Genomic DNA, 57,671 nt, shown 5'->3' with positions numbered 1-57,671 from the left:
CGAAGTTCAGTTTGGAATAAATGGGGCGCAGCCTGGACTGCGATCAAAAATAAAAAAGGCAGAATAATCTGCCTTTTTTCAACCATGACTCATTTACAAAAGATGCTATTTAGACTCTTCTGCTTCAGGCAAAGTCACGTTAAGTTCGAGGATAGAAATATCGCCGTCTTTTTGTTCAAGCTGTACGGTGACCATTTCAGGATCAATTTGTACATACTTGCAGATAACCTCGAGAATATCTTTCCTCAGTTGCGGTAAATAATGTGGCTCTGCGTCACTACGACGACGTTCCGCAACAATAATCTGCAGTCGCTCTTTAGCGATGTTCGCTGTGCTCTTTTTCCGCGAGAGAAAAAAATCCAGTAATGCCATAACTTATCCTCCGAACAGGCGTTTGAGGAAACCTTTCTTCTCTTCTTCAATGAAGCGGAAAGGACGTTCTTCTCCCAACAGACGGTCTACGGTATCAGCATAGGCTTTACCGGCATCAGCATTGATGTCGAGAATAACCGGCTCACCCTGGTTAGACGCGCGCAGGACTGACTGATCTTCAGGAATCACACCAACCAGCTTGATTCGCAGAATTTCCAGTACGTCTTCCATGCTGAGCATGTCACCTTTATTTACGCGGCCAGGGTTATAGCGCGTAAGCAGCAGATGCTCTTTAATCGGATCTTCGCCATTTTCAGCGCGACGAGATTTCGACGCCAGAATACCCAGAATACGGTCAGAGTCACGTACAGAAGACACTTCCGGGTTGGTGGTAATAATGGCTTCGTCGGCAAAATACAGGGCCATCAGCGCGCCGGTCTCAATACCTGCCGGGGAGTCGCAGACGATGAAGTCAAATTCCATCGTTTTCAGGTCGTCCAGAACTTTCGCGACGCCTTCACGCGTCAGCGCGTCTTTATCACGAGTCTGTGAGGCCGGAAGAATAAAGAGATTTTCGGTACGTTTATCTTTGATCAACGCCTGATTTAACGACGCATCGCCCTGAATAACGTTGACGAAGTCATAAACGACGCGGCGTTCACAACCCATAATCAAATCAAGGTTACGCAGGCCGATATCAAAATCAATAACGACAGTTTTCTTTCCCTTCTGGGCCAAACCTGTAGCGATGGCCGCGCTGGAGGTGGTTTTGCCAACGCCCCCTTTACCCGAAGTAACAACAATAATGCGTGCCATAGAAATTCCTTGTTAAAAAGGGATCAATTCAACGGTTGAACTGTCAAAGCGTTCTCTGCCAATTGCAGACGTGCCGCTTTGCCATAAAATTCTGCTGGGATTTTATCACTCAGCCAATAAACACCTGCGATAGACACCAGTTCTGCCGTCAGGTGGGTACAGAAAATTTGCGCTTCCCGATCGCCGCTTGCGCCCGCCAGCGCACGGCCTCTCATCATGCCATAAACGTGAATATTGCCATCAGCGATAAGCTCTGCGCCCGCACTGACGTGACTTGTAACAATCAGATCACATTGTGGAGCATAAATACGCTGACCGGAACGAACCGGTACATTTATTAATCGTGTTTTTGTGATGGGAGTAACGTTTTGTGGCGGTACGGCAGGTGCCGGAGTTTCAACAGGTGCGGAACGAATGGCTTTTTCTTTACCTTCTGTCAGTAAAGGAAGACCCATTTCGTCGATTTCAGCTTTGAGTCTGGCATCTTTGCATCCGCTAACGCCGATAATGCGCAATCCGGTAGACGCGACAACTTTCTGCAGCGCTGACCAGTTTACCGGACTTTCAAGACCACTCACGTTAACTACGACGGGAGCATGTTTTAAAAAAGCAGGTGCCTGCGCGATTTTGTCTTCCAACGCCTGACGAATAACCTCGGGTTCTGCTTCATGTAAGTGAACCACTGATAAGGTGAAGCTACTGCCTTTAAGCTCGATTGGCGTGTTTGACATCCTGGCCTTACTCAATTTGCTATTTATCATCCCCAGTGCGGGGTGATATTCCGAAGACTATAAGGCATGTTATAGTCAGTATTATATTGAGGCAAGCCACCATTCCGTGAATTCAGAGTAAAAGATATGTTTTGTGTGATCTACCGAAGCAGCAAACGTGACCAGACCTATTTATATGTCGAAAAAAAAGACGATTTCTCGCGTGTTCCTGAAGAACTGATGAAAGGGTTTGGCCAGCCAAAGCTGGCAATGATTTTACCGCTTGATGGTCGTAAAAAACTGGTTAATGCCGATCTTGAAAAAGTAAAACAGGCACTAACCGAGCAGGGCTATTATTTACAAATACCACCGCCGCCTGAAGATTTACTCAAACAGCATTTATCTGCGGTAAAAGAAAATACATCAGACGCTAAACGTTAAACTGCATCCGGCAGCAGCATGTCTCATCGATGCAGTACCTGAAATCTATGACTACGTTAGGGGAAAGTAATGTATCAACATCACAACTGGCATGGTGCTCTGCTGGATTATCCGGTGAGCAAAGTGGTTTGCGTCGGTAGCAATTATGCAAACCACATTAAAGAGATGGGGGGAGCAACGCCGGAAGAGCCAGTGTTGTTTATTAAGCCTGAAACTGCGCTGTGTGATTTGCGCCAACCGCTGGTCATTCCGGCGGATATGGGTTCCGTCCATCACGAAGTTGAACTGGCCGTGCTGATCGGTGCAACCCTGCGCCAGGCGACAGAAGAGCATGTGCGCAAAGCCATCGCTGGCTATGGTGTGGCGCTGGACCTGACCCTGCGTGATATTCAGGGCAAAATGAAAAAAGCGGGCCAGCCGTGGGAAAAAGCGAAGGGTTTTGACAACTCTTGCCCGCTGTCGGGGTTTATTCCGGTAGCGGAATTTAACGGTGATCCGCAGGATACTCAGCTCGGATTAACGGTGAATGGCGAAGTCCGCCAGCAGGGCACTACGGCGGATATGATCCATCATATTGTCCCATTGATTGCTTACATGAGCCGATTTTTCACGCTTAAAGCCGGTGATGTGGTATTGACTGGGACGCCAGCTGGCGTTGGGCCGTTACGCAGCGGTGATGAGCTGGCTATCAGTTTCCATGGTCAGACGCTAACCACCCGGGTGCTGTAACCTCTGCTTGCCGCCTATTTCGGGCGGCAAAACTTGCATCAACGTGCCAGACTGGTTATAAGGTGCAGCTTTAGTGAAATAGCGGATACCCTGATGAGCGACATACCTTTCTGGCAAAGTAAAACCCTTGATGAAATGACCGATGCCGAGTGGGAGTCATTATGTGATGGGTGCGGCCAATGCTGCCTGCATAAGCTGATGGATGAAGACACCGACGAAATCTACTTTACCAACGTCGCGTGTAAGCAACTCAATATAAAAACCTGTCAGTGCCGTAATTACGAACGTCGATTCGAGTACGAGCCTGACTGCATCAAGCTTACGCGCGATAATTTGCCGACTTTTGAATGGTTGCCGATGACCTGCGCCTATCGTTTGCTCGCGGAAGGTAAAGTGCTGCCGGAGTGGCATCCGCTGCTGACGGGGTCAAAGGCGGCAATGCACGGTGAGCGTATTTCAGTACGCCATATCGCGGTGAAAGAATCAGAAGTGCGTGACTGGCAGGACCATATATTGAACAAACCTTCATGGGCGGACTAAGCCGCCCATCGATTAACAGGCGTTAAGGATTAAGACTTTTTCGCCTGATACATCTCATCACTATGGTTGTCATCTTCAACCCAGAAATTAATGTTGAACTGCGCATCGTCGCTTAATTCAACACGATGCCAGTACTGCGGTGGGCTGGTCGCGAACTGTCCGGCATTAATGACCACTTTTACTTCAGGTTCTTTTGCGTCTTCATTGGCAAAGCCGTAATACGTTACAGTGCCTTCCATCACGCAGAGTTGTCCAAAAACGCCGGCTGCTGTGTTGTGGTGAGAAAGCAGAGCGGCCGGGACATTGTCTTTCGTAAAGAAGGGAGTAGAGCGTTTAACTTTCCAGTTTGCCGGGATGCGTAAATGGGACATAAGACATCTCCTTTGTATGGCATCTATAAGATGTATTTAATATACATCTTATAGATGCCAGCAAGCAATGAAATTATGGCAAAAAAAAACGCTCCCGAAGGAGCGTTCTGTTAGCGACCGAAGAGGTCACGTTTTTTCGGTTTAAAGGGCTGAGCAATCAGCACCAACACTGCAACGACCAGATACGCGGCAAAAATCCCCAACAGCCACTGCGGCATCTCCAGGGTTAAAAATGACCACTGACGCTCAGCGCAGTCACCGGATGCCATAAATACCTGCGGCAGCCATTTATCCAGCGGTAACCAACTCGGGAAGCGCGCGGCAAAATCACAGGTCATGAACGGTGACGGGTGAAGCTGAATCATCGTGTGTTCATACGCTAACTGAAGCCCGCGCCAGGCGCTGTAAATCCAGATAAGCATTGCCACATAACGCAGTGGCGTTTTTGGGGCAATTGCGCCCACCAGACCAGCACCCATCACGCCAAATAATGCGCTACGTTCGTAAATACACAACACGCAGGGTTTTAGCAGCATGACATGCTGGAACCACAAGGCAACAAGTTCCAACGCCAGGGCGGTTAGCGCCAGCAATAACCACGCTCCACGCCCACGGGAGCACTGGTTTAAAAATCGCAACATAATAATTTCCCTGCAACATGCGTAGAGACCGCAGTTTAAACCAATTCAATTTATGCGCCACTAGCGGCAATTGAAATATTGTGTAATCGGATAATTATCATGCAAAAAGTCAAACCGGGCAGTGATTTACCCGGTTTATTGTTATGAAAGTGTAGCTAACCAGCCTGTTTGAGTCATCCACTCGGTCACTGGAACCAGCGTGAACTCTACGCAAAGCAGACCGACTAGCGTCAGGACGAGAGTATACGGCAGAGCCATCCACACCATGCGACCATAAGAAAGGCGAATCAACGGTGCCAGCGCGGAGGTCAGCAGGAACAGGAATGCTGCCTGGCCGTTTGGCGTGGCCACGGAAGGCAGGTTGGTCCCGGTATTGATCGCCACCGCTAACAGTTCATATTGATTCAGGCTAATCGTCCCGTGCTCCAGCGCCGCTTTCGCTTCGTTGATGTAAATTGTGCCAACAAAGACGTTGTCTGAAATTGACGACAGCAGGCCGTTGAAAAGATAGAACAGGGTCAGCTGTGCATGCTCAGAAGACTGCAAAACAAAATGAATAATCGGCGAGAAGAGCTGTTGATCGATAATCACCGCAACGATAGAGAAGAACACGGTCAGCAGTGCGGTGAACGGCAGCGACTCGGTGAAGGCTTTACCAATAGCGTGTTCGTCAGTAACGCCAGTTAACGAAGTCGCCAGAATAATCACCGACAGGCCAATTAATCCAACTTCTGCCAGATGCAGCGCGAGGGCGACGACCAGCCATACGCCGATGACTGCCTGAATAATCAGCTTGATTTTATCCTGGCGGGTACGTTGTTGCCGGCTTTCATCGTCAAACTGTTGCAGAACGCCACGGACAGCTTCCGGCAATGTTTCACCGTAGCCAAACCAACGTAACTTTTCAACCAGCAGGCAAGTGAGCAGACCGCAAATCAACACCGGGACGGTGACCGGCGACATGCGCAGGAAAAAATCACCAAAATGCCAGCCAGCCGCTTTGGCGATAATCAGGTTCTGCGGTTCGCCAACCATGGTCATCACACCGCCTAAGGCTGTGCCGACTCCCGCGTGCATCATCAGGCTGCGCAGAAAACCGCGGAACTGCTCCAGTACGACTTTATTGTGCTGGTCGATATGGCTGTCATCCAGCAAATTGTTATCTCCCGGGCGGGAAGAGGCGACGCGATGGTAGATACCGTAAAAACCGACCGCCACGCTGATCACGACCGCGACCACGGTCAATGCGTCGAGGAACGCCGAAAGGAAGGCAGCGGCAACACAAAAGGCCAGCGACAGCAGCATCTTGGAGCGAATACTGAGCAGCAGTCGGGTAAAAATAAACAGCAGCAGTTGCTTCATAAAGTAGATGCCCGCCACCATAAACATCAGCAGCAAGAGCACTTCAAGGTTGGCGGCAACTTCTTCACGAACATGAGTGGCGCTGGTCATGCCGATGACGACAGCTTCGATGGCTAACAGCCCGCCCGGCAACAGTGGATAACACTTAAGCGCCATTGCCAGCGTAAAAATGAATTCGGCCACCAGCAACCAACCCGCGATAAAGGGATTGATGAAAAAAATAAGCGGGTTAATGATTAAGAAGACGAGCAGTGCAAGTTTATACCAGTCCGGCGACTGGCCTAAAAAGTTGCGCCACATAGCGCGGCCCCATGATAGCTCCATGGCAGTTTCCCTTACCTGTAAAAATGAAATCATGTTTTTATGTTTGACCGCAAAGCTTAGCGGCACGAGTGAACGCAGGCAAGCTCTTCACGTGGCTTATCGTACCGACTGCGTATCAGCGTTATCTGGAAAATGAAGCCTTGATCCACTTTTTCTTCGTTGCGTCAGCTATCAGCTAAGAAACCCGTCTGGTATGATGTGTGTAACTATGTTTTGCTGTGTAATGGAATTATCACTATGGTCATTAAGGCGCAAAGCCCTGCTGGGTTCGCGGAAGAGTACATCATTGAGAGTATCTGGAATAACCGCTTCCCACCTGGCACTATTTTGCCCGCTGAACGTGAACTCTCCGAACTCATTGGAGTAACACGTACCACGTTACGCGAAGTTTTGCAGCGTCTGGCGCGGGACGGCTGGTTGACCATTCAACACGGCAAACCGACGAAAGTGAATAACTTTTGGGAAACCTCCGGACTGAATATCCTGGAAACGCTGGCGCGTCTCGATCACGAAAGTGTTCCGCAGTTGATTGATAATCTGCTGTCTGTGCGTACTAACATCTCGACGATCTTTATTCGCACCGCATTCCGCCAACATCCTGATAAAGCCCAGGACGTTTTGGCCACGGCGAATCAGGTTGCTGACCATGCTGACGCGTTTGCCGATCTGGACTACAACATTTTCCGTGGTCTGGCATTTGCATCGGGCAATCCGATTTACGGTTTGATCCTCAACGGTATGAAAGGACTTTATACGCGTATTGGCCGTCATTACTTTGCCAACCCGGAAGCGCGCGGCCTGGCGTTGAACTTCTACCGTAAGCTGTCAGAGCTGTGTGAGCAGGGCGCTCATGATTTGGTCTATGAAACGGTGCGCCGCTATGGTCACGACAGTGGTGAGATTTGGCACCGTATGCAGAAGAATTTACCGGGCGATTTAGCTATTCAGGGACGCTAATCGCGCAATGCCGGATGGTGACGCCAAAGCGTCTTATCCGGCCTACAATGCGTCTACGTCGTAGGCCGGATAAGGTATTTACACCGCCTCCGGCAATAAGCGTTACAGGCCGTTCATCCTTGGCGGGCAACGCTCCAGCAGCTCAACGCTGCCATCTTCATTCTGCTGCTCCAGCATCACATCAAAACCCCATAGCCGGTGCACATGCTTAAGCACCTCTTTGCGTCCTTTATCCAACGGCGCGCGGTTATGTGGGATATAACGCAAGGTCAGTGAACGGTCGCCGCGCAGATCGACATTCCAGATTTGAATATTCGGCTCCAGATTGCTCAGGTTATATTGCGATGACAGCCTGTTACGGATCTCGCGATACCCCTCTTCATTGTGAATCGCTGAAATTTCCAGGTAATTATGGCGGTCATCATCCAGCACCGTGAACAGGCGGAAATCGCGCATCACTTTTGGTGACAGGAACTGGCTGATAAAGCTCTCATCTTTAAAATCACGCATCGCGAAATGCAGCGTTTCCAGCCAGTCGGAACCCGCAATATTTGGGAACCAGTATTTGTCCTCCTCGGTGGGCGACTGACAAATACGTTTGATATCCTGGAACATAGCAAAGCCAAGCGCATACGGGTTTATCCCGCTATACCATGGACTGTTATACGGTGGCTGGAATACCACGTTGGTATGGCTATGCAGAAACTCCAGCATAAAGCGCTCGGTGACTTTGCCTTCATCATAAAGGTGATTGAGGATGGTGTAGTGCCAGAAAGTTGCCCATCCCTCATTCATCACCTGAGTCTGTTTCTGCGGATAAAAATACTGGCTCACCTTACGCACAATACGCAGGACCTCTCGCTGCCAGGATTCAAGCAGTGGGGCATTTTTCTCCATAAAATACAGCAGGTTTTCCTGCGGCTCAGAAGGATAACGACGCGCGGTAGAGATCGTCTTCTCTTCCTCTTTCTTCGGCAACGTACGCCACAGCATATTCACCTGACTTTGCAGATACTCTTCACGGCTTTTCTGCCGGGCCTTCTCTTCCTGTAGTGAGATCTTTTGCGGGCGTTTATAGCGGTCCACGCCGTAGTTCATCAACGCATGGCAGGAGTCGAGAAGCTTTTCGACTTCATCCACGCCGTAACGCTCTTCACACTGGGTAATGTAGTTTCGCGCGAAGATCAGGTAATCGACGATGGAACTGGCGTCCGTCCAACTGCGGAACAGGTAGTTATTCTTGAAGAAAGAGTTATGTCCATAGCAGGCATGCGCCATGACCAGTGCCTGCATGGTGATGGTGTTCTCTTCCATCAGGTACGCGATACACGGGTTGGAGTTAATAACAATCTCATAGGCCAGCCCTTGCTGACCATGCTTGTACAAGCGTTCGGTTTCAATAAACTTTTTACCAAACGACCAGTGCGGATAGTTGATCGGCATCCCAACGCTGGAATAGGCGTCCATCATTTGCTCGGAGGTGATCACCTCGATTTGGTGCGGGTAGGTATCCAGCCTGTAGAGTTTCGCCACGCGGTCTATCTCTGCCAGATAGACATCCAGCAGATCAAACGTCCAGTCGGGTCCATCGCTTAACCGTGTGCTGTCCTTGTTCATGGAATCAATCGTAGCCATTCGCGCACCCTCATTGTTGGCGGCACTCTCTGTCTGGAGTACCTCATTTCAAGCATAGATCATGGTGTTAAAAAACGTGCTGCAGGAGAAATTTTTTCTTTGCGATTTCACGTCAGCGAAGCGTCGAAAAACGGCCAGGTGACAAAATTTTATGCTGGATAAAAATAACGCACAGCAGGAGATGCCAAAGCAGAGACTTCCCTGCAATCACTGCTATGTGTGAGATACATCACCATAAAAAAGCCATATGTTGAATAATATTTTCAACTGAGTTATCAAGATGTAATTAGAAGATTGTTCTTTTACTGTTAACGGAGTGGCTATGCGAGTTGTCATACTGGGAAGTGGCGTCGTTGGCGTGACCAGCGCCTGGTATTTAAGTCAGGCTGGACACGATGTCACCGTCATCGATCGTGAGCCGGGGCCGGCACTGGAAACCAGTGCGGCGAACGCCGGGCAAATCTCCCCTGGTTATGCCGCGCCGTGGGCGGCCCCAGGCGTACCGCTAAAAGCGATTAAATGGATGTTTCAGCGCCACGCGCCGTTGGCAGTACGCCTCGACGGGACGCAGTTCCAGTTGAAATGGATGTGGCAAATGCTGCGCAACTGCGATACCAGCCACTACATGGAAAACAAGGGGCGGATGGTGCGCCTGGCGGAATACAGCCGTGATTGCCTGAAAGCGTTACGTGCCTCTACCGGTATCGAGTATGAAGGACGTCAGGGCGGAACCCTGCAACTGTTCCGTACCGCTCAACAATATGAGAACGCCACCCGCGACATCGCCGTGCTCGAAGATGCGGGCGTACCCTATCAACTGCTGGAAGCAAGTCGCCTGGCGGAAGTCGAACCAGCGCTGGGAGAGGTCGCGTACAAACTGACAGGCGGGTTACGGTTACCGAATGACGAAACCGGTGACTGTCAGCTGTTTACCCAGCGTCTGGCGCAAATGGCCGAGCAGGCGGGGGTAAAATTCCGTTTTAACACTCCGGTCGATAAGCTGCTGAGCGATGGCGAGCAGATTTATGGCGTTCAGTGCGGAGAAGAGATAGTCAAAGCCGATGCCTATGTGATGGCCTTTGGCTCGTACTCCACGGCAATGCTCAAAGGGATCGTTGATATTCCGGTGTATCCGCTCAAGGGCTACTCATTAACCATTCCGGTGGCAGAAGATGATGGTGCGCCGGTTTCCACTATTCTTGATGAAACCTACAAAATCGCCATTACCCGTTTTGATGAGCGTATTCGTGTTGGCGGTATGGCAGAGATTGTTGGTTTTAATACTGAGCTACTACAACCACGCCGTGAAACGCTGGAGATGGTGGTGCGCGATCTCTTTCCACGCGGTGGGCATGTGGAACAGGCGACCTTCTGGACCGGGCTACGCCCGATGACGCCAGACGGAACGCCAGTGGTGGGGCGTACCCGCTTTAAGAATCTGCTGCTCAATACGGGTCATGGCACATTGGGCTGGACGATGGCGTGTGGATCCGGTCAGTTGCTGAGCGATATCCTCTCTGGTCGCACGCCTGCCATACCTTATGACGATCTGAGCGTGGCGCGTTACAGTCCGGGATTTACCCCGTCTCGCCCGCGGCATTTACATGGCGTACATAACTAATAAGGACGCGAGATGACCCGCCCGATACTGGCCAGCATTGACCTGCAGGCGTTGAAACAAAACCTGACCATTACGCGTCAGGCTGCGCCGGACTCCCGCGTCTGGTCGGTCGTAAAAGCTAATGCCTACGGACACGGTATAGAACGTGTCTGGAATGCACTGGGAACGACCGATGGTTTCGCGATGCTCAATCTCGAGGAGGCGATCACCCTGCGCGAGCGGGGATGGAAAGGACCGATTTTAATGCTGGAGGGTTTTTTCCATGCCGAAGACCTGACGGTGTATGACACATATCGTCTGACCACTTGTGTCCACAGTAACTGGCAGCTCAAAGCGTTGCAAAATGCCCGCCTGAACGCGCCGCTGGATATTTACCTCAAGGTGAATAGCGGCATGAACCGGCTGGGTTTCTTACCAGAGCGCGTTGCGACCGTCTGGCAACAGTTACGGGCAATGCCTAACGTAGGTGAGATGACGCTGATGTCGCATTTTGCGGATGCTGAACATCCGGATGGCATTAAGGACGCGATGGCGCGTATTGCGCAGGCAACGGAAGGGCTGGAGTGTCGACGTTCGCTGTCGAATTCGGCTGCGACGCTGTGGCACCCACAAGCGCATTATGACTGGGTTCGCCCGGGTATTATTTTGTATGGCGCATCACCGTCGGGGCAATGGCGGGACATCGCCAATACCGGCCTGAAACCAGTAATGACCCTGAGCAGCGAGATAATCGGCATACAGACGCTGAAAGCCGGAGATCGGGTGGGCTACGGTGGACGCTACACCGCCAGCGGCGAGCAGCGCATTGGCATTGTGGCGACAGGCTATGCCGATGGTTATCCGCGCCATGCGCCAAGCGGCACGCCTGTGCTGGTGGATGGCGTACGTACCGGGACGGTCGGCACGGTATCCATGGATATGCTGGCGGTAGACCTGACGCCGTGCCCGCAGGCGGGGATCGGGACGCCAGTGGAGCTGTGGGGTAAAGAGATTAAAATCGACGATGTGGCGACAGCGGCGGGCACGGTGGGTTATGAATTAATGTGTTCTTTGGCGCTGCGCGTACCGGTTGTGACGGTGTAACTTTTGTAGGCCGGGTAAGGCGCAGCCTCCACCCGGCAAAAAACATCCGCGTTACTCATCCTCATCTTCAGCAACGCGAACACCAACCTTCAGTACCGCATTATCTTCTTTCTCGGCTACCGTCCAGATCATACCGGCAAATTCCACCTGGTCACCGACGACCGGCGCAGCACCCAATAGTTGCTGGACAATTTCACCCAGCGTTTGCTGCTTATCGCGATACCCGGTGCCATCTTCCAGGCCATAAATCAGTGCCACATCGGCATATTTCGCGCTGGCTTCAAGAATAAAATCACCAAAGAAACGCTGGTCTAACGACACTGGCGGCGACTGGCTGAACAGCTTACCTAAGGCGGGCAGGTCGCGTTCGCGGCCAATGACGCACAGTACATCGCCTTCACGCAGGCGGGTACTGCCTGAGGGGTGAAACAGCACGTTGTCACGAAACAGGGCGGCAATTCGCGTCTCTTCCGGCATATGCAGGTCACGCAGCGCGGCCCCGACACACCACTTATCCGCACTGAGCTGATAAACAAACTGCTCCCAGGGATTATCCGGATGAATATCGAGACCTATACGAGAAACCGGCCAGCCAACGGGCGGGACCACCACTTTGGCTTTTTTGGCGGCCCACGACAGCGACGTTCCCTGGAACAGCAGCGAGATCAGTACCACAAAGAATGCGACGTTAAAGAACAGGCGCGCGTTTTCCAGGCCCGCCATCATTGGGAAGACGGCGAGGATGATGGGTACCGCGCCGCGCAAACCCACCCAACTGATGAAAATGCGCTCACGCAGATTGAAACCACGAAATGGCAGCAATCCGGCGAACACTGACAACGGACGCGCGAAGAAAATCATCCAGGCGGACAAAATCAGCGCCGGAATCGCGATAGGCAGCAGGTCGGACGGCGTAACCAGCAGTCCAAGCACCAGGAACATGGCGATTTGCGCCAGCCAGGCCAGACCGTCGAAGTTTTGCAGAATACCAAACCGGTTGCGGATCGGGCGATTACCCAGCAGGAAACCACACAGATAAACCGCCAGAATACCACTGCCTTCCAGCGCGGTAGTCAGGGCAAAAATCAGGATCCCACCGCTCAGGGCCAGCAGTGGATAAAGCCCGGCAGGCAGTGAAATACGGTTAATCATCTGCTGGAGCAGATATCCACCGCCGAGACCGATAGCGATACCTAAGCCAAACTGCTGGATAATATGTACCGCAAACATCCAGCTTAAACCGGTCTGGTGGTTCTGGATCATTTCGATAAGCGTAATGGTCAGAAATACGGCCATTGGGTCATTGCTACCTGACTCAATTTCCAGCGTCGAGCCCACACGTTCGTTGAGTCCTTTACCGCCGAGCAGGGAGAAGACCGCCGCGGCATCGGTTGAGCCGACAATCGCACCAATCAGCAGCCCTTCAATGAGATCCAGATGAAACAGCCATGCCGCCATCATGCCGGTGAGGCCAGAGGTAATCAGCACACCCACGGTCGCCAGCGATAACGCCGGGCCCAGCGCTACACGAAATGAGCTGGCCTGGGTGCGCATCCCACCGTCGAGCAGAATAACCGCCAGCGCCAGGTTACTCACCATGTAGGCAAAAGGGTAGTTATCAAAAGGAATACCGCCCACGCCGTCCACGCCCGCTAACATGCCAATAGCGAGGAAAATCACCAGAATCGGGATACCAAGACGTGATGAGAATGAACTAAGCAAGATACTGCAGGTGACGAGAACGGAACCCAAAATAAAAAGGCTAATGATTGCTGCGGCATCCAACGTTCGGTTACTCCTGAATTACGCTGTTTCGTATTAATAAACCCTAACATAATAACGACAGAAACAGCGTTTTACTTAGCCCTGAAGCAGGCTTTTTTTACGATTTAAGCACCGGATGACCGGAGATTGTGAGTTGACTGCCGTTTTTATCATTTTTCAGCACGGCTTTGGCCCCTAAAGGTAAGGTGACGGTGCGTTGTTCATGGCCAAAATCGAGGCCGCCTAACAGTGGAACGGATAATCTGGCGCGCAGAAAATCACAAACTGAATCGAGACTGTAACCGGCATCATAATCATTAGGCGCACTGCCGCTAAAACTGCCGAGAATGATGGCGTTCTGGCGGGCGAGGATCCCAGCATGATAAAGTTGCAGCAGCATACGCTCGATGCGAAACGGGTGCTCGTTGATGTCTTCCAGCACCAGAATACCGTTCTCAATGGCGGGCATCCACGGCGTTCCCATCAGCGAAATGAGCATTGCCAGATTGCCTCCCCACAGCGTGCCTTCAGTAGCGCAATCCGGGCCATGCCCTTGCCAGTCGAGAGTAAATTCGACATTGCGCAAAGCCTGCCAAAAATGGTACTCGGTAAAGGCGTTCATTTCCTCGGCACCGAAGTTAGCCGCCAGCATCGGGCCGCTGAAGCTAATCACATTACTCTGAGCCAGCAGACCACACTGAATGGCCGTGAAATCGCTGTGTCCACACAGCAGCAACGGGTTTTGTTGCTGACGAACGGCCAGCGCCTGCCAGTCAATATCTGCCAGCAAACGGCTCGCACCGTAGCCGCCGCGCACCGCCATCACAATAGTATCAGGCATTTTTAGCTCAACGAGTGAGTTCACATCCGCCAGACGCTCGGCTTCGGTACCGGCAAAACGCTGACAGCGGCGGGTAATGACGGCACTGTTATCGACCTGATGACCGGCCTCAGTAAGACGCGCAAGCCCACGTAATGCTGCCTGCTGGTTAATACAGTAGCCCGACGGGGCAATTAAGTGAAACCGGGACATGGCATTTCCTTGCTACAACTAAAACCAAATGTATATCATGCCGCGTAGGTATGTCGTTGTCACCTCAGCGACAGGTTCCGGCTATAAGGATAGATGACGTGAAATTGAGATGGTTTGCTTTTTTGGTTGTATTACTCGCGGGCTGTAGTTCAAAACAGGATTACAAAAATCCGCCATGGAATGCAGAAGTTCCGGTTAAACGCGCAATGCAATGGATGCCGATCAGTGAAAAAGCCGGTGCTGCCTGGGGCGTTAGCCCACAATTGATTACGGCGATTATCGCTATTGAATCAGGGGGTAACCCCAATGCAGTCAGTAAATCTAATGCCATCGGTCTGATGCAGCTTAAAGCCTCGACTTCAGGCCGCGATGTTTATCGTCGTATGGGATGGAGCGGTGAGCCGTCGACCAGTGAGCTGAAAAATCCAGAGCGCAATATCTCCATGGGGGCGGCATATCTGAGCATTCTTGAAACCGGTCCGCTGGCGGGAATTGAAGACCCACAGGTGATGCAATATGCGCTGGTGGTGTCATACGCGAACGGTGCCGGGGCGCTGCTGCGGACGTTCTCCTCTGACAGGAAAAAAGCCATCAGCAAAATCAACGATCTGAGTGCGGATGAGTTTTTCGAGCATGTTGTCGATAACCATCCAGCGCCGCAGGCTCCACGTTATATTTGGAAGCTTCAGCGAGCGCTGGATGCGATGTAACGCGCGTAATATTACTCGCGCACTTTATTCGATTTTTCCCGAGCCTCACGCTCAAGTGAAAAAATAATCCGCTGTAAATTCCGCTCCACCGCCGGGCCGACGTTGAGAAAACGAAAGCTCAGGCGGGGAGTGGTGATGGTCTCATTTTTTCCGTCGATCACTTTTCGCTCGGTAATCGAGATGAGCTGGGCATCAACGTGATACACCCCCCATTGTTCCATATTCAGTTCAACCTGCGAGAAGCGCATGCCTTCGACCAGCCCCTCCGGTGCTGTCCCTTCTAATAGCGCGCCCATGCCGCCAAGAGACAAATCGAATAAGCGAAAATGCAGGAGACTGTTGTCCGGCATCTTCGCCTTGCAGTGATAGGGCGGGTGTAACGGCGCGCCGATGCGGAAGTATTCCCGACGCTGGACGAACCACAGCGAAGGTGGTAACGATGAGACAAAGGCTGGCAATCGCTGATACTCGCCTTTTGTCAGTTGCGGGAGGGTAAACTCCACCTTGGCACCCTGCGTTTCGGCGATAATTGAGATCTGGCTGGCGCGTTGCACGGCCTGGTTTTCATATTCCTGACTGCCAAAATCCATGATCAATTCGTCCGGGCCGACAGCAAGAATTTTGCTGATGAACTGACCTCCTGACCAGGAGATACGCAGTGGAACCTGCTGTGAATTTAAGTCCCGGAGTACCCCTAATACGGCGAGCGGGTTTTGCTTCAGGAACTGCTCATTGTAGTTACTCACACCTAATGACTCCTGGATACCTGGCTTATCGTTGGGTTATCGGCATTGCGAGACGGAACTTAATACAAATGGATGAAATTTTTTACCCAAGCCAATGAATTAAGTCTGAGTGCAAACAGCAGGTAGCGATGGCTTGCCTATACTTAACGTGCTGGCGCAGGAATGTCTTGCGTATGCGTTCACTGGAAAGAGGGCCTGAAAATGGGAATTATTGCCTGGATTATTTTTGGTCTGATTGCGGGGGTTATCGCCAAGCTGATTATGCCGGGGCGTGATGGCGGCGGATTTATTCTGACCTGCATTCTCGGTATTGTCGGTGCTGTGGTCGGTGGGTGGCTGGCAACGATGTTTGGTATCGGCGGCGATGTCAGTGGGTTTAATCTCCACAGCTTCCTGGTGGCCGTGGTCGGCGCGATTGTGGTACTGGGTGTTTTCCGACTGGTACGACGAGATTAATCGAACGGCCCCTGCGGGGGCCGTTTCTCTGCGTAGTTTAGTCAGAACTGGTATTCAATCCCCGCCCAGTAATTACGCCCTTCTTCGATAAACCCTTCGCTGTAGACGTACTGTGTATCAAACAGGTTGTTGACCGAAGCGTTAACGCTAAAGCCATGTCCGATGGTGTAATCTGCACGGAGGTGGGTAATGGCGAATCCGGCCGCTTTTTGTGAGCCATCAGAATTGCTATAGCTTGAAGAGCGGGCTTCTTCGGATAGCGTAATGCTGAGTGGGTCCCACGGTTTCAGCGTCATCCAGGCGGTGAGAGTTTGCGTCGGCAGATCGGTAATTTTACCGATGTCGCTGCGTTTAACGTCAGCATGGATAAGACCGTAGCTCATTCCCACATCCAGCATGTCAAAGACCTTACCTTTGACGCCGGCATCCAGGCCGGTGTAATCCACCCGACCACTGTTTTGGTTCTGAATCGTGTCGGCATCAATATTGTGCGACAGAATCGCATCGGTAATGCGGTTGTAATACACGCTGGCTTCGAATCCCCAGTTTTGGGTGAACGAACCGTTCCACGTGAGATCGACGCTACGGGCGCGTTCCGGTTTTAGCTGCGGGTTGACCAGCGCTATCTGGTTATAAGCCGGTTTTGACGTGGTGTAGCGCTCTTTCAGTGTGGGGAAGCGCGTTCTGTCAGAGTAGGACAGCGCTAATGTGTCAGAATTTTCAAAGTGATATTTTGTCATTACCTGCCAGTTAAAGGCGGACTGATCGTTGTCATCATAATGGGTAACGCTGCCGTTTTTCTCGTGCTTCATCCCCTCTACGCTGTCACGCCAGTCGTAGCTGATACCCGCCACCACATCGACATTATCCGCAGCCGCCCACTGATATTCACTGGCAACAGACCAGGTGCGATCTTCGTAGCGGTCATAAGCGGCATTTGGAGCCCCTTTTTCGCGATGAACATCGTCTTTCCAGTTCACGGCGAAAGAGAGCAGGTCGTTCTCCCGCATATCAGCGGAAAGCTGCAAACCTGCGCCGTCGCTATAGTCAGAATAATGGCTGTAGCTGCCTTTCTTATTTTTCAGATCGGCAAGGGAATTGTACATCATCAGTGTATTTTCAAAGGTGTCGCGATACAGGCGGCTTTTCAATGTAAAGCGATCGCCCAAATGCGTGGTGCCCTGATAGTAATAACTTTCTTTATCATATTGCGGCCATTGCCAGTAACGTGATTTCTGGCTGCTGGTCCCGGCATATGGCGGGTTATCTTTTTCGCCGTCCTGATTAATGTAGGTCAGAACATACTCATCATCACCGCGTGGCGTGAACCCCAGTTTCACGATGCCGCGTTTATCATCGGCTGATGAGTTAATCATCTTGCCATTGCTGCCCGCTACCGGGTTATCAACACCATGAGGTAATCCGAGGAAATCCTGTTTTAGCTGGCTACCACTGAGCTGGATATATCCGAGATCGTTGCTGGCACCGAACGACGCGTGCATATCATGGGCATTGTCTTTGCTACGGCTCCAGCCCTGACGATAGCCCAGAGAGCCCTCAATCGGTTTGGTGGGCTTCTTGGTCGTGATGTTGATAGCGCCACCCATCTGGTTCGGCCCCTGTAGCAAGGATGAGTAGCCTTTAGAGACCTCGACAGAAGCGATATCGGATGTCAGAAAACGACCTAAATCAAGGTTGCCATCGTAGGGGATGTACACCGGAACACCGTCGAAAAAGACCGGGACCTGACGACTGTCAAAACCGCGGACCTTCACTTGTTGCTCGTTACGGTTACCGGATTTTTGCAGCACGACGCCGGGAACGACGCTTAGCGCCTGCGCCACGTTTTGTTTATCCAACTGCTGCATCGTTTCCTGGCCGAGAACCGTAGTGGTTGCGGCGGAGGCCGGACTAGACCAGACGGTCATGGTTTCGCTTTCCTGCCCAGCAAAAGCACCTTGCGCGAAAGCAAACGACAGGGCTGTGTAAAGACAACTTTTGTTAAAATTCATTATTTATAGTCCATTTATAAATGTTATACGCCGTGGGCGTCCGGGCTCAGGCTAACTTTGATATCCGCCGGTGGGGCGTAGTAAGGTGCGGAGGTGATAAAGAGTCTGATGCCACAGTCGAGATAACTCGCCAGTGAGGCGAGGGTAATGCCGCCAGTCAGCGCCAGCGTGCAATGGGGGGCCAGAGACGGTGCCAGGCGAGCGATGCCTGCTGCCTGCTCAGGGGTAAACTTATCGAGTTGCAGCACATCAGGGGCCGCATGTAGCGCGGCCAGTGCCTCATCGGGGGTATCTGCTTCGACCACAATCTTTTTTTCTGGCGCATGGGCGCGTAGTTGCGCGATTGCCGCGGCCCAGTTGTTCGGATCGGCAAGAAAGCGGCGATGATTCGCAAAAAGCAGCACGGTTTCGGCGCTCCCGCCCCGGTGGATAATGCCTCCGGCAGCAAGGATCGCCTGGGTAGCCAGCATACGGGTGCCAGGGATAGTTTTGCGGGTGCAGGCAATCTGGCCATCAGGATAGCGCTGACGCAGGATGCTTAGCATATCGTCGAGATAGCGTGAGACACCGCAACTCCACTCCAGCACGTTCTGTACCGCTTTCCAGCCCTGGTGTAGTGCCGCCGCGTTACCGTGCGCGCGCAGAAGTAACTGTCCGGTACGCGCCCGTTCGCCATCGGACATAAGGTCGGTAACGGTCAAACCCAGTGATGTCAGCATTTGTCTGGCAACAGTAGTTCCGCTTACGCACCCGCCCTGGCGGTGATAAAAACCCATACTTCCTGGCTGTGCACCGATACCCAACGCGCGGGTTGTTAAATCGCCGCCCTGAATATCCTCCAGCAGCAGCGCATCGACTTGCGCCTGTGAGAAGTAGATCATTGCAGCGCCTCCCGCGGTACGCTGTCCCACCAGATAAGCGCCCAGTCGCGACTGGCGGGAGCGATGGTGCCGGGGTCCTGCTGATGGTACCAGTGCTCCAGACGCTCAATTTCGTCGGTGCTCAGTTCTCCCATGCTCCAGCGCACGTTCTCCAGAAAACGTGTCCAGGTGCTGTTGTCCTGCTGACAGTTTGGTCCACGGATAAAATCAACATGTGCGTGAATGCCCATCTGATACAAAACATTCAGTGCATAGATATAGTTGGGAAGCTCAATCACCTCGCGCCCCAGCGCGCGCTGAATCGTGGGCGATACAAATGAGGAACTGACGAGATGGGTGGTGTAAACCCGCAGCCGTGCCTGATTATTCAGTTTGGTCATAGCCTGACGCATATCGGCAACCAGCGTTGAACGTGAGGCGACGGCAATATCACACTGGGGCAAGTCGTCCCAGTGCGCTTCCCATGCGCGCTGCACCCACTGTACGTGGCGCACGCCCATCTGCCCGGCACGGCGAGCGGCAACGCTCAGCATTCCCTGGCTGTAGTCTACGCCGTAAACGATCGGCATTTTTTTGGCCAGCGCCAGCGCAACCGTTCCGGGGCCGCAACCCATATCAAACAGTGATTCAGCACCTTTCAGGTCAATCTTGCTCAATAACTGGAGCAGGTAGTTGTCGGTTAATGAGGCGCAATTTTCTGCCATTTTTTCCGCGCGTTTGTCCCAGTGTTCTGGTTTTTTCTCGGTTCGCTTCGCCTGAAGTAACTGTTTGCGGTACAGGTCAGCAAAATCAATGTCGTCAATGAGCATCGTGATTCCTTAATCGTGTGAGCCAAAGAGGTGATGGGCTATTTGTGAGGGCGTGACCCGATACAGCGTGGCCAGACGTTCAGCAGCCAGTTGGTGTTCAGGCCCCCCCTGTGACACCAGACCATCTGGCTCGACGCGTACCACGCTGTCGGCAATGGCCCGTGCATGCAACGGATGGTGGGTCGACATCAGCAGCGCCATGCCCGAATTTTTCAGCGTGACCAGGGTGTCGAGCAGTCGGATCTGGTGACCAAAATCGAGGCTGGAAGCAGGTTCATCCAGCAGTAAAAGACGTGGACGCTGTGCCAGCGCACGGGCAATCAACACCAGTTGACGTTCGCCACCGCTCAGGGTGTTCCAGCGCCGGGGCGCGAGATGCGGGATTGCCAGCACGTCCAGTTGTTCAAGGGCGATGTCGCGTTCTTTGCCGCCGGGAACGGCAAATGCCGCCATTTGCGGGGCCAGTCCCATCATCACCATGTCCAGAGCCGTGAAGGCAAACGCACCGTCATGTGCCTGAGGAACCCAGGCGATGGCGGCGGCGCGTTCCCGGTCGCTGAGATGATTCACCGCGATACCATCAAGCGTAATCTGGCCAGCAAGCGGTTGAAGAACGCCAAGAATGGTACGCATCAGCGTAGTTTTCCCACTGCCATTGGCGCCAATCAGGCAACAAATTGCCCCTGGCGCGACGCTAAACGAGACATCGCGTAATACTGGGTGCCGGGAATGGTAGCCGAGAGATGCATGTTGTACGCTCAGCAGCGTCATTGTCGGCCTCCCCGGAGCAGAAGTAACAGGAAGAAGGGGGCACCAATAAACGCGGTCAGGATCCCCAGCGGGATTTCCGTGCTGCTCAGAGTGCGGGCAAGGGTATCTGTCAGCAGCAGTAAAATAGCGCCGATCCCCATTGAAACAGGCAGTAGCCGTTGGTGGTTGTTCCCACAAAGCAGTCTGCCAATGTGTGGCACCACCAGCCCAATCCAGCCAATAATTCCGGCAATCGCCACAGTACAGGCGGTGATAAGCGTGGCGCAGATAATCAGCCAGAGCCGTAGCCGGGAAACGTTGATGCCCAGAGAACGGGCTTCATCATCCGAGAGGGTGAGTAAATTCATACGCCAGCGTAGCAGCAACAGCGGCACCAAACCGGCCACGATCAGCGGTGCGGACAACCACAGGTCATGGGCGGTGATGGTCGACAGACCACCGAGTAGCCAGAAGGTAATCGACGGTAGCTGGGTATACGGGTCAGCCAGCGTTTTGATGAGCGAAATCCCTGCGCCGCACACCGTACCCAGCGCAATGCCGACCAGTACAAGGGTGAGTACCGGATCGTGGCGTTTTACCCGCTGGGTGATGAGCCACACGCCCGCCACCACGAACAGGCCGCCGACAAACGCATACAGTTGAATAAACAGGATCGGTAAACCGAGCAGGATGGCGGTACAGGCCCCTAAACCCGCCCCGGCTGCCACGCCGAGAATATCCGGCGACACCAGTGGGTTACGGAACATACCCTGATAAGTGGTCCCTGCGCCCGCCAGTGCCGCACCCAGCAGCAATGCAGCCAGAATGCGTGGCAATCGAATCTGCCAGAAGACGATTTTGTCCTGGGGCGGCACGCCCGGATGGTCAGCAATGAGGTTCATCACCTGCTGGGCATCCAGGCGATATGCACCTGAAACCGTTGCGACGATGACACACACGGCAATGGCTGCGATCATCAGAGCACTCAGCGTAGTCATTCTCATCAGGGTGTCACCAGCTTTTGAAACTGTGCATCGCTTAATGAGGTGTGCCAGAACAATTCTGCGTAGCGCTGCATATCGGTCTTAAAGTGGGTTTCAATTTTGGGGTCAAGCCAGGCGTGCAGGCGACGTAATCCCAGCAACCGGTTGATGCCCGGCGGGGCGTCCAGCCAGCCAAACGGCAGTCCGCTGAGAAACAGAATACGTTGCTCAGCAACGGCTTTAACCCCTTGCCAGACGGGATCTTCTCGCAGGTACTGTGCGGTGACTGCATCCTGAACCAGAATAATATCGGGCTGCCAGCTCAACAGATTTTCCATGGATACCTGGGTCAATCCATGTCGTCCCGGGATTTGCGCGACATTGTGTAATCCCAGTAACTCTGGTGCTTCGGTATGCAGTGAACCCTGTAAACCGGTTTCCAGTCCTCTGGCACCGCGTGCGGCATAAAAGCGCAGTTTTGCTGCGGGGGAGTGCGAAAACGCATCTGCGTCATCAATAAATCGACGGGCAAGCGCGGCCTGTGCCGAGGCCCGTGTTGCGGTACCCAGCGCAGCCCCTGCGGCTTGCAGTTGTGCCGGGGTTTGTCGGAGCTCGCCGTTAATCAGCAGCCACGGAACGCGCGTTTGCGCGTTGACCTGCCGGGCTTGAGAAAGCCAGGTTTCATCAGCATTGCCGCAGTCAACCACCAGATCGGGTTTCAGCGCTAACAAGGCCTCCAGTGACAGGGTGCTGGCGCGTCCTGCCAGTCTTCCCAATTTCGGTAACGCCAAAATGTCATGATGGAATGGCACTGCGGCCTGGTGAGAAAAATCAAATGATGAAAATCCCACCAGTTTTTCCGGTGCGACAGCCAGCAATAGCATATCAGCAGGTGCTCCGGCGCTGACGACGCGCTGGATTGCCTCAGGTGATGGCGGTGAACCGACAGCAACGGTAAGCGGTGTTTGGGCAAGGGCCGGAAAATGGCGTAACAGCAGCGCAGATGCCACGAGCTGGGCAAACATCCTTCTTGTCAGTGGCATTATGTTGGTCCTGAACAGTGATAAAATCGCTATATATTTACATATACAGCGAATAAAAACATGTTCAGAATCAATTTCACACGGATGAAAACAGGGGCTACCCCATAAGGGCTAGATGCAATGGATACACCTGAAATGGAGATACATGGCACCAAAAAATCCGCGACATGGCGCGGATTTAGAGGAGACTGAAGACACCAGAAGAAGATTAGGACGTCGGTTGAGTCTGCTTTTTGGCCTCGGAAGGCGTGTTACTGGCGGGGGCGGGGCGCGTTGCCGGTACGCTGTCGCAGGGTTTATCTTTAGCGCATATCAGATCGAGCATTTTTAACGTTACGCCGTTGGTCCAGCCGAAACCATCCTGTAGCGGGTATTCGCCACCGCCGCCGCCAGTTCCTGTGCTGCTCACGTCATACTTCTCAACCAATTTTTTCTCACGATCGTACGTGTGCTGCACATTGGTGAGGAATCGCCAGGTGACATCCATGGCGACATTATTTTGGCCATAGTTCTGTAATCCCGAGGCGGCGACCCACTGTAACGGCGCCCAGCCGTTGGGAGCATCCCACTGCTGGCCGCTTTTCACCGACGTGGTTGCAAGGCCGCCAGGTTGCAACAGATGCGCCTGAGTTGCTGCGGCCACCTTGCCGGCGCGATCTTTTGCCGCCGCATTCACAAATAAAGGGAACAGCGCGGCGGCAGTTAACTGATTACGGACTTTGTGGCTCTTCAGATCATAGTCGGCATACCAGCCTTCTTTGTCATTCCACAACCAGGTTTCAATCCCTTTTTGGCGGGCATTGGCAAAGCCCTCGTACTGCGCTGCTTTGGCATCGTCACCTGCGGCTTTGCTGGCGAGAGCGATCATTTTCTCCATCTTGTATAACAAGGCATTGAGATCGACAGGCACAATGCTGGTGGTGCGCAGGGTACTTAGCTGGTTGGGGTTATCCATCCAGCGTGAACTAAAGTCCCAGCCGGATGCTGCGGCTGAGCGCAGGTCGCGATAAATTTCAGTGGCAGGGCGGTTCGGATTGCTTTTCGCGGTGGCAATATCCTCAACCCAGGATTCAGGTCTTGGCGTATCCCGGTCATCCCAGTAGCGGTTTAAAAGGGTGCCATCAGCCAGTTTGACCACACGTTTATGCTGTTGACCGGGCTGAAGTGTTTCGCCTCCTTCCATCCAGTAGCTGTACTCTTTTTGCATCTGCGGGAGGTATTTTTTCAGCGCGTCGTTACCGTCATGCTGCGCCAGCAGTTCAACCATAAAGGCAAAGAACGGTGGCTGTGAACGGCTCAGGTAGTAGCTTCGGTTGCCGTTAGGAATGTGCCCCCAGGAATCAATCTCATAAGCGAAGTTGGCCACCATATCAGAAACCTTGTCCCAGCGATTGCTCTCGGCAAGCCCCAGCATAGTAAAATAGCTATCCCAGTAATAAATCTCACGAAAACGCCCGCCCGGCACTACATAGGGTTCTGGTAGCGGCAGCAGAGAGTCCCATTTTTCGACATCGGTGGTTGAGCGAGTGAGTACCGGCCACAGTCCGTCAATATGCTCGCGGAGTGATTGCCCGGCCGGGGGCACGTATTTCTCACCCTCTTTTGGCAACGTAAAATTCACTTCCACAAAATGGCGTAAATCAAAGCCGGACTGGTTTTTCTGCATCCGATAATCGGCAAGGATCATCAGTGGATCGCTGTTGGGCACTGCGTCGGCAAAAGTTTTCTGATCGGGAAATAGCTTTGCTGTCTGTACATCATTGAACAATGGACCAAGCAGAATATCAGGAGGAGAAGGCGTAGCGACAGGTGAATCCTCAGCGTTCGCAGTAAAAGAGGCCAGAGCAAAAAAGGTGCTTGCGAGCGTCAGTTTTATCGCCACTGAGAGCAGGCCAGGATGGCGAATTGCGGGTGTTATCATCGGTTAATCTCCTTAGCGGCGTGCCGAAGTTGCGGCATCTACCATGAGAAAACCTTAGTTCAGGATCGACCGTTGCGCGTGATCGGCCCCCCATTTTGCGATTAAACAGACATTTCCTGACGGAGGGAGTGAAATAGCCCACCTTTTACAGATAAAGGGTGGGCTGTGGGTATCAGCCCGCGAGGATCACCCGATTTGCTACACCGTCCAGAGTCAGAGCGTCACCCATCTTGATAGCATCGAGGGTTGCGCCTTGTTGGCATACCCAGCACAAGCCCATCTCGCGGGCGATAATCGCCGAGTGGGAGGCTTCGCTACCGGCGCGCAGGCAGATCCCTTTGATCGTGAGCGGGTCGAGTTGCAGCACGGTAGACGGATAGATGACATCGGCGACCAGAATGGTCGGTCGAATAGACGCGGGGATACGGGCACTTTCGCCGGTCAAATGTTGCAGCGTACGGGACAGCAAATCCTCAATATCAATGTATCGCGCCTGTAAATAAGGATCGTCGAGTTGCAGATACTGCTGACTCAGATCGCGCAGTACGTTATGCCAGGCATATGCTGCGCTACACTGCTCTTCGCGCATCAAATCACAGGCCATATCGAAAAGCTCAGGATCGTCGAGCAGCGTGTGATGACCAGAGAAAATGGCGGCGATATCAGCGGAATACTTCTCCTCTGCCAGCGCGGTTAAATCACTCAGGTCGTCGAGTGTGCGTTGAATGGCCGCTTTTAGCCGCTGCTGCTCGTCCTGCACATCCGCTGTGGGGCGATGGGTGACTTGCGGTGAGAACGGCGTATAGCAAAATGCCGTACCCGTTGCCAGCGCTGGCACCGGTACTGCGATGCTTTCAGCGCGTGCTTCTTCGACGGACTCGCCAAAATTCTCAGCCGCCAGCTGTGTAAACGCAGCCAGCGCCGCGTCTGCCTGTTCACCTTTAACAATCAGACGCAGCGTGTCATTACAGCGCACCTGCAGAAGTGCTATCTGATTCAGGCTGTCAGGGACGACGCATTTGCCGTTTTTTTCCAGCCACATGTCGGCATTAAAGCCAGACAATGTGGAGACCAGCCGCGATGCCGGGCGAACATGTATACCGTTGGGGTTTCTTACGGTCACGGCAACCGAACGAGCATCGGCGTCGGGTGACAATTCAGCGGGTGCTGTCTTCGCAACAGACGACGAAGGTAAACCCAGTTGCTCACGCTTGGCGTCAAGGGCATTCATGGCATCATTGATGACCCGATCGATATCAGCGCCCGCCGCAGCACTGACGGTTGCCGCCAGCGTACCTTCAACCAGCGGGGCAGCGCACAGACGCACCTTGGCGGCGATTGCCGGATCGAGCAGATCCAACGCTGTTTCCGCACTCAGTAACGCGCTGCCAATATCCATCATCACCAGCACGTGATCCGTGTCCGCCACTGACTCAATGGCCTCCATCACTTTGATGGGGTCGGTGCCAATGGGGTTCTCAGGATCGTCAATGCCTGCGGCAATAGCGAGTTTACAACCATCACCCATTAACATCTGTCGGGCTAACGCACCGACGCCTTCGCCCAGTTGGGCGCTGTGAGACACAATAACCAGGTTTACCATCGTTTTATCCTTACTCTCTGGACGCCTGAGCCAACATTTGCATCATAAACATAACGGACGTTGCGCCGGGGTCCTGATGCCCAATGCTGCGCTCACCAAGGTAGCTGGCGCGGCCTTTGCGCGCCTGCATCGTGATGGTACTTTGCGCCGCGGCTTCTGCCTGGGCGCTTGCCGCCTCCAGAGCGGCCTGTACGCTCAGCTTTTGCTCACTGGACTGGCGTAAAGATTCGACGACAGGCACCCAAACGTCGCACATGGTTTTGTCACCCGGTTCGGCTTTACCACGACTAATGACACCTTCTGCGCCATCACGCATCATCTGATACAACTCGTCAACCGTCAGACTTTGATGGGCCTGAGTGACCTGCGCGGCGCGGATGAAAAAGGTGCCGAACAGCGGGCCACTGGCACCACCGACGCTTGAGAGCAGTACCATCCCGGTATTTTTCAAAATAAAACCGATATCTTTATCCGCAATGGACGGGAGCTTTTCGACCACTTTACTGAAGCCGCGGTGCATATTCAGACCGTGGTCGGCATCGCCGATTTCCCGGTCAAGGCCGGTAAGAAAATCGCTTTCGGTGGTGAATATTTCGCCGCAGCGATAGAGCCAGTTAACAATTTGTGTTCTGGTGAGGGACATCATGAATCTCCTTATTTACCCCAGTTGAGTGCAGGGGTGTGAACCGGTGCATCCCATAAGCTCAGCGTTTCGTCATCCACCTGTAACAGGGTGATTGAGAAACCGGTCATGTCCAGAGAGGTGCAGTAAGAGCCAATCAGGTTACGTTCGATGACAATACCTGCATCCTGGCAACGGCTTTCAAGGCGGTTATACACGCCGAAGAGCTCAGACAGCGGTGTCGCACCGAGATTATTGACTAGCGCAATCACGCGATCGCCGCTCTGTAGCGCGCGTTTGCTTTCTTTCCCTTCCTGCCATGCGCCCTGAAGGTGATCCCAGTGACGCAGCGTACGACTGTAGTTACCGTTTTCCAGCAGGGTGTCAAACATTTCATCCACAGTTTGATCAAGCGAGGAGAATGGACGGCGGTCAATGCCGGGTTCGCCGTGGATACCGACGCCAAACTCCATTTCGTTGTCCCGCAGGGTGAATGACGGTTGACCAGCCGCCGGAACGGTACAGGCACCAATGGCAATCCCGATGGAATGACCCTGATTGTTCAACTGGCGCCCCAATGCCGCGCAGGCATCCAGTGAGTCACCGCGTTCAGCGGCCGCACCGACCAGTTTTTCAATCAATACAGTATTTGCCACACCGCGACGACCGGCGGTGTACAGACTGTCTTTCACCGCCACGTCATCATCCACAACCATCGTGGTGACTTTGACGCCGCTTTCATGCAATAGCTCGGTTGCCGTTTCGAAGTTAAGAATGTCGCCGGTGTAATTTTTGATTATCAGCAGTACGCCTTCGCCGCCATCAATTTGCATGGCGCATTCAAACATTTTATCCGGCGTTGGCGAGGTGAAAATTTCACCCGGACAGGCACCGGAGAGCATACCCTGGCCAATGTAGCCGCAGTGCATTGGCTCATGGCCGCTACCACCACCGGAAAGCAGCGCCACTTTGCCCATCACTGGCGCATCTGCGCGAGTGACATACACCGGGTCCTGATGCAGTGCCAGAGAAGGGTAGGCTTTTGCCAGCCCGGCGAGTTGTTCGTTCAGTACGTCTTCAACACGGTTGATCAATTTTTTCATTGTTTATGCTCCGCAGACAGTCCTGAGATGGCTGCACATATCAGGCAGACATCTGATGTAGGGTATCGGTTTGTACAGCGCCACGGCGACCTCTCGCTGCCGATAAGGTAATTTTGCACACGGGTAGTCAAAAGAAAATTGATGTGATTGGCGTTTCAATACGGAACATTAGCATCTGGTAATGTTCCGTATTGAAACCTATTGGTGCATAAAACAGCGGAAGTGAGAGATGCGGCAAGGTTTATGCTGACGGTATTGTGAATAAAACGTTATTCCTTACTCTTCTTTGCCATTAAAATCGAAAAACCAGAACAGGATAAAACCAATAAAACCAAAAATTAGCAGAATAGCCAGGGTATAGACTTCGTATCGTGCGGCATCTGCGGCAATCGCCTGCAATTTGTCCATTGCCGGGGCTGGCTGCTCTTTGAATAGCATGAGTTGCCATTCATAAAGGTTTGTTGTTTTTATCTCTTTAATCGGTTCCCAAATATGGTTAGCCGCCGCGCCGAGTGCTAAAGCGGAAAACAGTGCGCCGTAAATACGTTGACGTTTTTCCTGACGCTGACTAATCGCCTGGCGCATGAGCTGATCCAATTGCTCTATCTGCGCCATGAGCTCCTGGCGTTGTTCAGATAATCCCCACTGCCGCGAGAGATCGTCACTCAGCTGGTTATGCAGGGCATCGTTGCCGACCAAAGCACCTTTATTCATGGCTTTTAGCGCCCGGGCCTTGGTTTCCAGCATCATTTCGGACCAGTCAGATAAACGACGAATTTTTCCCTTTCGGTTGTGAATTTGCTGCGATTCGAGCAGATCCTTGAGCCACTGTTCAATCTGTTGGGCAGAGTTCGCCAGAAAATTTTCATACTCATGGCTGACATCCGCTACTGAACTGGCCGCTTTAATCAGTATTGCCAGATGTTTATCCTCTTCTTCGCGACAGAAGAATGTGACGCCATGACGGTGAGCGACGACCAGAATATTGCTGTACCACTGGCTGCTGTACTCGCTGGTGGGGGGGAGATCCGCAGGGCTCCGGACGATGCGCGTGCTATCGCTCTGTGCTGCCAGCCAGGCATGGAAAGTGGGGGTATCGATCATACGCATCAGCGGGACGATCGTAATATCACCACCCTCCGGGATGCGATGCTGATAGACACGAATGCATTTACCCTTTGTGCGGCAATCAAGTTCGGGTAAAGCTATTGGCACAATGGCGTTATCAAGGTAACGGGTAAAATAATTTTCCCAGATTGCGGGTAAAACGTCTTGTTGCCAGGTCAGTTTCGAGCCTGGCTCTCCGGGCGCAAGCTGCTTCGGTGCCGCAATTAGCGTCATTCTGCCTTGATCGTCGTACCAGGGTTGGTTCGGTGCTCCTGGGATTAGTTTATCGCTTCCAGCCAGGCGATAGCTTTCGAGAAAACGCGGAGTATCGTGCGGGCGTAACCCTTGCCAGGCCGCATCTTCACGCTGTTCCAGAGCGGACCACAGGGCATCAAGGCGCGTCCCCTGAATGGGGTTGAGCGAAATAACGATATCATTGCCCGTGCCCACTTCTCGCGGGCGATAAATGGCCAGCAGCCCAAATCCATTGTGCGTCCAACTGCGTTCTTTGTCGCAGCGCGCGAGAATTTTCAGCATCCCGGAAGGGAGCGTTTCGGTGATAAACAGTGCATCAACCACCGTTTGCCGCCGGCCTGTGCCGAGGTCCAGCAGGAGTTGGCAGGTCACCGAACGCTTGATAACGTGTTGGTAAATCTGTTGCTCATACGCCAGACTTGCGACCGCACTTGCATAACATTGCGTGTGCATGGGCATAATGCCTGCGGTGGGGTCTGGGTTAGCTATTATCATATCGCTCAACAGGCGCAGGCAGGCCAATATGTTGTGGCGAACAACGGCAGTATCACCCATGGATTGCTCGCACAGGCTGCTATGCGCGAGTGCGGATAACAAGCACGCGGCAGAACGCGTCGTATCATCACCGTCCAGATAAATACCGCTTTCCCATGCGGTGACGTATTCCAGCCACGGATGTGTTGATAGCGACAGCGAACCAGCGGCATCGAGATGGTTCAAAAACAGCAACAGCGTAAAACAGGTATCCAGAGAGAAATCTTCGATAACGATTCGTTGTATTCCCTGGACACTTGAGAGCTTATTGCGCCATATAGTCCATTGACGATCGTCGGCATTTGCCACCAGTTCACTCACCGAATTGTAGTGACCTGCACGGTATCCTTTGTTATTGAGCGCGACACCCTTTTGGCTTTCCGTATCATTGCCGTCGCCCAATCCGATCAGCAGGCTGCCTGCCGGTGCATCACGCTGCGACGGATTGAACTCGAAAGTAAACTGCGGCCATGCATTGTTGAATGCGAACATATAATTCTCTTTCGATGGATGTGTTGTTGTATCGCTCATTATTTGACTACGTTATAAATGACCCGTTGTGAGCGACTCCAGTTATCGTCAATCGCAATATTGGGTTCATGGTTTTCTTGTTTCACGCAGTAGTTCTTAACCAGGCTTTTTAACTCTGCCCCGTTGAGTGTGCCGAACATCAGACGCGTATTCAGTTCTTTCAATAACACATCGTGGAGTGAATAGGTGGTAGGTCTTTGCAGTGAAAACTGCGCCGCATCAGCCAGTAAGTCACGCGCATTATCGGCCATCAAACGGCGTTCACAGCGACCCGCAGGTTCATTTTTGGCCATTTCTTCATCGTAAGCTTTCTTCTGGGCTTTCTCAAAATTAAGCGCTCTGTCCAGTTCCGCTTTAATACCCTGAACATCCTTGGCAGAAGAACAAAATGTTTTTAAATAACGAATCTGTATGGGGGTCAGCGTGCCATTCTGGTTCGTTTGCTGACGTAATTTACCGGCCATTCTGAGACAACCGTTTTTTTCATCCATCAACGATGCTGATTGTAATAGGGCATTCAACGTTTCCTGGCGATCTTCCTGTAATGCGGCTTCGGCATAATACAGTTTCCAGCGCATGCCTCCGGCAAGAAACAAATTGACAACCTGGGTATCACCGCGGTCGATAGCGGCGCGAAGATTTTTTTCATCCCAGGCAATGCCGATATTCGCCAGTTCTTTACGCGGATCGCTACTGGTTTCTTTTTTCGCACCGGCAACCGTTTTACCCACTTCCCCGAGATCGCTACGGATGGACTCCGTATTCACCAGCGTCTTGGTTGAGGTTCCGAAAGTCAGTACCGAGCCAACAATAATGACGACGATACCGCCCAGCACCCAGGCCACTCGATTGCGAATGATGCCCGTTTCCATTTTGATTTTTCCAATATCCTGAGCCTGAGCCGCCAGGTCATCCTTTATTCCCTGAACGTCGCCGCCAAGATCGTCAATTTTTTGGGCGGTCCGTTCGAAATAGCGCGCAACCTCAGCATTGCTGTCATCAAAAAAACGATCAGGGTTAACTTTTACCCGACCTTCATCGAAGGCCTCCTGTACCGGCTCAGTAATTTCTCGGTAATAGTAATTCACCAATGTTGTTTGGACGGAGGTTACCCGCTTATGATGCGCCAGACGGTTGCGAATTACGCGAATATCGTCAAGAAAGGTATTCAGTGTTCTACGTTTATCGTTAACAAAGCTGAGCAAAGGGGTATATTGATAAAGTGGAGAATAGTGGATGGGATATTCGTCTTTATCAATAAACAGTGAGGCGAGTTCACTGAAAAGAGTACCGCTCAATACGTCATCACGATCGGCAACGTTCAGCCATTTTTTTACACGTTCCTGACCAAATAATTTGTTCAGGTGCTCAAGTAGGGCTTGTTGGTTATTGTACGCTTCATTAATTAAACTACGAATGGTCAACTCTAATGCCCGTACCTGCTGCAAACTACGTAACTGCTTTTCTTCGTCTTCGTTATTCAGCGTCGTTGAGTAAGTTAATTGAGGCTGTTTTTCTCGCAAATATTCGAGCTGCCACAAAAAACGCAACGCGGCAATGGTTAGATTTCTGTCGGCAGGCTGGCCATCTGTATTTCTGCCGAGCCATTTGTTCAAGGTGCGTAGTGCCGCAAGAAAGCTCGCCATTTCCTGCTCGTTATAGTTAAAGCGGGTCGCTACACTGTTCCAGTTGCCCAATTTCTCTCGGGCTTTATCAAGTGAATCATAAAACGTATCAGGCGAGAGTTGCGTGGGGGCTGGCATGCCCAGCAGGGATAAGATTTGTGGAAATGCGCTGTCGAAAAGAGACAGGCAACGAGTAAAATCGTTGTGCTCAGAAGCAGATGAATGATCGACCATTATATTCTCACATGGTTATTCGCTGAGTTTTCCCGGCCCGATCTAATCGCACTGTGTCAGGCAACTTTCCCTGCAGCCAGAATGCCATAATTCGACAATTATTCGGGATTTTTAATCAGTTCGTCAATATATATGGCGGGCGTAATATTGGTAGTAGACATTGCGGCCAATAATGCGTTGCTATGGGTTCTTAACGCAAATTATGGTTGCTGCGATGGGATTTAATGTTTATTGGCTAACAAACCGCGCAGATATTGGGTAAGTAAAACGCAGAAAGCGGGGCGGATGAATCAGGCGACTACACGCCAATAATGCCACAAATAATGCCGCATTATTGGCGTAACTCACGACTGGCGTTTATCGTCGTTCAAAACGTTGACGTATCTGCCGTCGTATTATCCCGGATAAATACCACGGTCCTTACGTGCCAGCAGGATACGCTCGCAGGCCACAATATAGGCAGCAGTGCGCAATGAGCAGGATTTCTCCGCCGCTTTCTCCCACACATGAACCATCGCATCGGTCATGATTTTATCCATGCGATTGTTGATCTCTTCTTCGCTCCAGAAGAAGCTGGCCATGTCCTGAACCCATTCGAAGTAGCTGACGGTGACGCCGCCTGCGTTACATACGACGTCAGGTACCACGATGATACCGCGGCTTGCCAGCATATCATCGGCATCCGGGTAAGTTGGGCCGTTAGCGCCCTCAAGCACCAGTTTGCAGGTCAGTATTTCTGCACGTTGACGGGTAATCTGCCCTTCCAGCGCGGCAGGGATCAGGATATCCATCTCCACGCTCCAGAAGGCTTCGCTGGCGATAGTTTCCGCCCCCGGGAAACCGGCAATCTGTTTGTGCTCCAACTGCCAGGCGGTCAACGCGGTCATGTCGATCCCGGTGGTGTTAAACAGGGTGGCAGTGTGATCCTGAATGGCAACGACGCGTGCGCCAGCACTGGCGAACAGGCGAGCCGCTTCACTGCCGACATTACCAAAGCCTTGTACCGCTACGCGCGCGCCTTCAACGTCGATATTGGCACGACGAGCCACTTCCAGACCGCTGACGAACACGCCACGACCCGTTGCTTTATCACGACCCAACGAACCGCCAAGGTGGATAGGTTTACCGGTGACCACGCTGGTTACGGTGGTGCCGTGGTTCATGGAGTAGGTATCCATCATCCATGCCATCACTTTGCCGTTGGTGCCGACATCCGGCGCTGGAATATCTTTTTGCGGCCCAATGATAATGCCGATTTCGCTGGTATAGCGGCGGGTTAAACGCTCCAGTTCACCTTCGGACAGCGAGAATGGGTCGACGCGAACGCCACCTTTGGCACCGCCGTACGGCAGGTTCAGTGCGGCACATTTGATGGTCATCCAGGCGGAAAGGGCCATCACTTCATTAAGATCAACATCAGGATGATAACGCACACCGCCTTTTCCCGGGCCGCGGGAGAGGTTGTGCTGTACACGATATCCTTCGAAATGGCGAATAGTGCCGTCATCCATCTGCACCGGAATATCGACAATTAGCGCGCGTTTCGGGTGGCGCAGGGTATCCACCCAATGGGAAAGTTCGCCCAGGTAAGGGGCCACACGCTCGATTTGTTGCAGGTAGGTATTCCAGGCAGATGTGCTGCTATCTGAAGCGTAAGATAACTTATCCATGATAAACCTTAGTTATAAAAGTAATATGTTCTTAATTTGGCCGTGGTATACAGTGGATCTCACCATATAAACTTAAATTTAACATTTTTTTCAAGAAGCGGCCTGTCCTCCAGCCCTCTAATAGCCATATAAAAAATATGTGAATTAAGCGTTAAGTGAATAATTATCTATTGATTTTGCGAATGTTTGCGATCAAGTAGCAATTCAGGCATTTAATATGCATCGTGCATGAGAATGACTATTTGTCAGATTTATGATGCACCTCTAAAAGTAAACAATATGATAATTATTTGTGTTTTCTTGATTGCATTTTGGCGGCGCGTCAGTAGGTCACTGAGATAGTGACGGTGTCCGCATAGTTGTCGGGGGTGTAGTTCGCGCTGGGAACGGTGGCATACACCGAATATGGCGTAGCGGAGCCGGTGCCAGTGCCTGTAACGGTATTGAGCGGGGTGTTGCCCCACACTGTGCCGGAAGGCCCTGGCGTTGAGCTGAGCTGATAGGGCACTTTATCGCTGTTTGCCCCCGTTCCGCTCATCACACCGTTGCCTGCAGTATTGCCGTTGGAGGGTTGCAGTCCAATGGTATAAGGGGTGTTATTGGTGCATGCCACCCCGATGGTATTTGATGCTGTCGCATTGCGCTGAGTTGCCTTCACCGGGGTAAAACTAATGTTAGTGGCCGATGTGATATTGCACTGTTTGCTGACAGTGGCTGATACGCTGAAGGGAAGTCTGGCGGCAACGGTATCACCGCACGTGGTGGGCGGAATAACTAATCCAGGGTTGAGGGTGATAAGCGCCGTGGCTGCCGTATAGCTGTCCTGATAGCTTCCGGGGACTGCAGAAGTTTGCGGCGTGACGAGCTGAGCGGATACTGTCAGTGAACCGGTCACTGGGAGCAAATTGAGCAAGTTAAGTTGTACCATGGGAACCGAGGTTCCGCTCTGATACTGACTCCCCCAGATTTTACTGTGCCCGGCGTCCTGATATAGCTGATAGCTCAACGTTCTGGCAGGTGTTCCGCTTAACGACATATTCCGTGTTGCCACCTGACCGCTGACGCCCGATGCGCCAATATTAAAACAGAGGTTAATCCCCGCCAGTACGTCGGTCACTTCTTTTGCACAAGTCCAGGTAAAGGTCATTGAGGTCGTTGCGCCTGATGATGACAACGGGTCCACTGCACCAAAACTAATTGGTTGGACGTTACTGACGGAGCAGGTGACCGCATGACTTATCCCTGGACAGACGAGGAGTGCAGCGATAAACAGCAACTGTCTTAATTTCATGAATGAACTCCTGCTATTGTGACCGACATTCCAGCGGGCCTATTTGTACAATCCCCTTTGCATTGGCGGGATAATCGAATTGTGCGTTACAGCTACCGGTATCTGTGTCAACGCGTAACCTGTTGTGCTGTTCCAGGCTGTCAAACCAGGCCATACCATCGAATCCGACGACGGATGACTGGCCTGCGCCGTTAGTGATATATGCCATGCTGCCCTCGGAAATGGCCTTACCCTGTTCATTAACGAGAGTAACCTGCGCGGCGCGTACGGGAGTGATACCAAAACTGACCAGGGTTCCGGAGCGATCCGCCGGCGTTGCATTGGCTTCAACGCGGGCGATCCGCATATTGGCGGGTAGATCCATGGGGTCAATACTGATTTGATTGTTTTGATAGCTATTGAGTGACGTGACCAGCAGCAGACCCTGATCGTCGCTGCGACCGACAAGGTTGTTTTGCAGCTTGACTGGCACGTCCGGAATGCCGTCTGTTGATACGACGGCAAAACCATTGTTGATTTCCCGAGCCGCGAACAAACCTCCCCCCATCGCAACCAGGGAACCGGTCGCACCAGCATAACCGTAGTGGTTGTCGGGCAGGCGGCTAAATCCGGTGTAGGCTTTTCCGAAACGGCCCAAATACCCGACTTCTCCCTGGCCGCTTTGCCGGGAGGCTTGCTGGCTGGCAGCGACGTTCCATCCCCAGCCGCCGTCACCCGGTGGCGTTTGGCTGGCATTGATCTGGTAGCCGGTTTCATTATTGGTATGTTGTACGGTACTGCTGGCGCTCAGATTACCGCTGGTGGTGACCGTCACCATCAGGTAAACGCTGCGATCGCGGGTGTCGTCAATATTCTGGTTAAATCCGGCATTGAGTGAGATGTTTTCGGTGACGGATTTGAACCAACTGGCGTTGGCGTAGCGTACCGCGCTATCGTGCGGATAGCGAAACTGCAGGTAACTCAGGCTGACATTGCCGGCTGACGCCATTGCATAACCTATTACCGTATTGCTGCTCAGCGAGGGCGGCGGCTCACCATAATGGGTCGCGACATCACGGTAGTCACCTGACGTCGCCGTTGTGCTGGTGCTGAAATTAAACTGTTCACCTGACCAACGGTAACCAACACTGTACAAAAATCCACTTTTCCCTGAGTCCGTACTGGCTGCCAATGCGGTGGACACTGTGCCGCTGCGCGGGCCGGGAACCCAGTCATTGCTAAAACCTGCGTTAATCAGCCCATCACTGGTTTCCGCGTGCGTACCTGCAGTAAAGGTGTTACTGAATCCCCGACGCCAGGTCCCGCTAAACACAGGGGAACTGGCATAATCAAATGAGGCGTAACCGTAATTCTCTCTTACTGCGCCTAATTCCGCTGACCAGGCTGTTAGCCCTTCTCGCAGGAGTTGCTGATCGTTGTAGAACGAGAAATTTTGTACTGTCGTTCTGCCCAGCGCGTCGGTCATCATCACCTGACCGGTCCCTGCGCCACTGATATTAGGCATGGTGTTGATTTGAAAACTTCCGGCCGGAACCTCCCCGTTGTAGTACTTAACCCCATTGACGTACAACTCAACGTTTGAAGGAAGCGTGGCAGAACCAAGATAGGAGGGAAGCGGGGTGGTTGGCATGTACGGCTGTAAACCAAAATCGGTTCCTATCTGGATGCCGCCAATGCGGGTCGGTCGGGACCAGGTGAGCGAGCTTGTCAGGGTATCGCCAACGTTTATCGCCAACATATTTTCCGGAAATGACGTGCGCCAGCGGGTGTCCATGCGGTAGAAGGCATTATCTGCGTTGGGCGCGGTGGAATATTGAGTCAGTTGGGTTGTGCTTAACACCCCTAAGCCATTAAACGCGCGCAACTCGCTAAATGTGTTGGCGCTGGTTTCATCTCCCTGCTGAGCATAGACATCGTAATTGAGTAACACCCCACGTGAGTTTGATGCTATTGGTGTCGCTTCGCCGGTCGGGTTCACCTGCGTGGTGGCAAGATCAAGGGAACTGAGCGGCACAGTGAGCGCCAGAGTTTGTTGTTCGACGTTGTAGTCAATGCTCAGTTGGGCAATATCGTTCAGGCTGACGGTGGCAGCCGCATTTTGCGGTAAGCGAAAACCCAACTGTCGTAGGGTATTGGCGCCAGCATAGAGTTTTTCATTCTCATAGCCAAAATGAACCAAGCCGACAGGGTTTCCATTCAGGGTCACGTCAAGATATAAATCGATGCCCGCAAGAGGTGTTGCGTCGCCAATAATTCCACTGTTTGTCTGGTTATTATTGACCGCGTGAGCTGAAACCATTCCAGATAATAATGCTCCATTGAGTAAGCAATATTTCACCAGAAGCCAGGATCTCTTAGAGATCTTGTACTGTTTTTTGGCCATTAACTGTTACTTCAACTTTACCGCCATAATGGGTATCGCTGGCGGACGTGGATAATATCCACCGCATTGTTGAGCCCGGAAGAACATAGCCTAATAGTCCCGGCGTAATGACCTTTTTCGCACCATTATGGTTTATAAAGGTTGCCGCTGATAATTGCGCATGACCATTTCCCTGATTACTGACTTCAAGAAATTTTTTGCCGTCAAGTTGCTGTAATTTCCATTGCAATTTGGCCTGGGTTTCAGCCTGCGCCGTTGGTTGAATAAACACTGGTACGGAATAATGCAGCACAAACTGAAGTTTATTTTTTTGTAATTTTGCTGGCGGTAATTCGTCAATTGATAACCGATAGGCATCTTCGGTATGTGTCGATGGCGGGCCGGTGCGAATAACACGAATCAACTGGCGTTCACCAGGGGCTAACGCCAGCATCGGCGGGCTGATAACCAGCCCCTGAGAGGGAGACAGCTTATCGCCGTATGCGCTTTGGCTCCAGCGAAAGACCCGAACCTGGGCATTCAGCACATTTTCTCCGGCATTGCTTAGCCAGATCCCATCGGCATTTTGCGACGCTTGCAGCGTTAATGTAACTGGGGCAACCTGCAATCCGCTGGCTGTCGCCGGATTTACGCTCATAGCTGCTCCTAACAGGCATGCGCAGGCATACTGCTGTACAGGCAGTTTTACTGTCATCTGTGTTCCTGAATTTAGTAGTTAACGTTTACCGTTACGGTGTCGGCATAGTCGTCAGGTGTGAAGTTCGCGCTTGGCGCGGTGGCATATACGGTAAAACTCTGTAGAAGCCCAGTTCCCTGGGATGCAACACCATTTCCTACCGTGGTGGCGGTGGCCGTATTCCCCCAGACCGGTCCTGTTGCAGATGTTTGGTTCAGCTGGTAAGGCACTTTATCGGTATTGTTTGCTGCATTTGCGACAGAGGACATGGCTCCGGATCCCGTGGGTGTCCCGCCGTTGGCCGCTGAAGGTGCCAGGCCAATAAAGTAGGGGGTGGTTTTTGAGCAATTAATTGAAATTGTGTTGCTTGCGCTGGTATTTGTCGCAGTGGTATTCACGGGACCGAGAGTAATATTTGAAGCCGACCCCGCAGTGACGGTACACGCTTTTTGTATCGTCATCAGTACCTGAAATGTCCCGCTTGTAGACGCTGCGTTTGCCGCCGGAATAATGGAAAAGGCGCCGCAAAAAAGAATTAAGCGTTTGTCGAAGACTAGAGCCATATCCTTCACCTTTTTCAAATAACCACATTTTTTGCTTTAAAAAAACAATAATGTGACACAAGAAGACATGAGTTAACCCTAGAATAAGTATTAGACGTACGCCAGTTGATCTCATGAATTTTACTTAGAGAAAAGGTGATGTCGTCGACAAAAAAATAATACCAACGGGTGAGTATGTCGTTTCTTTTTTATGCTACTCAAAAGTATGCCGTGAGGTCGCTATTTCGGAGGCCAGCTATTACAACTGGAAGGCAAAGTATGGCGGGATGGAAGCGGCCGATATTAAAAAATTCAAAGACCTTGAGGATGAGAATCGACGTTTGAAACAAATGTTTGCCGACCTGAGTCTGGAAAATCTCACGTTAAAAGACGTCATCGAAAAAAATCTTTAAAACCAGCGATAAAGCGTGAGCTCGTCAGCTATCTGACGGCACAATTTGCCATGAGTTTACGCCAGGCCTGCAGGACGTTATCGTTGAGCAGGACGGTGTATTTTTATCAGCCCAATACCGGACGTGAAGAACCAGTGATCCATGCGCTGACTGAGCTGGCAGAACGCTATAACAACGAGCGGCCTCATGAATCCCTGAACAACCTGATGCCGGAAGAGTACCGGCTGATGGCTGAAAAACCGGAAATTTCAAAAAATGCGTGGAACTAAAACAGGTGTGCTTACAATTGCACTCACCAGCGTGCTCAATTTTAGCTGCGTTTCTAAGGTGCTGACACGGTCGCTATGAAAACAAAAATCCACGCAGCTGCGTGGATTTTTTTCGCGTTCATTGATCTGACAAAGCTCCGGAAAGCCTGATCAGACAGCAGAAGCAACTTAAACGTTGAACAGGAAGTTCATCACATCGCCATCTTTAACGATGTAATCTTTACCTTCTGCACGCATCTTGCCGGCTTCTTTCGCGCCTTGCTCACCTTTATAGGTGATGAAGTCTTCAAACGCGATGGTTTGTGCGCGGATAAAGCCTTTCTCGAAGTCGGTGTGGATCTTACCAGCTGCCTGCGGGGCTGTTGCGCCGACAGGGATGGTCCATGCACGGACTTCTTTCACACCCGCGGTGAAGTAGGTCTGCAGGTTCAGCAGTTCGTAGCCTGCGCGGATAACGCGGTTCAGGCCCGGCTCTTCCAGACCCAGTTCAGCCATAAATTCGTCACGATCAGCATCGTCGAGTTCAGCGATGTCAGCTTCAACAGCGGCACAAACGGCAACCACGACAGACCCTTCAGCGTCGGCGATTTCGCGAACTTTTTCGAGGTACGGATTGTTTTCAAAACCGTCTTCGTTCACGTTGGCGATATACATGGTTGGCTTCAGCGTCAGGAAGCTCAGGTATTTGATGGCTGCTTTGTCTTCATCAGTCAGGTTTTTCAGCGCTCGCAGCATACCGGCGTTTTCCAACTGCGGCAGGCATTTTTCCAGTGCAGCCAGTTCAGCTTTAGCGTCTTTATCACCGCCTTTGGCTTTCTTCTGTACACGGTGGATAGCGCGCTCGCAGGTGTCGAGATCGGACAGTGCCAGTTCGGTGTTGATAACGTCGATATCGTCAGCCGGATCCACTTTATTGTTCACGTGGATAATGTTGTCGTTTTCGAAGCAGCGAACAACGTGACCGATAGCTTCGGTTTCACGAATGTTGGTCAGGAACTGGTTACCCAGGCCTTCACCTTTGGATGCGCCTTTTACCAGACCCGCGATATCCACAAATTCCATTGTAGTGGGCAGGATACGCTGCGGTTTGACGATTTCGGCCAGTTGATCCAGACGAGGATCGGGCATCGGGACAACACCCGTGTTCGGCTCGATAGTACAGAACGGGAAGTTTGCCGCTTCAATACCCGCTTTTGTGAGCGCGTTGAACAGGGTGGATTTGCCTACGTTTGGCAAACCGACGATACCGCATTTGAATCCCATGTTTAAATCACCTTAATCTTTTGATATTCAACCTGTTATGGAAAACAGATTGTAGAAATGTTAATAACTTTGCCTATTATACACAGCACGCGAGAAAAATGCCGCACATCGCTGCTTATTGCGCTTTAAAGGTGTGTAACCGACTCGTTGCTTTGGTGAGTCCATCTTTGAATAAAATCTCGGTACAACGTGCCGCTTCGTCAATGGCTTCATCAATTAACTTCTGTTCTGAAACAGGCGGTTTGCCTAAAACAAAACCGACAACTTTATTTTTATCGCCCGGATGGCCGATTCCAACGCGTAAACGATGAAAGTTAGGGTTATTGCCTAACTTGCTGATGATGTCTTTCAGGCCGTTATGTCCGCCATGGCCGCCGCCGAGCTTAAATTTGGCGACGCCGGGCGGCAGATCTAATTCATCGTGGGCAACCAGAATTTCATCAGGGTTAATGCGATAAAAGCTGGCCATTGCGCCAACGGCTTTGCCGCTCAGATTCATAAATGTGGTCGGTACCAGCAGGCGGACATCTTCACCTTCAAGCGTGACTCTGGAGGTGTAACCGAAGAATTTCGGCTCATCGCGCAGGGGGGCACGGAGTCTCTCTGCCAGTAAATCGACGTACCACGCGCCTGCATTATGTCGCGTTGCCGCATACTCTGCGCCGGGATTCGCCAGGCCGACAATCAATTTAATCGCCACGTAATTTGTCCTGAGTGTGTCTATAACCGGCGTGTAGTTTACTGTTTGCCGACGCGCTTGACAAAAAACTGCGTGGGTCGAACCGAAAACTGAATAATTGCAGAAGTGGACTATTGGAAATTGAGGGTGTTCAGTAGCTTATTTGTAAAGTTTTGTTGCATTGGTGTTTGTATTTGTGATCACAGGCGCACTTGCGAATGGCAGTGTTGTCTATACTTTACACATAAGGATTAGGGGTATTCCCTGTAACAACCCAAAGTTCCGGAGGTGACACATGAAACGCAAAAACGCTTCGTTACTCGGTAACGTGCTCATGGCTTTAGGGTTGGTGGTGATGGTTGGTGGTGTTGGTTACTCTATTTTAAACCAGTTACCGCAATTTAATCTGCCACAGTTTTTTGCACATGGTGCCGTGCTCAGTATTTTTGTTGGTGGCGTCCTCTGGCTGGCGGGTGCCCGCGTCGGCGGACATGAACAAATCAGTGACCGCTACTGGTGGGTTCGCCATTACGACAAACGCTGCCGTCGTAATGATAGCCAACGCCACAGCTAAGTGCTGACATAACCTGCAGACCAGCCAGCGTTACGCTGACTGGTCGTTAGTTTTTCTCGTTGCTGCGCGAGCGGGATCGCATGCGCTGTAACAGTGCTAATAGCGCCAACATACTCGCCAGATATCCCATAACGACCGCTCCCTGATGTTTTCTGCTCTCAAGCTGCGGGTCAGCGGCCCATGCCAGAAACGCGGTGACATCTCGTGCGTACTGTTCTTCCGTTTGGGGAGCATGCGTTTGCATAGCCCAGGTGATGTCATTGTCAGCCAGCGGTTTGGGCATATTAATCATCCCGCCAGGGAAAAAACGGTTGGTTTTCATCTCCGGGTCATCGGTTGCATACCCGGTCAGCAGCGCATAAACATAATCAGCGCCTTGCTCGGTGTAGGGGGTGAACGCATCCAGTAAAAATCGCGGAAACCCACGGTCGTAGGTTCGCGCTCGAACGATATAACTCAGGTCAACCGGCAGCGCGCCATTATTAAGGTATTTTGCTTCCTGGTCATTCAGATAAGGTGACGCGAAAACATCGTTCAGCTTGCCTTCCCGTTCGCCGGGTTGACCGTCGTCTTCAATTGTCGCGAAGACGTAGCCGCTGGCCAGTGTTTTGGCCTCCGCCTCACTGAGTTGCGGCCCTCCAGCTTTAATTAACGTTTTGAAAGTGAGATATTTCATACCGTGGCAGGCCCGGCATTTCTCTTCATAGACTTGCAGCCCGCGTCGCAGTTGTTCGCTATCGTGTTTACCGTTCACGCCGCTAAACGACCATGTCTGCGCGGTGGGTAGCTGTGCGCAAATCGCGTTGCTCAATAAAAGAGCCAGAGTCAGAGTTGCAGTGGGTAAAAATCGCGCCATGATGTCAGTCCTGTCGTTCCAGTAAACGTCGGCACGGCAGCACAAGCAGAAACCATGCAAAATAAATAACGGTTGAAAGCTGAGACGCCGCGCGTGTCCAGCCATCGTCATTGCTAAAACCATCAATTAAGTCCGGCCCGACCAATGCTTTTGAGCCCAACCAACCCAGAAAGAGCGCATTGGCGACCCACAGCCAAAAAATGGCTTTAACCAGCCGACTGTTATTACGAAACCGTGCGTGTGACGTATCCAGCCACGGGAGAAAATAGAAAATCAGTACCGCAGCGCACATCGCAGTGATGCCTGCCAGTTCATTGGGGAAGCAGCGCAGAATGGAGAAGAAAGGCAGGAAATACCATTCAGGCGCGACGATAGCCGGTGTGAGTGTCGGGTCTGCCGGAATAAAGTTATCGGCGCTGCTGAGATAGTGCGGCGCGAAAAACAGAAACCAGGCGAACAGCATTAAAAAGAGGGTGAGTTTGATTGCATCGTTTTCGGTGATGCGAAAATCGAACAACACACGCTGAGACTCTTTGGGCGAAAATGTTTTCTTCCGCGCGTGGGCAAAAGCCGACTGGACGGTACGGATGTGCCATATCGTAACCGCGACAATGGCGAAGGGGATGATAAAGTGAAGGACATAAAAACGGCCTAATGTCGGCGTGCCGGGCATATAGCCACCGACCAAAAAGGTATATAGCGTATCGCCAATAAACGGTATCGCCCGGGCGAAACTGGTGATGACCGTAGCGGCCCAGTAGCTTTTTTGCCCCCAAATCAGGCTATAGCCGAGAAACGCGGTGATCATCAACAGCACATACAGCGTCACGCTGATTGCCCACATCTTCAGATAGGGTTTGCGGTAGACGTTGTAATACATTGCCCGGAAAATATGCAGATAACAGGCGAAGAAAAAAAACGACGCGCCAATAGCATGCAGATTGCGCACCAGCTCACCGTGTCTGACTGCGCGCAGAATATGAACAATAGAGTCAAAAGCGGATCCCGCTGTAGGCACATAGAACATAGCCAGCACGATACCGGAGAGCATTTGCACGCCGAGCATGACCAGCAATATGAGACCAATAGCAAAGATCCACACGCCAGCGACTGAGCGGGGGACTGGAAGACGAAACTGCAGGTGATACCAGGGGGAGGACGGATAAGCGGATTTCATCTCAGGCATCCTTCGTACCAATACGCAGACTCAGGCCGTCAGCCGACACGCTAAAGTCAGGGATGGCCAGATTCGCCGTGGCCGGGCCTCGTGTTACGCGCCCGGAGGTGTCAAACTCGGAACCATGACACGGGCAGACCCAGCCCTGTCCGTTGGGGTTGGCATTGGGTACACAACCCGCGTGGGGGCAGTAACCTTGTACTACCAGCCACTGTGGATGTGCCGCTGCCACCCGCTCACTATCCGCCTGCGGATCGGCCAGTAGACGCAGATCAGCTTGCCGCGCCGCGGCAATCTCCTCCGTCGTGCGGTGGCGAATCAGGATCAGTTTTCCCTGCCAGATACGCTTCACCGTCTGGCCTGCTGTTACGCCTGCGAGGGAGACATCAACAGGTTCATTTTCCGCCACCGTTTTATCATCCGGACCCAGCGCGGAAATGAGTGGCCAGACGGCGGCAGTCACGCCCGCTGCGCCGACAAATTTCGTCAGCTTGCACAGGCAATCGCGTCGCTGAGTTTGGATTGTTTCGCTAAGCGTTTTTTTGTCCACCACCGTTATTCTCCCTTTGTGACGGCGTTACTGTTTATCGATGCGGGTATAAATTTCCTGAAAACGCTTATCGGCAAGACCAGGGGCTTTGAACGCGCGGTAGCTGTCGGGTAAAACGGCGTCGCCGACTTTAATCAGCATGATCATGCCCTGCGCGTAGTGCGGTGAACATTTGATGCCGTAGAAACCTGCGTTGTCGTATTTCACTTCAATCTCTTCATCGATTTTGCCGATAAAGCCGGGATATCCGGCGGGAGAGAGTTCGGCAATCGACGCGGCATTGTGGCTCTTATGTTTGCGGATAAACTTCACGCTATCACCTGGCTGGATCGCCAGATAGTCCGGCTCATAAACCATCGGGCCGCCTGTACCGCGGTTTTTCATCAGCACTTCGTAGGTTTGTGCAAAAGCCGTCGAGGTGAAGGCTAACAGGCATAAGATTTGCAAACTTTGCTTAACACATTTCATTGCGGTTCCTTTCGGTGTTTACGCGGGGCGTTGGTAACGGATAAAACAGTTCTCTTCGTCGGGGGCGTGTTCGACAATCGCGTCGATCCCAAACCAGCTATTAAGATTTTCACGGGTAAAAATGGCGGCAGGACGCCCCTGCATCGCCAGCTGTCCGGCTTTCATCACCATGATGCGGTCGCAGAACATCGCCGCATGATTCAGGTCGTGTAGGGCGGCGATGACGGTGAGTTTTTCACGTTTAACCAGATTGAGCAGGCCAATCTGATGCTGGATATCAAGATGGTTTGTCGGCTCATCCATCAGCAGTACCTGCGGCTGTTGTGCCAGCGCTCTGGCGATGTGCAGACGTTGACGCTCTCCGCCGGAGAAGGTATGCCAGCAGCGATGCTGCATGTTTTGTAGAGCGACTTTCTCCAGCATCGTCTGCACAATATCGTCGTCTTTCCTCGACCACGGCGACAGCAGGCTCAGCCATGGCGTGCGGCCAAGCGAAACCGCCTGAATGGCGGTAAGACGCTCACTGGTTTCAGCCTGTTGTTCAACCAGTGCCACCTTTTGCGCCAGATGGCGGCGTGAATAGCGTCGAATATCCTGATGGTTTAACGTAACGTGCCCGGAAGACGGTTTCAGTAAACCCGCCAGGAGCGAAATCAGCGACGTTTTCCCGGAACCATTGGGGCCGATAATGCCGACAAACTCGCCGCGCGAGACCTGAAAAGAGACATCATTGACGATGGCTTTGCCTTTGACCTCCCAGTACAGATGCTGGGCGTTTACCACAGGATTAGCGGTCATTTCCCCGGATTCCCTCGTATCAAAATGATGGCAAATGCAGGTGCGCCGACCAGTGCGGTAATCACGCCGATCGGCAAGACCTGTCCTGGAAGTAAGGTGCGTGAAATAACATCCGCGACGATAAGGAAAATGGCACCAATAAGAGCGCTGACGGGCAATAGGCGATGGTGCTGATTTCCCACCAGTAACCGCGCAGCATGGGGGATTACCAGTCCGACAAAGCCAATGGCGCCGACGATTGATACCATTATGGCCGTCATCCCTGTTACGGCGGCAATCAGTACGCCACGGGTGCGTTTAACGGGAATGCCCAACGATGCCGCTGATTCCGCGCCAAACGAGAAAGCATCCAGATGGCGGGCGTAGCAAAAGCAAACGACGATGCCAATCAGCGCAGTAGGGATGGCCAGCACGACATCCGGCCAGCGTACTCCGCTGAGATTGCCCAGCAGCCAGAACATGATGCCCCGAGCCTGTTCGGCATTGGCTGAGCGCGTAATGATGAGCGAGGTAATGGCATTGAACAACTGCGAACTGGCAATCCCGGCGAGAATGATTTGCGTGGTGGCCGAGCCGCTTTTGCCCCTTGCCGCCATCGCCAATAGCGCGACAAACAGAAATGCCGTCAGCGCGCCAATAAATGCGCCAAGCGACATGGAAATGATCCCTGCGCCAAGTCCGGTCAGGGCGATGAGCACCGCGCCCGTTGAGGCTCCGGCAGAAATACCCAGCAGGTAAGGTTCGGCCAGCGCATTGCGCAGCAGCGACTGGAGAACCACGCCTGAAACCGCCAGACAGGCTCCGCAACAGGCGGAAACCAGCGCGCGGGTCAGGCGGTAGTTCCAGATAATCCCGGCATCAAGCGCATCCACCGCATACTGTGTATCAAACAAGCGGTTTGCCAGCGTATGGCTGACATGCTGCCACGAGATAACCGTCTCACCGATTGAAATGCCCGCCAGAAGGACGCCGCACATCACCATGCTGACCCACAGCGCGTGGAACAGCGTCCTGCCTGCAAGCTGGCTCATGGCATGACGCGTCCTGCGTAATTCGCTCATTGTTTACGACTTCCCGTAATACGAAAGGGCGCTATGCCCGTATAAGGCATAACGCGCGACGAGAGTTAGTGAGTCGTCTGAGGGTGCGCCAGACCATATTGCACCAGCGCATCGGCGAGTTTTTCCAGTCCGTCAATGGTTCTGATACCCGCGTTCATGGTTTGCACGTCGATCACCGGCAGGTGGTTTTCTTTCACTGCCGGGATCAGCCGGGTAACAGGATCGGACGTGAGGTATTCCATTTTGACTTTCCAGTCATCGGCCGGGAAGCGGCGACGGCCCATCTCGCCGAGGACGATGACCGATGGATTGGCTTTGGCAATGGTTTCCCAACCTACTGTTGGCCACTCCTCGGCGGAATCAATGACATTTTTCACCCCAAGAGATTGCGCTATCCACGCCGCGGGGCCAAATTTCCCGGCGACATAGGGGTCAAGTTGCAGGTCGGCGCTGGAGAACCAAAAGACGGCAGATACGTGGTTGTCCATGCCGGCAATCTTAGCTTTCGCAGCGGCTTCACGTGCTTTCAGGCTGGCAATCAGTTCATCGCCTTTGTCCTGTACATCAAAAATTTTCGCCAGGTCGGCAATTTCCTGATAGACCATGGCGATATCAAACATGCTCTTACGCACGCCGTCGCCGCCGTCTTCGTTGTCTTTGGCACAATCGGCTGGGGCGGTATAAACCGGAACGTGTAATTCGCTAAATTGTTCGTAAGAGGCAACTGTGCCCGCAGGGCCAATCTGCCATTCAAACTGACTGGCCACCAGATCCGGTTTTTTCGCAATAATCCCTTCGAAACTCGGGATGTTTTGCGCAATGACTGCAATCTTGTCATTCGCTGCTTTGTACTGTTCAGGTACCGGGCCAAACCACAGTGATGTTCCAACAACACGATCGGCCAGACCCAGGGAATAGAGGATTTCAGTACTGTTTTGTCCAACGGTAGTCACGCGTTTTGGCGCATGATTAAACGTAATATCCCTACCACAGTTTTTGATCGTTAATGGATATTCTGTTTTTGCCGCAGAAGCCATATTGCTGGTCAGGAAGAGTGCTGCGCCAGTCAGTGCCAGAAGTGAAAGTTTGCAATAAGCAGAAGTTATTTTTGCGTGCATTAGCGTTGTCCCGTTCATGCCAGAATCTGAACGTCTGGTCATGGTTCATTTCGTTCCATAAATTCGGGACAGGCACATGACGATAGATGACATCTAATCGTGAACTGCGGGCAAGATAATATGAAAATAAAACATATTGTTGCCAATTTGTTCAGAAATTATATTATTCATTCGTCAAATAAATCACCCCATGGACCATCCCGTCCACTCAATGTATACAACCTTGACAGCAGGTCTCCTGGCTCGCGGCAATCTGAATATCGGCCTTCCCATAAAGGCGTTCTTTACAGTGACCTGTCGTGGATAATCCACGACACAGTGATATTCAGTTTCCGCTTACAGTTGCGGGGGCAGCTATGGCATAAGATTAAAATAATCCGCACCATATTCCGTTTCAAAATGATAAATAGATTCTGAAATACTGTCGGTGGGGACTTTATCGGTATCGAATAGCCCCGTCAACCGCTTGAATAAGTAGGGTTGATACCGCTTTTATTTTTAAATTCAATAAAATCAATTCGTTGCTTTGGTGTTTGTGACATTAATTATGTGAAAAACACAAATACCGATAAACTAAATGAGAATTGTTTGATGTTGATCAATTAATGTTTTCTTTGCCGAGCTGACCACGCTTAATAACGAAATTTACTGTGATATTTAATTATTTGCGCGGCGTCACATTTTTATTGATATTTTTCCATGTGTACGATTTGCTGTTCGCCACCTTCATCAAAAAAGACGGTAAAGTGATTTCGCAACCAAAATTGATAGCCACCAGGTAAAAAGTGGTGGGTGTGCAGATAGCGTATTTTATATTGTTGTCGGTCGCAAAATTGTTCCGCCAGCAGGACAAGTTGGCTGCCTATGCCTTGCCGACGATATTCCTGTGCGACGTAGCAGCGACAAATTTCCGCGGTTGAGGATAATTGATAGCGTCCGCGCAGTGCAGGTATTCGGTCATCGTACTGGCAGACCGCCAGCGTAGCGATAAGTTGCTGTCGGCTATTCCATGCGCCGAGCAACAGATTTCGCGGTTGATGGAGGTAGTGTGAGCGCAGATTTAATACATCTGCATGCGGTTCAGGTGCTGGTCGGTTAGCGTTAAAATAGAGATTTAAATGGTGGATAATAAACGACTGAACGGACGAAATATCAGCCTCAGTTATTTCACGGAATATAAATGTAGTATCAGCGTTCATCGTTGCAGATATCATCAGAACCAGGGGAACTGGATAATAGCAACTCAGACGCGTTTACAGAAGAGAAGTGTTACCGGCAAGCCTGCGCAAGCCGGTAACATCGTATGATTAAATATCTGCCAGCGCGGCATCACGGTTCGGGAAGAACGCCAGACGGCCGGGGATGGGTTGGATACCCGCGCGTGCCATGGTGCGTAGCGGCTGGAATTCCAGATTACTGATACGCAACTCACAACCTTCCGGCAGGCGTTTAACAAAACGCTGGAAGGCGTCCAGACCACCGGCATCCAGTACCGGGACCGCGTCCCACTTCAGCACCACAATGCGTTTGCCTTCAAGGCGAGATTCGAGATCGGTAAAGAGTCCCTCTGCTGCGGCAAAGAAAAGCGGGCCAATAACGCGTAGTACCAGTACATCGTTTGGTACGTCTACGTTGACCGGTGCCAGACGCGTCATGCGTGCAATACGGCGCATAAACAGCAGCGAAGCGAGAACGATACCGACGCTGATGGCGATAACCATATCGAACAGCACCGTCAAAGACATACACATCAGCATAACGATGATGTCGTCTTTTGGCGCGTGGCGCAGGAGATCCACAACTTTATGCGCTTCACTCATGTTCCATGCCACCATCAGCAGCAGGGCAGCCATCGCCGACAGCGGTAACCAGGAAAGCAGCGGCGCAAGCACCAGCAGGGCGAGGATCACCAGAATCGCGTGAATGACCGCAGAAATTGGCGACGTTGCGCCGGCACGAACGTTAGCCGCAGAACGGGCAATTGCCGCCGTGGCAGTGATACCGCCAAAGAACGGTGCGACGATGTTGCCCAGACCCTGACCAATCAATTCGCTATTGGCCTTATGCTTGGTGCCGGTCATCCCATCGAGGACGACAGCGCACAGCAGAGATTCGATTGCCCCGAGCATTGCCATCGAAAAGGCTGCGGGTAACAGTGCCTGTAATGAACTCCAGCTCAGCGTAAAGTTGGACCCTGGCATATCCCATGGCAGTACCAACTGCGGCAGCAGCTGTGGGATACCGTTACCCTGCGAGCCATCGGCCAGAATGTAATGGAACTGAGACCCGATGGTCGCTACATGGCCACCCGTCAGGTTCACGATACCCATCACCGCGCAGCCAGCCAGCAGAGCCGGGAGGTGACCGGGCAGGCGGATCCCCAGACGCGGCCAGAAAATCAGGATCCCCAGTGTGACCACGCCAATCGCGGCATCCCCCACGTTGATGGTTGGCAGGGCCATAAACAGCGCGCCGACCTTCTGCAGGTAGTGCTCAGGGACATGAGCCATCTGCAGGCCAAGAAAATCTTTAATCTGCATGGTACCGATGGTGATACCAATACCCGAGGTAAAACCTAACGTAACGGACACCGGAATGTATTCGATCAGGCGGCCAAATCGAGCGAGGCCGAAAAGGATCAGGAATATCCCGGACATTAGCGTGGCGACCAGCAGACCTGCCAGTCCAAACTGTTGCGACACCGGATACAAAATCACCACGAAGGCGGCAGTTGGGCCTGATACGCTAAAGCGTGAGCCCCCGGTGAGGGCGATAACAATTCCAGCCACGGCAGAGGTGTACAGGCCGTACTGTGGTGCAACGCCACTACCGATTGCCAGCGCCATCGCCAGCGGAATGGCAATTATCCCAACCGTTATCCCGGCGATCAGGTCGCGGGTAAAGCGAGAAACGGTATATTTTTCTTTCCAACAAGCGTCGATGAGGGCGCGGAAAGGCATCACATGTGAGGAAAATAATCTGTTCACAATAATGTTTCATCCATGGGCGCATCATCTGTCAATTGAATGGCAGGTGAAGGAGGCAAAAGTCATACAAATAAATATTACAGATAAAAAAACCCGCCGCAGCGGGTTTTTGAGCCGGGTTCGATTAATGCTCGAACATAGCAGAGATGGATTCTTCGTTGCTGATACGACGAATCGCTTCGGCCAGCATACCCGACAGAGTCAACGTACGCACGTTTGGCAGTGCTTTGATTTCGTCGGTCAGTGGAATGGTGTCACAGACAACGACTTCATCAATTACTGAGTTGCGCAGGTTGTTTGCCGCATTACCTGAGAAGATCGGGTGAGTTGCATAAGCAAATACGCGTTTAGCACCACGCTCTTTCAGCGCTTCAGCTGCTTTACACAGCGTACCGCCGGTATCGATCATGTCATCAACCAGCACGCAGTCACGGCCCGCAACGTCACCAATGATGTGCATCACCTGAGAAACGTTCGCACGCGGGCGACGTTTATCGATGATAGCCATATCGGTATCGTTCAGCAGTTTAGCGATAGCGCGGGCACGCACGACGCCACCGATGTCTGGAGAAACCACAATCGGGTTGTCCAGATTCAACTGCAGCATGTCTTCTAACAGAATCGGGCTACCGAATACGTTATCAACCGGCACATCAAAGAAGCCCTGGATCTGTTCAGCATGCAGGTCAACGGTGAGGACGCGGTCAACGCCAACGCTGGACAGGAAGTCCGCGACGACTTTAGCGGTAATCGGAACACGAGCAGAACGTACGCGACGATCCTGACGTGCATAGCCGAAGTAAGGGATAACGGCGGTGATACGGCCTGCGGAAGCACGGCGCAGCGCATCAACCATAACGACCAATTCCATCAGGTTGTCGTTAGTAGGGGCACAAGTGGACTGGATGATGAAAATATCACCACCGCGTACATTTTCATTAATTTGTACGCTGACTTCGCCGTCGCTAAAGCGACCTACAGCGGCGTCGCCGAGTGAAGTGTACAGGCGGTTGGCAATACGTTGTGCTAGTTCCGGGGTGGCGTTACCAGCAAAAAGCTTCATATCAGGCACGAGAAGAACCTCAGGCATGCGTCCATTGGTGGAAAGAATCTGCCGAAAACTGTGCGGGCCAGGCAGTATCCTCTCCAGGCGGTGTATTAAAGAGCGCGATGCAACGTCTGGAACAGGGTGACGTTGTCACCGCAACTCAGCTTGCCCGGCTTACTCGTCATCAGCCGCGTTTCACGTGCTGGCATCAATTTCTCACACCAGTCACATACTTTTGTATGTGTCTGGCGATTCGTCATCTCGCCATCTTCCTGAAACCCAAATGATTTAGAGTAGCGCTCTGTGCAATGGGGAGAGGTTGACACCTTTCGCCACAAAGCCTTTGAGCCAATCCGGGGCTTGCTCAAGCACCTGGCGAGCACGAGACTCAGTGTCAAATTCAGCAAAGACACAAGCCCCTGTACCAGTCAGGCGCGACGGCGCGTATTCTAACAGCCAGGAAAGCGCCGCATCAACCTCGCGAAAACGTTTTCTTGCGATAACCTCGCAATCATTGCCGAATTCACATTTTAGTAACGTTTCTATTGACCTTTTTGGCGTGTTACGGGGGAGGTCAGGATCGTTAAAAATCACCGGCGTTGGAATACTGACTCCCGGATGGGCGACCAGGTACCATTTTTCTGCTGGATTGACCGGCGTCAGAATTTCTCCTACGCCTTCAGCAAAGGCTGCGTGACCGCGTACGAATACCGGTACGTCGGCGCCCAGCGTTAAGCCCAGTATTGCCAGTTCATCTACAGACAACCCACACTGCCACAGATGATTCAGCGCCACTAAAACGGTCGCCGCATTCGATGAGCCACCACCGAGGCCGCCGCCCATCGGCAGGCGTTTGTCGATACTGATGTCCGCGCCGCTCCCTTTGGGAAGACGATTGCTTTCAGACGCCGTTGTCATTAGCAAACGCGCTGCGCGAACGATCAGGTTGTCTTCATGCTCAACCCCATCAACGGGCGTTAACAGGTGAATTTCACCGTCGCTCCGCAGCGCAATATCTATCGTATCGCCGTAATCCAGAAACTGGAACAACGTCTGCAGCGTGTGATAACCGTCCGCACGCTGCCCGGTGATGTATAGAAATAAATTCAATTTTGCCGGAGAGGGCCAACGGGTCATCATTTCACAATCCAGTTATCCATTTTCAGCTTAATGCGCTGGGAGCCGTCGGACAGCTCCATATTTGCAGGCATCGCCGGCTGCGTTTTGCTGTCGTAGGCGCTGTACACGACTTTCCAGCTTTTGCCATCTTTACTGTAATTCACTTCGCTCAGACGATATTGGTCGTCAAGTTTATAATCGGTGGCGTCTCCCGGCAGACCCAGGATCCACTGGCGCAAGCTGTTCAATGGAATAGGCATGCCGGTCAGTTTACCAATCATCTCTTCGGCGTCGTCAGCGGTGTAGTGCTTCCCTTTGTTGTCGACGAGTTCCACGTTGCCCGGTTGCGCGTTCAGTTCCAGTTCGGTACTGCCCAACGGATTGGTTAGCAGAAGGCGATAGCGATCCTGGCCAGTTTGCTGCCAGAAAAAGCGGGCATACACTTTCTGCTGGTCGGAAATATAGGCAAACGCACCGCGTGTCTGATATTGGTTCAGGGCGCGCACTTCCTGCTGGTGCTGGCGCCACTGCGGAGAGTCGGGGCTTTTGCCGGGACCTTTCGGCGCGTTGAGCGTACAGGCAGTAAGAACCAGGGCCGCCAGCGGCAGCAGGCGAATCAGGCGAAAATCAGGCAGGGTCATAATGATGACAAATCCTTGTAATACGGTGCATTAATTGCCTGATGGCGCGGCGCTTATCAGGCCTACAAACTGAATCCGCAGGTCGGAAAAGACGCGTTTTTCGCCATCCGGCAAAATCATGCCAGCGGTTGCAGTTATAACCCTTAATGCTAGCGCCGACCGTGAATATCGTCTACGGTCACGTTATCTTAATTTAAACCGTAAGCTATTACTCCAAAAGGGGGCAGTCTCTTTTATTGGCTGCACGCATCCTGTATGATGCACCCAGTCTAACCTTATCAACGCTGGTACTATTCCCGCACACATGACCCTTTTAGCGCTTGGTATTAACCATAAAACGGCACCTGTATCGCTGCGAGAACGCGTAACGTTTTCGCCGGATACGCTCGATCAGGCGCTGGACAGCCTGCTTGCGCAGCCAATGGTGCAGGGCGGGGTAGTGCTGTCGACGTGTAACCGCACAGAGCTGTATCTCAGCGTAGAAGAGCAGGATAACCTGCAGGAAGCGCTGATTCGCTGGCTGTGTGAGTACCACAATCTGAACGAAGAAGACCTGCGCAGTAGCCTCTACTGGCACCAGGACAACGACGCCGTCAGCCATCTGATGCGTGTCGCCAGCGGTCTGGATTCGCTGGTGCTTGGCGAGCCACAAATTCTGGGGCAGGTGAAAAAAGCCTTTGCGGACTCGCAAAAAGGCCATCTGAACGCCAGTGCGCTGGAACGTATGTTCCAGAAATCATTCTCTGTCGCGAAGCGTGTACGCACAGAAACGGATATCGGTGCCAGCGCGGTGTCCGTCGCGTTTGCTGCCTGTACCCTGGCGCGGCAGATCTTTGAATCCCTTTCCACGGTAACCGTGTTGTTAGTGGGTGCCGGCGAGACCATCGAGCTGGTGGCGCGACATCTGCGTGAGCACAAAGTGAAGAAGATGATCATCGCTAACCGCACACGTGAGCGTGCGCAGGTGCTGGCCGATGAAGTCGGCGCCGAGGTGATTTCTCTGAGCGATATTGATGCCCGCTTACAGGATGCCGATATTATTATCAGCTCTACCGCCAGCCCGCTGCCTATTATTGGCAAGGGGATGGTCGAACGTGCGCTAAAAAATCGCCGTAATCAGCCTATGCTGCTGGTCGATATTGCGGTACCACGCGATGTTGAACCGGAAGTGGGCAAACTGTCCAACGCCTATTTGTACAGTGTTGACGACCTGCAAAGCATCATTTCGCATAACCTGGCGCAGCGCAAAGCGGCCGCCGTGGAAGCGGAAACCATCGTTGCGCAGGAAACCAGCGAGTTTATGGCCTGGCTGCGAGCACAAAGCGCAAGCGAGACCATCCGCGATTATCGCAGTCAGTCTGAACAAATCCGTGATGAACTGACCGCTAAAGCGTTGGCTGCTCTGGAACAGGGCGGTGATGCGCAAGCCATTATGCAGGACCTGGCGTGGAAGCTGACTAACCGCCTGATCCACGCACCAACCAAATCACTTCAACAGGCCGCCCGTGACGGGGACAGTGAACGCCTGAATATTCTGCGCGACAGCCTCGGGCTGGAGTAGCAGTACACCAATCTCATTTTTTACAGGGTGCATTTACGCCTATGAAGCCTTCTATCGTTGCCAAACTGGAAGCCCTGCATGAACGCCATGAAGAAGTTCAGGCGCTGCTCGGTGATGCGGGAACTATCGCAGACCAGGAACGCTTTCGTGCATTGTCGCGCGAATATGCGCAATTAAGTGATGTTTCCCGTTGTTTTACGGACTGGCAACAGGTTCAGGAAGATATCGAAACGGCACAGATGATGCTCGACGATCCTGAAATGCGTGAAATGGCGCAGGATGAACTGCGCGAAGCAAAAGAAAAATGTGAACAACTGGAACAGCATCTGCAGGTTCTGCTGCTGCCAACCGATCCTGATGATGAACGTAACGCCTTCCTCGAAGTGCGTGCGGGAACCGGTGGTGATGAAGCGGCGCTGTTTGCGGGCGATCTGTTCCGCATGTACAGCCGTTACGCTGAATCGCGTCGCTGGCGGGTAGAGATCATGAGCGCCAGTGAAGGCGAACATGGTGGCTACAAAGAAATTATTGCCAAAGTCAGCGGTGATGGCGTGTATGGTCGACTGAAATTTGAGTCCGGCGGTCATCGCGTACAGCGCGTACCGGCGACCGAATCTCAAGGGCGTATCCATACTTCCGCTTGTACGGTCGCGGTGATGCCGGAACTGCCGGAAGCAGAACTGCCGGATATCAACCCAGCCGATCTGCGTATTGATACCTTCCGCTCATCCGGCGCTGGGGGTCAGCACGTTAACACCACCGACTCCGCTATCCGTATTACCCACTTGCCGACCGGCATTGTGGTGGAGTGTCAGGACGAACGTTCACAGCATAAAAACAAAGCGAAAGCGATGTCAGTGCTGGGCGCGCGTATTCGTGCCGCCGAAGTGGCCAGGCGTCAGCAGGCGGAAGCCTCTGAACGTCGCAACCTGTTGGGCAGTGGCGATCGCAGCGATCGCAACCGTACCTATAACTTCCCGCAGGGGCGTGTGACCGATCACCGCATTAACCTGACGCTCTACCGTCTGGATGAAGCGATGGAAGGTAAACTGGATATGCTCATTGAGCCAATCGTCCAGGAATACCAGGCCGACCAGTTGGCGGCGTTGTCCGAGCAAGATTAATGGACTATCAGCAATGGCTGCGTGAAGCAATAAGCCAGTTACAGACCAGTGAAAGCCCGCGCCGTGACGCCGAGATTTTACTCGAGTTTGTCACCGGTAAAGGGCGTACCTTTATTCTGGCGTTCGGCGAAACGGTGTTAACCGAGGCGCAGCATCAACGGCTCGGTACATTACTGGAACGCCGTCAGCGGGGTGAGCCGGTGGCACATCTGACCGGTGTGCGCGAGTTCTGGTCGCTGCCGCTGTTTGTGTCTCCGGCTACGCTTATTCCACGCCCGGATACCGAGTGCCTGGTTGAACAGGCACTGGCGCGTTTGCCTGCCTCGCCGTGCCGTATTCTCGACTTGGGAACCGGTACGGGCGCCATCGCGCTGGCGCTGGCGTCTGAGCGTCCGGATTGCACGGTGACAGCAGTTGACCGCATGCCGGATGCCGTAAACCTGGCAAACCGCAATCGACAAAATCTGGCTATCGACAATGTGCATGTGTTGCAAAGTGACTGGTTCAGTGCTTTGCAGGGGCAGCAGTTTGAGATGATCGTCAGTAACCCGCCGTACATCGACGAGCAGGATCCTCACCTGGCGCAGGGCGATGTACGTTTTGAGCCGCTATCGGCACTGGTAGCGGGCGAGCAGGGTATGGCGGATATCGTGCATATCATTGATCAGTCTCGACACATGCTAACGCCCGGCGGTTATCTGTTGCTGGAACATGGCTGGCAGCAGGGTGAGGCGGTACGCGACGCGTTTACCCGCGCAGGTTACCAGGCGGTTGAAACCTGTCGTGACTATGGCGGCAACGAGCGGATTACGCTCGGGCGCATCCCATCATGAATTCGTTCAGCACACTACTTACTATTCATCTCGTTAGCATCGTGCTTTCTGTCGGGCTACTCACGTTGCGTTTTTGGTGGCGTTCTACCAATACACGTCTTGCATCATCGCGCTGGACGCGTATTCTGCCACCGATCATTGATACCGTTTTACTCCTCAGCGGCGTGGCGTTGATCGCTAAAACGCACATCCTACCATTCACCGAGCAGGGGACATGGCTGACTGAAAAGCTGTTTGGGGTTATCA

Annotated in this window: 55 protein-coding genes, 2 pseudogenes and 1 riboswitch (2 of these 58 running past the window's edge); of the genes and pseudogenes, 16 read left to right on the top strand and 41 right to left on the bottom strand. The window is 52.4% G+C overall.

The window, feature by feature from the left end:
• On the top strand, positions 1–20 hold the 3' portion of the coding sequence (locus JTI85_RS13205) for a LysR family transcriptional regulator (RefSeq protein WP_048211419.1). It extends 898 nt beyond the left edge of the window; 20 of the gene's 918 nt are visible here — the last part of the coding sequence; its start codon lies beyond the left edge, outside the window; it ends in the stop codon at positions 18–20.
• A gap of 85 nt (positions 21–105) precedes the next feature.
• Here the strand turns inward: JTI85_RS13205 and minE are convergent, their stop codons facing one another.
• The 3 genes from minE to minC are packed head-to-tail and all read right to left on the bottom strand — an operon-like array spanning position 106 to position 1,919.
• Positions 106–372, bottom strand: a complete 267-nt coding sequence (gene minE, locus JTI85_RS13200) for a cell division topological specificity factor MinE (protein ID WP_001185666.1) — start codon at positions 370–372, stop codon at positions 106–108.
• 3 nt (positions 373–375) lie between these two features.
• Positions 376–1,188, bottom strand: a complete 813-nt coding sequence (minD, locus tag JTI85_RS13195) for a septum site-determining protein MinD (protein WP_003020956.1) — start codon at positions 1,186–1,188, stop codon at positions 376–378.
• 23 nt (positions 1,189–1,211) lie between these two features.
• Complete coding sequence (gene minC / locus JTI85_RS13190; protein WP_048211420.1) at positions 1,212–1,919, bottom strand: septum site-determining protein MinC; 708 nt, start codon at positions 1,917–1,919, stop codon at positions 1,212–1,214.
• Positions 1,920–2,045: 126 nt separating this feature from the next.
• On the opposite strand from minC, the gene JTI85_RS13185 reads away from it, so the two are divergent.
• The 3 genes from JTI85_RS13185 to JTI85_RS13175 all read left to right on the top strand — a co-directional run bounded on the left by JTI85_RS13185 (position 2,046) and on the right by JTI85_RS13175 (position 3,608).
• Positions 2,046–2,339, top strand: a complete 294-nt coding sequence (locus JTI85_RS13185) for a YcgL domain-containing protein (protein ID WP_048211421.1) — start codon at positions 2,046–2,048, stop codon at positions 2,337–2,339.
• Between the two features lie 69 nt (positions 2,340–2,408).
• Positions 2,409–3,068, top strand: a complete 660-nt coding sequence (locus JTI85_RS13180; RefSeq protein ID WP_061068050.1) for a fumarylacetoacetate hydrolase family protein — start codon at positions 2,409–2,411, stop codon at positions 3,066–3,068.
• A gap of 93 nt (positions 3,069–3,161) precedes the next feature.
• Entirely contained in the window at positions 3,162–3,608 is a 447-nt protein-coding gene (locus JTI85_RS13175; protein WP_199954008.1) for a YcgN family cysteine cluster protein, read from the top strand.
• Positions 3,609–3,637: 29 nt separating this feature from the next.
• Here JTI85_RS13175 and JTI85_RS13170 read toward each other — a convergent pair whose 3' ends face one another.
• The 3 genes from JTI85_RS13170 to nhaB form a co-directional block, all read right to left on the bottom strand.
• Positions 3,638–3,979, bottom strand: coding sequence for a DUF1971 domain-containing protein (locus JTI85_RS13170; protein WP_016153372.1), 342 nt, complete (start codon positions 3,977–3,979; stop codon positions 3,638–3,640).
• A gap of 110 nt (positions 3,980–4,089) precedes the next feature.
• Positions 4,090–4,620 (bottom strand): disulfide bond formation protein DsbB, encoded by a 531-nt coding sequence (gene dsbB, locus JTI85_RS13165; protein WP_005122248.1) that lies wholly within the window; start codon positions 4,618–4,620, stop codon positions 4,090–4,092.
• 141 nt (positions 4,621–4,761) lie between these two features.
• On the bottom strand, positions 4,762–6,306 hold the full coding sequence (gene nhaB / locus JTI85_RS13160; RefSeq protein ID WP_048211424.1) for a Na(+)/H(+) antiporter NhaB: 1,545 nt from the start codon (positions 6,304–6,306) through the stop codon (positions 4,762–4,764).
• Between the two features lie 237 nt (positions 6,307–6,543).
• Between nhaB and fadR the strand changes: the two genes are divergently transcribed.
• Positions 6,544–7,263, top strand: a complete 720-nt coding sequence (gene fadR, locus JTI85_RS13155; protein ID WP_005122254.1) for a fatty acid metabolism transcriptional regulator FadR — start codon at positions 6,544–6,546, stop codon at positions 7,261–7,263.
• A 102-nt stretch (positions 7,264–7,365) separates the two neighbouring features.
• Here fadR and JTI85_RS13150 read toward each other — a convergent pair whose 3' ends face one another.
• Positions 7,366–8,898 carry a SpoVR family protein gene (locus JTI85_RS13150; RefSeq protein WP_048211425.1) on the bottom strand — a complete coding sequence of 511 codons (1,533 nt, stop codon included), beginning with the start codon at positions 8,896–8,898 and terminating at the stop codon, positions 7,366–7,368.
• A gap of 322 nt (positions 8,899–9,220) precedes the next feature.
• Between JTI85_RS13150 and JTI85_RS13145 the strand changes: the two genes are divergently transcribed.
• Both JTI85_RS13145 and dadX read left to right on the top strand, forming a co-directional pair.
• On the top strand, positions 9,221–10,519 hold the full coding sequence (locus JTI85_RS13145) for a D-amino acid dehydrogenase (protein ID WP_199945973.1): 1,299 nt from the start codon (positions 9,221–9,223) through the stop codon (positions 10,517–10,519).
• Between the two features lie 12 nt (positions 10,520–10,531).
• Complete coding sequence (gene dadX / locus JTI85_RS13140) at positions 10,532–11,602, top strand: catabolic alanine racemase DadX (protein ID WP_061068048.1); 1,071 nt, start codon at positions 10,532–10,534, stop codon at positions 11,600–11,602.
• Between the two features lie 51 nt (positions 11,603–11,653).
• On the opposite strand, the gene JTI85_RS13135 is transcribed toward dadX, so the two are convergent.
• Together JTI85_RS13135 and ldcA are read right to left on the bottom strand one after the other, a co-directional pair.
• Entirely contained in the window at positions 11,654–13,387 is a 1,734-nt protein-coding gene (locus JTI85_RS13135; RefSeq protein ID WP_142878646.1) for a potassium/proton antiporter, read from the bottom strand.
• Positions 13,388–13,484: 97 nt separating this feature from the next.
• Positions 13,485–14,399 carry a muramoyltetrapeptide carboxypeptidase gene (gene ldcA, locus JTI85_RS13130; RefSeq protein ID WP_219351609.1) on the bottom strand — a complete coding sequence of 305 codons (915 nt, stop codon included), beginning with the start codon at positions 14,397–14,399 and terminating at the stop codon, positions 13,485–13,487.
• A 98-nt stretch (positions 14,400–14,497) separates the two neighbouring features.
• Here ldcA and emtA point away from each other — a divergent pair, with 98 nt between their 5' ends.
• Positions 14,498–15,109, top strand: a complete 612-nt coding sequence (gene emtA / locus JTI85_RS13125; RefSeq protein ID WP_048211429.1) for a membrane-bound lytic murein transglycosylase EmtA — start codon at positions 14,498–14,500, stop codon at positions 15,107–15,109.
• 11 nt (positions 15,110–15,120) lie between these two features.
• Here emtA and ycgR read toward each other — a convergent pair whose 3' ends face one another.
• Complete coding sequence (gene ycgR / locus JTI85_RS13120) at positions 15,121–15,855, bottom strand: flagellar brake protein YcgR (protein WP_048211430.1); 735 nt, start codon at positions 15,853–15,855, stop codon at positions 15,121–15,123.
• A gap of 201 nt (positions 15,856–16,056) precedes the next feature.
• Between ycgR and JTI85_RS13115 the strand changes: the two genes are divergently transcribed.
• Positions 16,057–16,311 (top strand): GlsB/YeaQ/YmgE family stress response membrane protein, encoded by a 255-nt coding sequence (locus tag JTI85_RS13115; RefSeq protein WP_048212573.1) that lies wholly within the window; start codon positions 16,057–16,059, stop codon positions 16,309–16,311.
• Positions 16,312–16,352: 41 nt separating this feature from the next.
• Here JTI85_RS13115 and JTI85_RS13110 read toward each other — a convergent pair whose 3' ends face one another.
• From JTI85_RS13110 to JTI85_RS13030, 17 genes are all read right to left on the bottom strand, one after another.
• The gene (locus tag JTI85_RS13110) at positions 16,353–18,323 is read right to left on the bottom strand and encodes a TonB-dependent siderophore receptor (RefSeq protein WP_219351607.1); all 1,971 of its coding nucleotides are present in this window, start codon (positions 18,321–18,323) and stop codon (positions 16,353–16,355) included.
• 23 nt (positions 18,324–18,346) lie between these two features.
• On the bottom strand, positions 18,347–19,204 hold the full coding sequence (gene modD, locus JTI85_RS13105) for a ModD protein (protein WP_199981791.1): 858 nt from the start codon (positions 19,202–19,204) through the stop codon (positions 18,347–18,349).
• The gene (locus tag JTI85_RS13100) at positions 19,201–20,013 is read right to left on the bottom strand and encodes a class I SAM-dependent methyltransferase (protein WP_061068044.1); all 813 of its coding nucleotides are present in this window, start codon (positions 20,011–20,013) and stop codon (positions 19,201–19,203) included. Before JTI85_RS13100 ends, modD begins: the two co-directional genes overlap by 4 nt.
• A gap of 9 nt (positions 20,014–20,022) precedes the next feature.
• The gene (locus JTI85_RS13095) at positions 20,023–20,784 is read right to left on the bottom strand and encodes an ABC transporter ATP-binding protein (RefSeq protein ID WP_061068043.1); all 762 of its coding nucleotides are present in this window, start codon (positions 20,782–20,784) and stop codon (positions 20,023–20,025) included.
• Positions 20,781–21,761, bottom strand: coding sequence for a FecCD family ABC transporter permease (locus JTI85_RS13090; protein ID WP_370529599.1), 981 nt, complete (start codon positions 21,759–21,761; stop codon positions 20,781–20,783). Before JTI85_RS13090 ends, JTI85_RS13095 begins: the two co-directional genes overlap by 4 nt.
• 5 nt (positions 21,762–21,766) lie before the next feature.
• Positions 21,767–22,789, bottom strand: a complete 1,023-nt coding sequence (locus JTI85_RS13085; protein ID WP_124020933.1) for an ABC transporter substrate-binding protein — start codon at positions 22,787–22,789, stop codon at positions 21,767–21,769.
• 208 nt (positions 22,790–22,997) lie between these two features.
• Entirely contained in the window at positions 22,998–24,710 is a 1,713-nt protein-coding gene (locus tag JTI85_RS13080) for an alpha,alpha-trehalase (protein WP_137375981.1), read from the bottom strand.
• Between the two features lie 172 nt (positions 24,711–24,882).
• Positions 24,883–26,313: a dihydroxyacetone kinase phosphoryl donor subunit DhaM gene (gene dhaM / locus JTI85_RS13075; protein ID WP_219351605.1), complete on the bottom strand. Its 1,431-nt coding sequence runs from the start codon at positions 26,311–26,313 to the stop codon at positions 24,883–24,885.
• A gap of 10 nt (positions 26,314–26,323) precedes the next feature.
• On the bottom strand, positions 26,324–26,956 hold the full coding sequence (gene dhaL / locus JTI85_RS13070; RefSeq protein WP_005122292.1) for a dihydroxyacetone kinase subunit DhaL: 633 nt from the start codon (positions 26,954–26,956) through the stop codon (positions 26,324–26,326).
• A gap of 11 nt (positions 26,957–26,967) precedes the next feature.
• Positions 26,968–28,038, bottom strand: a complete 1,071-nt coding sequence (gene dhaK / locus JTI85_RS13065) for a dihydroxyacetone kinase subunit DhaK (RefSeq protein ID WP_115643319.1) — start codon at positions 28,036–28,038, stop codon at positions 26,968–26,970.
• 276 nt (positions 28,039–28,314) lie between these two features.
• The gene (locus JTI85_RS13060; protein ID WP_199985525.1) at positions 28,315–30,426 is read right to left on the bottom strand and encodes a hypothetical protein; all 2,112 of its coding nucleotides are present in this window, start codon (positions 30,424–30,426) and stop codon (positions 28,315–28,317) included.
• A gap of 38 nt (positions 30,427–30,464) precedes the next feature.
• On the bottom strand, positions 30,465–32,324 hold the full coding sequence (locus JTI85_RS13055; RefSeq protein WP_061068037.1) for an STY4199 family HEPN domain-containing protein: 1,860 nt from the start codon (positions 32,322–32,324) through the stop codon (positions 30,465–30,467).
• 395 nt (positions 32,325–32,719) lie between these two features.
• Positions 32,720–33,994, bottom strand: coding sequence for a Glu/Leu/Phe/Val dehydrogenase (locus tag JTI85_RS13050; protein WP_005122303.1), 1,275 nt, complete (start codon positions 33,992–33,994; stop codon positions 32,720–32,722).
• 322 nt (positions 33,995–34,316) lie between these two features.
• The gene (locus JTI85_RS13045; RefSeq protein WP_101742645.1) at positions 34,317–35,285 is read right to left on the bottom strand and encodes a spore coat protein U domain-containing protein; all 969 of its coding nucleotides are present in this window, start codon (positions 35,283–35,285) and stop codon (positions 34,317–34,319) included.
• 13 nt (positions 35,286–35,298) lie between these two features.
• A complete protein-coding gene (locus JTI85_RS13040; protein ID WP_219351603.1) occupies positions 35,299–37,584 on the bottom strand; it encodes a fimbria/pilus outer membrane usher protein in 2,286 nt (761 codons plus the stop codon).
• Between the two features lie 55 nt (positions 37,585–37,639).
• Complete coding sequence (locus JTI85_RS13035; protein ID WP_061068034.1) at positions 37,640–38,362, bottom strand: molecular chaperone; 723 nt, start codon at positions 38,360–38,362, stop codon at positions 37,640–37,642.
• Positions 38,363–38,376: 14 nt separating this feature from the next.
• Positions 38,377–38,907 carry a spore coat protein U domain-containing protein gene (locus tag JTI85_RS13030; protein ID WP_048211446.1) on the bottom strand — a complete coding sequence of 177 codons (531 nt, stop codon included), beginning with the start codon at positions 38,905–38,907 and terminating at the stop codon, positions 38,377–38,379.
• 200 nt (positions 38,908–39,107) lie between these two features.
• Between JTI85_RS13030 and JTI85_RS13025 the strand changes: the two are divergent.
• Both JTI85_RS13025 and JTI85_RS21775 read left to right on the top strand, forming a co-directional pair.
• Positions 39,108–39,469: pseudogene (locus JTI85_RS13025) on the top strand (transposase); the annotation flags it as partial.
• Positions 39,467–39,568: pseudogene (locus tag JTI85_RS21775) on the top strand (integrase); the annotation flags it as partial. The pseudogenes JTI85_RS13025 and JTI85_RS21775, both read left to right, overlap by 3 nt.
• Positions 39,569–39,736: 168 nt before the next feature.
• Here the strand turns inward: JTI85_RS21775 and ychF are convergent.
• Together ychF and pth are read right to left on the bottom strand one after the other, a co-directional pair.
• Complete coding sequence (gene ychF, locus JTI85_RS13015) at positions 39,737–40,831, bottom strand: redox-regulated ATPase YchF (protein ID WP_200044700.1); 1,095 nt, start codon at positions 40,829–40,831, stop codon at positions 39,737–39,739.
• Between the two features lie 115 nt (positions 40,832–40,946).
• Positions 40,947–41,531, bottom strand: a complete 585-nt coding sequence (gene pth, locus JTI85_RS13010; protein ID WP_003020814.1) for an aminoacyl-tRNA hydrolase — start codon at positions 41,529–41,531, stop codon at positions 40,947–40,949.
• Positions 41,532–41,805: 274 nt separating this feature from the next.
• Here pth and ychH point away from each other — a divergent pair, with 274 nt between their 5' ends.
• Positions 41,806–42,084, top strand: coding sequence for a stress-induced protein YchH (ychH, locus tag JTI85_RS13005; RefSeq protein WP_048211449.1), 279 nt, complete (start codon positions 41,806–41,808; stop codon positions 42,082–42,084).
• 46 nt (positions 42,085–42,130) lie between these two features.
• On the opposite strand, the gene JTI85_RS13000 is transcribed toward ychH, so the two are convergent.
• From JTI85_RS13000 to lolB, 12 genes are all read right to left on the bottom strand, one after another.
• Positions 42,131–42,940, bottom strand: coding sequence for a cytochrome c1 (locus JTI85_RS13000; protein ID WP_219351601.1), 810 nt, complete (start codon positions 42,938–42,940; stop codon positions 42,131–42,133).
• Between the two features lie 4 nt (positions 42,941–42,944).
• The gene (locus JTI85_RS12995) at positions 42,945–44,117 is read right to left on the bottom strand and encodes a cytochrome b N-terminal domain-containing protein (RefSeq protein WP_219351599.1); all 1,173 of its coding nucleotides are present in this window, start codon (positions 44,115–44,117) and stop codon (positions 42,945–42,947) included.
• A gap of 1 nt (position 44,118) precedes the next feature.
• Positions 44,119–44,670: a ubiquinol-cytochrome c reductase iron-sulfur subunit gene (gene petA, locus JTI85_RS12990; RefSeq protein ID WP_061068832.1), complete on the bottom strand. Its 552-nt coding sequence runs from the start codon at positions 44,668–44,670 to the stop codon at positions 44,119–44,121.
• 24 nt (positions 44,671–44,694) lie between these two features.
• Positions 44,695–45,135 carry a pseudoazurin gene (locus JTI85_RS12985; RefSeq protein ID WP_048211453.1) on the bottom strand — a complete coding sequence of 147 codons (441 nt, stop codon included), beginning with the start codon at positions 45,133–45,135 and terminating at the stop codon, positions 44,695–44,697.
• An 18-nt stretch (positions 45,136–45,153) separates the two neighbouring features.
• Complete coding sequence (locus JTI85_RS12980; protein ID WP_048211454.1) at positions 45,154–45,933, bottom strand: ABC transporter ATP-binding protein; 780 nt, start codon at positions 45,931–45,933, stop codon at positions 45,154–45,156.
• Entirely contained in the window at positions 45,930–46,994 is a 1,065-nt protein-coding gene (locus tag JTI85_RS12975) for an iron ABC transporter permease (RefSeq protein WP_172743101.1), read from the bottom strand. Before JTI85_RS12975 ends, JTI85_RS12980 begins: the two co-directional genes overlap by 4 nt.
• Before the next feature lie 65 nt (positions 46,995–47,059).
• Positions 47,060–48,112 (bottom strand): ABC transporter substrate-binding protein, encoded by a 1,053-nt coding sequence (locus JTI85_RS12970; protein WP_048212574.1) that lies wholly within the window; start codon positions 48,110–48,112, stop codon positions 47,060–47,062.
• Between the two features lie 210 nt (positions 48,113–48,322).
• Positions 48,323–48,553: riboswitch (cobalamin riboswitch) on the bottom strand.
• A gap of 242 nt (positions 48,554–48,795) precedes the next feature.
• Positions 48,796–49,311, bottom strand: coding sequence for a GNAT family N-acetyltransferase (locus JTI85_RS12965; protein WP_219351598.1), 516 nt, complete (start codon positions 49,309–49,311; stop codon positions 48,796–48,798).
• 108 nt (positions 49,312–49,419) lie between these two features.
• A complete protein-coding gene (gene dauA / locus JTI85_RS12960; RefSeq protein WP_075551372.1) occupies positions 49,420–51,099 on the bottom strand; it encodes a C4-dicarboxylic acid transporter DauA in 1,680 nt (559 codons plus the stop codon).
• A gap of 124 nt (positions 51,100–51,223) precedes the next feature.
• Positions 51,224–52,171 carry a ribose-phosphate diphosphokinase gene (prs, locus tag JTI85_RS12955; RefSeq protein ID WP_001518537.1) on the bottom strand — a complete coding sequence of 316 codons (948 nt, stop codon included), beginning with the start codon at positions 52,169–52,171 and terminating at the stop codon, positions 51,224–51,226.
• A gap of 264 nt (positions 52,172–52,435) precedes the next feature.
• Complete coding sequence (ispE, locus tag JTI85_RS12950) at positions 52,436–53,287, bottom strand: 4-(cytidine 5'-diphospho)-2-C-methyl-D-erythritol kinase (protein ID WP_048211458.1); 852 nt, start codon at positions 53,285–53,287, stop codon at positions 52,436–52,438.
• Complete coding sequence (gene lolB / locus JTI85_RS12945; protein WP_048211459.1) at positions 53,284–53,907, bottom strand: lipoprotein insertase outer membrane protein LolB; 624 nt, start codon at positions 53,905–53,907, stop codon at positions 53,284–53,286. Before lolB ends, ispE begins: the two co-directional genes overlap by 4 nt.
• Before the next feature lie 304 nt (positions 53,908–54,211).
• Between lolB and hemA the strand changes: the two genes are divergently transcribed.
• The 4 genes in view from hemA to sirB2 are tightly spaced (at most 41 nt apart) and all read left to right on the top strand, a layout consistent with a single transcriptional unit that may run on beyond the window.
• The gene (hemA, locus tag JTI85_RS12940; protein WP_040233235.1) at positions 54,212–55,468 is read left to right on the top strand and encodes a glutamyl-tRNA reductase; all 1,257 of its coding nucleotides are present in this window, start codon (positions 54,212–54,214) and stop codon (positions 55,466–55,468) included.
• 41 nt (positions 55,469–55,509) lie between these two features.
• Positions 55,510–56,592, top strand: a complete 1,083-nt coding sequence (gene prfA, locus JTI85_RS12935; RefSeq protein WP_199963443.1) for a peptide chain release factor 1 — start codon at positions 55,510–55,512, stop codon at positions 56,590–56,592.
• The gene (gene prmC, locus JTI85_RS12930; RefSeq protein ID WP_048211461.1) at positions 56,592–57,425 is read left to right on the top strand and encodes a peptide chain release factor N(5)-glutamine methyltransferase; all 834 of its coding nucleotides are present in this window, start codon (positions 56,592–56,594) and stop codon (positions 57,423–57,425) included. The genes prfA and prmC overlap by 1 nt, the downstream gene beginning before the upstream one ends.
• Positions 57,422–57,671: the 5' portion of an invasion regulator SirB2 gene (gene sirB2, locus JTI85_RS12925; protein WP_061068025.1), read on the top strand. 143 nt of this gene lie beyond the right edge of the window; only the first 250 of its 393 coding nucleotides appear in the window; it begins with the start codon at positions 57,422–57,424; its stop codon lies off the right edge, out of view. The genes prmC and sirB2 overlap by 4 nt, the downstream gene beginning before the upstream one ends.

It is taken from the genome of Citrobacter sp. Colony219, from assembly GCF_019382635.1.
GTDB lineage: Bacteria > Pseudomonadota > Gammaproteobacteria > Enterobacterales > Enterobacteriaceae > Citrobacter > Citrobacter youngae.
The sequence above is the reverse complement of the archived record's forward strand: the minus strand, read 5'-3'. Positions and strand labels throughout refer to the sequence as shown.

Excerpts from the sequence above, each read along its gene's own strand:
- JTI85_RS13095 (WP_061068043.1), bottom strand. The coding sequence starts at position 20,784 with ATGACGCTGCTGAGCGTACAACATGCATCTCTCGGCTACCATTCCCGG.
- JTI85_RS13040 (WP_219351603.1), bottom strand. The coding sequence starts at position 37,584 with ATGGTTTCAGCTCACGCGGTCAATAATAACCAGACAAACAGTGGAATT.
- JTI85_RS13000 (WP_219351601.1), bottom strand. The coding sequence starts at position 42,940 with ATGGCGCGATTTTTACCCACTGCAACTCTGACTCTGGCTCTTTTATTG.
- JTI85_RS13185 (WP_048211421.1), top strand. The coding sequence starts at position 2,046 with ATGTTTTGTGTGATCTACCGAAGCAGCAAACGTGACCAGACCTATTTA.
- JTI85_RS12995 (WP_219351599.1), bottom strand. The coding sequence starts at position 44,117 with ATGAAATCCGCTTATCCGTCCTCCCCCTGGTATCACCTGCAGTTTCGT.
- JTI85_RS12970 (WP_048212574.1), bottom strand. The coding sequence starts at position 48,112 with ATGCACGCAAAAATAACTTCTGCTTATTGCAAACTTTCACTTCTGGCA.
- lolB (WP_048211459.1), bottom strand. The coding sequence starts at position 53,907 with ATGACCCTGCCTGATTTTCGCCTGATTCGCCTGCTGCCGCTGGCGGCC.
- JTI85_RS13060 (WP_199985525.1), bottom strand. The coding sequence starts at position 30,426 with ATGTTCGCATTCAACAATGCATGGCCGCAGTTTACTTTCGAGTTCAAT.
- hemA (WP_040233235.1), top strand. The coding sequence starts at position 54,212 with ATGACCCTTTTAGCGCTTGGTATTAACCATAAAACGGCACCTGTATCG.
- JTI85_RS13110 (WP_219351607.1), bottom strand. The coding sequence starts at position 18,323 with ATGAATTTTAACAAAAGTTGTCTTTACACAGCCCTGTCGTTTGCTTTC.
- nhaB (WP_048211424.1), bottom strand. The coding sequence starts at position 6,306 with ATGGAGCTATCATGGGGCCGCGCTATGTGGCGCAACTTTTTAGGCCAG.
- modD (WP_199981791.1), bottom strand. The coding sequence starts at position 19,204 with ATGATCTACTTCTCACAGGCGCAAGTCGATGCGCTGCTGCTGGAGGAT.
- dsbB (WP_005122248.1), bottom strand. The coding sequence starts at position 4,620 with ATGTTGCGATTTTTAAACCAGTGCTCCCGTGGGCGTGGAGCGTGGTTA.
- JTI85_RS13100 (WP_061068044.1), bottom strand. The coding sequence starts at position 20,013 with ATGCTCATTGACGACATTGATTTTGCTGACCTGTACCGCAAACAGTTA.
- ychH (WP_048211449.1), top strand. The coding sequence starts at position 41,806 with ATGAAACGCAAAAACGCTTCGTTACTCGGTAACGTGCTCATGGCTTTA.
- minC (WP_048211420.1), bottom strand. The coding sequence starts at position 1,919 with ATGTCAAACACGCCAATCGAGCTTAAAGGCAGTAGCTTCACCTTATCA.
- JTI85_RS13080 (WP_137375981.1), bottom strand. The coding sequence starts at position 24,710 with ATGATAACACCCGCAATTCGCCATCCTGGCCTGCTCTCAGTGGCGATA.
- dhaK (WP_115643319.1), bottom strand. The coding sequence starts at position 28,038 with ATGAAAAAATTGATCAACCGTGTTGAAGACGTACTGAACGAACAACTC.
- minE (WP_001185666.1), bottom strand. The coding sequence starts at position 372 with ATGGCATTACTGGATTTTTTTCTCTCGCGGAAAAAGAGCACAGCGAAC.
- prfA (WP_199963443.1), top strand. The coding sequence starts at position 55,510 with ATGAAGCCTTCTATCGTTGCCAAACTGGAAGCCCTGCATGAACGCCAT.
- JTI85_RS13150 (WP_048211425.1), bottom strand. The coding sequence starts at position 8,898 with ATGGCTACGATTGATTCCATGAACAAGGACAGCACACGGTTAAGCGAT.
- dadX (WP_061068048.1), top strand. The coding sequence starts at position 10,532 with ATGACCCGCCCGATACTGGCCAGCATTGACCTGCAGGCGTTGAAACAA.
- JTI85_RS13030 (WP_048211446.1), bottom strand. The coding sequence starts at position 38,907 with ATGGCTCTAGTCTTCGACAAACGCTTAATTCTTTTTTGCGGCGCCTTT.
- JTI85_RS13175 (WP_199954008.1), top strand. The coding sequence starts at position 3,162 with ATGAGCGACATACCTTTCTGGCAAAGTAAAACCCTTGATGAAATGACC.
- JTI85_RS12975 (WP_172743101.1), bottom strand. The coding sequence starts at position 46,994 with ATGAGCGAATTACGCAGGACGCGTCATGCCATGAGCCAGCTTGCAGGC.
- minD (WP_003020956.1), bottom strand. The coding sequence starts at position 1,188 with ATGGCACGCATTATTGTTGTTACTTCGGGTAAAGGGGGCGTTGGCAAA.
- ispE (WP_048211458.1), bottom strand. The coding sequence starts at position 53,287 with ATGATGACCCGTTGGCCCTCTCCGGCAAAATTGAATTTATTTCTATAC.
- ldcA (WP_219351609.1), bottom strand. The coding sequence starts at position 14,399 with ATGTCCCGGTTTCACTTAATTGCCCCGTCGGGCTACTGTATTAACCAG.
- dhaL (WP_005122292.1), bottom strand. The coding sequence starts at position 26,956 with ATGTCCCTCACCAGAACACAAATTGTTAACTGGCTCTATCGCTGCGGC.
- JTI85_RS13055 (WP_061068037.1), bottom strand. The coding sequence starts at position 32,324 with ATGGTCGATCATTCATCTGCTTCTGAGCACAACGATTTTACTCGTTGC.
- dhaM (WP_219351605.1), bottom strand. The coding sequence starts at position 26,313 with ATGGTAAACCTGGTTATTGTGTCTCACAGCGCCCAACTGGGCGAAGGC.
- JTI85_RS12965 (WP_219351598.1), bottom strand. The coding sequence starts at position 49,311 with ATGAACGCTGATACTACATTTATATTCCGTGAAATAACTGAGGCTGAT.
- ychF (WP_200044700.1), bottom strand. The coding sequence starts at position 40,831 with ATGGGATTCAAATGCGGTATCGTCGGTTTGCCAAACGTAGGCAAATCC.
- JTI85_RS13045 (WP_101742645.1), bottom strand. The coding sequence starts at position 35,285 with ATGAAATTAAGACAGTTGCTGTTTATCGCTGCACTCCTCGTCTGTCCA.
- JTI85_RS13085 (WP_124020933.1), bottom strand. The coding sequence starts at position 22,789 with ATGCCACTGACAAGAAGGATGTTTGCCCAGCTCGTGGCATCTGCGCTG.
- JTI85_RS13115 (WP_048212573.1), top strand. The coding sequence starts at position 16,057 with ATGGGAATTATTGCCTGGATTATTTTTGGTCTGATTGCGGGGGTTATC.
- JTI85_RS13170 (WP_016153372.1), bottom strand. The coding sequence starts at position 3,979 with ATGTCCCATTTACGCATCCCGGCAAACTGGAAAGTTAAACGCTCTACT.
- JTI85_RS13180 (WP_061068050.1), top strand. The coding sequence starts at position 2,409 with ATGTATCAACATCACAACTGGCATGGTGCTCTGCTGGATTATCCGGTG.
- JTI85_RS13050 (WP_005122303.1), bottom strand. The coding sequence starts at position 33,994 with ATGGATAAGTTATCTTACGCTTCAGATAGCAGCACATCTGCCTGGAAT.
- fadR (WP_005122254.1), top strand. The coding sequence starts at position 6,544 with ATGGTCATTAAGGCGCAAAGCCCTGCTGGGTTCGCGGAAGAGTACATC.
- JTI85_RS13145 (WP_199945973.1), top strand. The coding sequence starts at position 9,221 with ATGCGAGTTGTCATACTGGGAAGTGGCGTCGTTGGCGTGACCAGCGCC.
- JTI85_RS12985 (WP_048211453.1), bottom strand. The coding sequence starts at position 45,135 with ATGAAATGTGTTAAGCAAAGTTTGCAAATCTTATGCCTGTTAGCCTTC.
- JTI85_RS13035 (WP_061068034.1), bottom strand. The coding sequence starts at position 38,362 with ATGACAGTAAAACTGCCTGTACAGCAGTATGCCTGCGCATGCCTGTTA.
- prmC (WP_048211461.1), top strand. The coding sequence starts at position 56,592 with ATGGACTATCAGCAATGGCTGCGTGAAGCAATAAGCCAGTTACAGACC.
- JTI85_RS13090 (WP_370529599.1), bottom strand. The coding sequence starts at position 21,761 with ATGACTACGCTGAGTGCTCTGATGATCGCAGCCATTGCCGTGTGTGTC.
- JTI85_RS12980 (WP_048211454.1), bottom strand. The coding sequence starts at position 45,933 with ATGACCGCTAATCCTGTGGTAAACGCCCAGCATCTGTACTGGGAGGTC.